Raw genomic sequence first — 56,868 nt, 5'->3', positions numbered from 1 at the left:
TCGGTCCGCCTCGCGTCGTTGTTCGCGGCGGAGGAGTAGGAAGCCGACCAGGAACGCGCCGACTGTGCCGACTGCGGCGAAGGCGCTGAGCCAGTCGCTATCCAAGGTGAATGTCTAGCGGTGCGGTGAGGTATTGGTCGACTCGCATGCGCATCGAGCGGTCCATCGGTAGGGCGCCGATTTCGGCGGGTGGGACCCAGCGGACCTCTGTTGACTCCTCGCTTGGTGTCGGCGTGCCGCCGATCGGGCGCGCGGTGAAGACGACCGAGAACTCCTGTCGGGCCTCGTTGTTGCTGGTGTAGAGGACGACGTGACGCGGGTCGGTGTAAATGCCGACCAGGCCGGTTATCTCGACGTCGATTCCGGTCTCCTCGGCCGTTTCGCGGACTGCGGTTTCTGGCAGGGACTCGCCAAGGTCCATGCCGCCGCCGGGCAGCGCCCAGTTGTCGTTGTCGGAGCGGCGGATCAGCAGGATTGCGCCGTCGTCGTTGGTGACGACGACGTTTGCTGAGGGGACGATGCTGTTGGCCTTTGGCGCTTCAGGGTCGTCGTAGTAGTCGATGCGTCGTCCCACGTTTGCCTCATTCCAGCGGTGTGGCGCCGTCCCAGACGCGGTCGAAGCTGTCCAAGTACATGTTCACCATGCCGCCGCCGGCTACGCGGCGCAGGTGGAACACCGGTGCTTGGGAGGCGATCGCGCCGTAGATGTGGGTGTTGACGAGGAGTTGGTCGTCGGCGCGGTAGATCGAGTTGTAGAGCACGGTTTGGTGCTGGCGGAATTCGACGCCGTCCAGGTTGAGCAGCGGACGGTACATGTGGATGGCGTTCTTGATCTTTGTCGCCAGGATTTCGAGGCCCTCGTCGGTGTCGCGTTGCTCAATCGCCTCGGCAGTTGGGTCGCCGAGCAGGATGCGTACACGTACGCCGGCGTCGGCCTTTTCTCGGAAGATTCGTTGGACGCCTGCGTCTTCCGAGAGGAAGAGGCCGCTGTAGACCAGGACGCCGATCTCTCGTTCGGCGTTGTCGAAGAGGTTGCGCCACACGTCGGACGGGACCGTCCAGCGGTGCGGGTAGATGTTGATGATCTCGCTCTCGCTGGCGCTGGCGACCTGGTCGGCGTTGAGGGCGTCGGGCCACAGGTAGACCTCGTCGAGGCCGAGGTGAGCGGCTACGGCGTAGCGGTGGCGGCGGTATGGCGTTCGGCCGCTGATCCAGCGCTCGACACTCTTGGGATCGACCTTGAGCGTCTCCGCTAAGTCGGCGGGGCTGATCCCGCGTTCCAACATCGCGGTGCGTAGTCGCTCGTTCGGCATCGGCTTCCCGTCAAGACGTCCCGGCTGCCTGACCACCCTAAGTGAGACGTCTCGGACACGTCCAGCCATGACCTGATCACGTCCCGTCCTCGGATCGCATCCTCGGTGGCATCGATGCAGACGCATCGGCGACACGAGAGGAGATCCGCAATGGACACTCAGCACTTCACCAGCGAAAGCCCGACTTGCCCGTGCGGCGCACGACTCGGAAGCGGTCACCCGACCCTTTGCCGCAAGTGCCTCGCCCGGGTTCGGTGGAACCGTCGGCATCATTCGCGTGGCGGCCACGGAGGCGCGGACCGAGCCATTCGTACGCGCCGACGGCGGCGCCACGAAGGCGGTGACGCATGACGATCGCCGTCTCTGCCGTCATCCTGCTCGGCGTCTTCGTTTACCTGCTCTGGCGGTACGCCCGACTGCCGCTCTGGCAAGCCGCCATCTGCGCGGCGTTCGGCTACTTCCTCGCGTCATCGTCCATCGGCCCGGAGATCGGCAACGGCCTGCGGGCGTTGGCTCAGTTCGTCGCCGGACTCGAACTGTGAAGACGCGGGACTGGTGGGTGATCGTCGGCATGTCCGTCGCCGCGATCTCCGCTGCGGTGGCGAGCTTCGCCGGACTCCGCGGCCTGGCCCAGATCGCCGGTTGGCCCGATCAACTTGCCTGGCTGCTGCCGGTCACCATCGACGCGTACGCGATGACCTCCGCACGCGTCTGGCTGGCCGACACAGTCGGCAACGAACGAGCGCGCGGGTTCGCCCGTGCCAACGCGATCGGTGCGATCGCCACGAGCATCGTTGGCAACGCCGGCTACCACCTCGTCGCCGCCGGCCTGGTCGCGATCTCCTGGCCGGTCGTGGTCTTGGTCGGTGCCGTACCAGCGGCCGTCCTCGGGCTGACAGCTCATCTCCACGCACTCACCAGCAGCGGGACGACCAGGACTGAAGACAGTCCTCTCCTAAAGGCCGCTCATGAGGCTGACGCGCGATTCCGAGCGACCCACGGCAAGCCCATCACCCGTGACGCGTTGCGCTCGGCACTGCGCATCGCCGGCCCCAAAGCGACCGAACTCCGACGTCAACTCGCCGAAGAAACGACAGCCGGCACCAACCGAAAGGAGGCTTCGACCCGCTCATGACAAACAACCCGCGCCCAACCATCGACACGGAGGCCGTCCGAAGCCACCTACAGGCTGCTCGACGCCAACCCACGCCAACCACGACCCGGACCGCCCTCGCCGACATCCCCGTCCTGCTCGCCGAACTCGAGCGGCTCGGCGACCTACTGAGCCAGACACGATGGGACTTCGCCAACCTGCTCGCCGCCGCGCGCGCCACCCTCGCCGCCCACCACGAGGGCGAGCCCGACCCGCTCGACTACCTCCGCGACGAAGTCGGCGAGCACAGCCAGTGAGGGCCTACGGACGCAGGCATCGCCGCTGGGGCCGCCGGAACCCGCAACCGCTCCTGATCGTGCCCGATGAGCCGCTTCTCATCGTCGTCCTGGCCGCCGTCGGACGCGTCCTCTTCCGGTACCGGTCCGAACTCGCACCGTTCATCGCCGGACTCGCGCTCGCTGCGGCCGGACTCGTGCTGCATGCGACTCACCCCAACGGACGGCCGATCGTCCTGATCTTCACTGCGCTGGCGGTCGCGCTCTGCTGGAAGATCGAGCGCTTTGCCGAGCGCGTGTATGCCGCCGCGACGATCGTTGTTGCGGGCGGCTGGCTGGCCACCGCAGTGGCACTCGGTCCTGACCGGGATCCCTTGCCGACCATCCTCGTCGCGGCCGTCATAGCGGCGAGCGTGCCGTGGTGGGCGCATCGGCGCCGCCGAGCGCGCGTCCGCGTCGATCGGGTCATCCACGCCTGGCCCGACCTTGCCGAGGCGATCGGACTCGGCGGCTCCCGAGTCATGTCTGCCGTCGTGGACACCTGGGGTTGGCGCGCTCGAATGAAACTGCGACCGGGACAGAGCACGGCCGATGTAGTCGCACGCGTCCCGGCTATCGAGTCGGCATTGGGTACGCGACCTGGTGCCGTCCGCGTCGAGCAGGACCCGTCCCACGCGGGTCGCTGCACGATGCGGGTTCTAACGGTGGACCCGCATGCCGGCGCCATCCCGTGGCCCGGCCCGCGCGCCCGATCGCTCGCCGACCCCATCGAACTCGGAGTATTCGAGGACGCGACAACCGTCCGGCTCGCCCTCCTGCGACGGCACGCGCTCGTCGGTGGCACAACCGACTCAGGCAAGAGCGGCGTTCTCAACGTCATTCTCGGCAACCTCGCCGCCTGCTCCGACGTCGTCCTCTGGGGCATCGACCTCAAGGGCGGCATGGAACTACGGCCATGGGCACCATGCCTCGCCCGATTGGCCACGACGGCCGAGGAAGCAACACAACTACTCGCCGACGCCGTCGCGATCCTCGAAGCACGCGCGCAAGCTTCGGGCCGCGACAACACCCGGGTATGGGAGCCGACGCCGAGCGCGCCCGCACTCGTGATCGTGATTGACGAGTACGCCGAGCTGGCCGACACCGCGCCGGTCGCCGTAACCCACGCCGAATCCATTGCCCGACGCGGCCGAGCCATCGCCGTCGATCTGCTCGCCGCAACCCAGCGGCCGACCCAGAAGGCGATGGGCGGCGGCGCTCTCCGATCGCAGATGAGCGTTCGCGTCTGCCTACGCGTGCGGGAACGCCGCGACGTCGACCTCATCCTCGACAAGGGCATGCTCGCCGCTGGCTGGCACGCCCACACCCTCGACGCGCCCGGCAAGTTCTACGTCCTCGCCGACGGACACGACCAACCACGACGAGCCCGCGCCTACCTGGTCACCGACGATCACGTACGGGAGACAGCCGCACGCTACGCCGATCAGCGGCCGGATCTTGACCCGCTGTCGCAAGCAGCGATCGAGCACCGCCCGCGCGCCATCGAGGCCCTAGCCGACCCGGAACAAATGCTCGCCACAGCCTTGGGCAAAGCACCCGAAGACGGGCTCACCATCGCGGAACTCATCGAGGCAACCGGCATGCGTCGCACTTGGATCTACGACCGGCTCCAAGCGCTCGCCGCCGCCGACGGCGCCCGGCAAGTCACCCGCGGTCGCTGGCGCGCATAAGTCCGTCCGTCGTCCGTCCGCTCGCGCGCGTCTGCGCATTACAGCGCGCGGACGGACGACGGACTACAGGAGAAAGGAGGCCCATCCCATGCCCGCCGACGAGAGGAGAAATCGCAGCATACGAACGCGCAAGACGCACAAAGCCAAGAGTGAGAAGCTCAAGACGTCCCAAGAGGTCCCAGCGAGACGTGAGCTGAACATCGACGTAGGCGAACTCGCCCGCGCCTTGGCCATCATCGCGGACGACCTGGCCCGAGAGCGGAAGGAGCCCCCGGATGACTGAGTCGGCGAGCAGGAGAAAGCGCGCCGTCATCTACCTCCGCGTCTCGTCGGCCGGACAGGTCAACACCGACTACGACCCCGAGGGCATCTCTCTCCCGGCTCAACGCTCCGCCATCCTCCGCCGCGCGGCGGAGCTAGACGCCGACGTCATCGCCGAGTTCGTCGAGCCTGGCCGCTCGGCCACCACGGTCGACGGCCGCCCGGTCTTCCAAGAGATGATGGCCCGCCTAAAGGCCGAGCCCGACATCGACTACGTGATCGTCTACGCCCGCTCGCGCCTGCACCGCAACAGCATCGACGCCGCGATCACCAAGCGAGATCTCCGCAACGCAGGCGTCGTCCTAATTTCGATCATGGACTACACCGAAGACACCGCGATCGGTGATCTGGTGGCGACCGTCCTGGACGGCGTCAACGAGTATCAGTCGCGCGCCTCGGGTGCCGACATCGCGTACAAGATGGGCCAGAAGATCATCCGCGGCGGCTCGGTCGGCCGCGCGCCGATCGGCTACCTCAACGTCCGCGAGACCTTCGAGGGACGCGAGGTGCGGACGGTCGCGGTCGACCCGGTGCGCGGCCCTCTGATCCGCATGGCATTCGAGCTGTACGCCTCGGGCTCCTACGGCTTCCACGACCTCATCCAGACACTCACCGACGCCGGCCTCCGCACCAAGCCAACCCGCCGCTACCCCGTCGGCATGCCGATCTCGCTCAACTCACTCGGCAACCTCCTACGCGACCGCTACTACCTCGGCCTGGTCGCCTACCGAGGCCAGGAGTACAAGGGCCGGCACGAACCCCTCGTGACACCCGAGATGTTCGACCAGGTGCAGCAGATGTTGGAGACTCGGCGGGCGGGCGGAGTCCGTGAACGCACCCACAACCACTACCTCAAAGGCGCGGTCTGGTGCGCCCGCTGCCGACGCCGTCTGATCGTCATGCGCGGCAAGAGCAAAACCGGCGACCTGCACTTCTACTACTTCTGCCGAGGCCGCCAACTGCACTCCTGCGACCTCCCCTACCTCCCCATCGCCAAGGTCGAGGTAGCCGTCGAGAACAACTACGCGACCGTCGCCCTACCCGCGGCGCTGCGCGAGCAGATCACGACGCTCGTTGAGGAACGGCTGATCGATTCGGCCGAAGGCCAGAAGGAGATCCGGGCCAAGGTGGCAACCCGCCTCAAGGAGTTGGACGCGAAGGAAGATCGCTTCCTCGACCTGATCGGCGACCCGGACTGGCCGCGAGACAAGATCTCGGCCCGACTGAGGGACCTCCGAGACGAGCGAGGCCGGCTGGCCCGGCAACTGAACGACGACCAGGAAGAGCGGCTCGAAGCGGCACGACAGACCCTGATGTACCTGCTCGAACTGCTGGAAGACCCACAGAAGCTGTACCGGCGGGCGACCCACAAGGGCCGTCGAGCGCTTAATCAAGCGTGCTTCACGAAGCAGTACCTCGACGACCACGGGGACGGGCCGTATGTCGCGTTCGACGAACTAGCCGACCTCGTGTCGCCCCTGGTCAACCACGCCAGAAACGGAAGCGGCACCGCCCAGTTGGGCGGTGCCGCTGTGGGTTCAAGTAAGAACCCTCTCGTGGAGGTGCCGGGAATCGAACCCGGGTCCTTCGTTGTTTTGTCAGGGCTTCTCCGAGCGCAGCTCACTGTGCCTCTACTCGGCCCCTGGAATCACGTGAGCAAGTTCCTGTGACGGGCCCAGTCGCTGATTAATCTCGCCGCAAGGTCCCCGCGACCGGGACCTGTTGGCCAACCTCCTAGCTGATGCCGGAAATCCGGGACGGAGGTACTCCCGGTCCGACAGATTTAGCTACTCGCCTCAGGCGGCGAGTGCGAAATCGTTGCGCTTAGTATCGGCGCTTGTTGTTTTCCGACGACCGATTCTCGAGACGACGTCGGCTTCCTCGGCTCGCTTCCCCTGTCTCCACATTCGAAGTCGAAACCAGTCACCCCCTGGGACAATCCACTGCGTAACAACTGTGCCATCTTACCTGATGCGGCAGGTGCCGCCCACCGCATTACAGCCTGCCGGGCGGGCGTCGCCGCGGCCGTCCTTCGACGTCTGGAAGCCGAAGTCGGCGCTGCGGCCCGGGTCCAGCGTGCCTCCGGTGATAACGATGCTGTCGCCGCTGAGATTCCCGGTCGCGTTCCACACTCCGCGCAGCCGCAGGTCGCGCAGGTCGGCGTGGCTGACCGTGACCTTCCAGCGGACGGGGCGGTCGCCCTCGTTGGTCACCCGGCCCATCGCGACGTAGCCGGAGTCCCAGCTCGCGGTCACGGCCAGGGTTGCCTCGACCTTGGCCGGTGGGGGCGGTGGCGTCGTCTTGACCGGCGGCTTGGTGGTCGGCTCGCGGGTCTTCTCCGGTACGGCGGTGGTGGTGCGCGCCGCAGTCGGCTTCTTCGACGGCGTGGGTGACTTGGACGGCGTGGGTGACTTGGACGGCGTAGGTGAGACGGAAGGCGACGGCGGATCGATCGTCACGCGCGCCACGGACGGCAGCACGAGCGTGGGCGGCTTGGCTGCTTCGGCCGGGCCGACGGCCCGTACTGCCGTCCAGACGACCAGCAGCACCAGGACAGCCACGGCGAAACTCAGGATGAACCGGGCTGTTCCGAACACGCGCACGGAGTGCTTGGCAGCCACCCTGCGATCCCTCCCCCACGACGGCACCGGCGATGATCAAAAGTGCCGGCGGGGAAGGGTACCTGCTACTCCATGCCTTTGGCACGCCTGCCCACGGCGCGACTGATTTCCTTCTGCGCGTCGCGGCTGGCCAGGTCCTGACGCTTGTCGTAGCTCTTCTTGCCGCGCGCCAGGCCGATCTCGACCTTGGCGTACCCGTTGTGGAAGTAGACCTGGAGCGGCACCAGCGTGACACCGTCGTCGCGCAGCTTGTTGCGCATCTTCAGGATCTCGTCGCGGTGGAGCAGCAGCTTGCGGACCCGCCGCGGCTCGTGGTTGGTCCAGGTGCCCTGGGTGTATTCCGGAATGTGCAGACCGTGCAGGAAGATCTCGCCGTTGTTCTCGTGGCCGAACGCGTCGGTCATCGAGGCCCGCCCGGCCCGCAACGACTTCACCTCGGTGCCGGTGAGCACCATGCCCGCCTCGAACGTGTCGAGGATGGCGTAGTCGTGGTAGGCCTTGCGGTTGGAGGCGACGACCTTGCGACCTTGTTCGCGTGGCATGCCGCCGAACCCCCTGTGGGTGAGTGATGGAACTTCACAATGCTACTGAAGTCTCAACACAGACAGCGCGGCAGATAGTTCGCCGGGTTGCGGGGCGCTCCGTCGAAGCGGGTTTCGAAGTGCAGATGGTTGCCGGTGGAGGCGCCGGTCGTGCCGACCAGGCCGATCACCTCGCCGCGGCGCACGTACTCGCCGACTCTGACCAGGATCGCCGACTGGTGCCCGTAGCAGGTCTGGAAGCCGACGCCGCTGATCTTGCCGTGGCTGATGCACGTGAAGTTGCCGTAGCCGCCGGCCCACCCGGCCCGGATCACCCGCCCGAAGGCAGCCGCGCGGATGGGAGAGCCGCCACCTGCGGCGATGTCCATGCCGGCGTGCAACTGCCACACCCGGTAGTACGGGTCATAGCGCTGTCCGTAGTCGCTGGACTTCCAGCCGGTGACCGGCATGAGCAGCCGGCCGCCGCCGTACTTCGCGTCCCCGGATTTAAGCGAGTAGCCGCGGAGCGCCGCCGCGATCCGCGCCTCCTCGGCCTTGGCCGCCTCGTAACGGGCCAGGACGACGGAGCGCTGGGCGTTGGCCACCTTCAACGCGGCGTAGCGGGTCTGCGTGAGCTTCTCGAGGGCCAGGCGGGCCCGCTCGGCAGCCGACTGCGCTGATCGAGCGGCGGTGAGGCGGTCGCGCGCGGCGGCCTCGGCCTCCTCGGCGGCGCGCTTGGCGAGTCCGGCCCGGTCCTGTTCCGTACGGGCCTCGCGCCTCGCCACGACCAGGGTGTCCACGTCCTCCTGCTGGCTCTGCATAACCTGCTCGACGATGCTCAGCCGGGCCATCATGTCGGCCGGGCCGGACGCGTCGACGAGGACGTTGAGCCGCGCGAAGTTGCTGCCCATGTAGCTGGCCGTGGCGATCTCGTCGACCCGCTCGCGGGCGTCGTCGACCCGCTCCCGGGCCTGGACGAAGCGGCCGGCGACCTTCTCGTAGGCCGCCCGGGCCGTCTTCGCCTTGCGGCTCGCGGACTTGGCCGAAGCGAGGGCGGCCGCGACCGCCCCGCGCGAGGTGGCGACCTTCTGCTGGGCCGCGGGCATCGCGGCGGTCGCAGTCTCGAGGTTGCGGGCGGCGGAGCGGGCCAGGTCGGTGGCGTGCTCGAGGACGGCCTCGGCACGCTGGACGGCCTTGCCGGCACGGTCCCGGTCGTCGCCCGGGGCGGCCTGGGCCGGGTGGGGTGCGATCAGCAGCAGACCTGCGAAAAAAGCTGGAAGGGCATATTTCCGGCGATGTCGACGTTTGGGCCACACGAAGAGCACCGTATCCCTACCTTCGGCCTCTTACCTCCCAAAACGCCCAACAGCCGCGTCTCCCGGCAGGGAGGCGCGGCTGTCGTGTGAGTCAGCGTCGAGGGTCTCAGACCTTGAGGTAGAAGCGGAGCGTGATCCACGCCGTGGCCGCACTGACCAGGGCGCCGACGCCGGCCAGCAGCGGCAGCATGAGCCACACGTTGCCGTTGTCGATCGGCGTCAGGATGTTCGTGAGGGCCTGGAGCTTGGTGTCCAGCAGCACGATCTTGCTCACGAACAGGAAGATGAAGCCGAGGACCGCGCCGATGATGCCGGCCACCACCGCCTCGAGCACGAACGGGGCCTGGATGAACCAGTTCGACGCGCCCACCAGCTTCATCACCGCGACCTCGCGGCGCTTGCTGTACGCGGCGACCTGGATGGTGTTTCCGACCAGCAGCAGCGCGGCCAACGCCATCACCCCCGCGACCACCAGCGCACCCACCTGGATGGCGTTGAAGATGTTGAACACCTTGTCGAGCAGCGCACGCTGGTCGATGATGTCCTGAATGCCCTGCATCCCGGTCATCTGGTCGGTGAACGTCTTGTAGGTCTCCGGGTCCTTCAGCTTGACCCGGAACGACTCGGGCAGACTGTTCGGGCCGACCGACTTGACGAACTCCGGCGAGTCCTTCCAGAGCTGCTGGAACCGCTCGAGGGCCTCTTCACGGGTCTCGTAGGTCTTCTGGCTGACCAGCGGGTTGGCCGAGATGGCGGAGTCGATCGCCGAGCGCTGGGCGTCGGTGACGTCCGAGCGCAGGAAGATCGAGACCTCGATCTCGCCGTAGTAGAAGTTCTTCATCTGGTCGACCTGCATGTAGAGCAGCACACTCGCGCCCAGCATGGTCAGCGAGACCGCCATGGTGATGATCATGGCGACCGTCATGGTGACGTTTCGCCACAGGCCCACCAAGACCTCGTTGAGGACGTACTTCAAGCGCATCGGGGGGTTCCTTCCGGGACTCCGCGCATTACATCTTCAGGGGGAAACGGGCGGAGCTCAGCCGTAGACGCCACGAGCCTGGTCGCGAACGATACGGCCGCTTTCGATCTCGATGACCCGGCGGCGCATCTGGTTGACGATGTTGGAGTCGTGCGTGACCATCACGACCGTCGTGCCCGTCCGGTTGATCCGGTCGAGCAGTCGCATGATCTCGATGGAGGTGTCGGGGTCGAGGTTTCCGGTGGGCTCGTCGGCGAGCAGGATCAGCGGGCGGTTCACGAACGCCCGGGCGACCGCGACACGCTGCTGCTCACCACCGGAGAGCTCGTGGGGATAGCGGTGCTCCTTGCCACCGAGACCGACCAGTTCGAGAACCTCGGGCACGACCCGCCGGGACACGGCCTTGGTCTTGCCGATGACCTCCAGAGCGAAGGCCACGTTCTCGTACGCGGTGCGGTTGGGCAGCAGACGGAAGTCCTGGAACACGCAGCCGATGGAACGACGGAAGTGGGGGATCTTCCACGACCGGATCGAGGTCACGTCCTTGGCGTTCACCATGACCTTGCCCTGGGTCGGGGAGACCTCATGCAGCAGAAGCTTGATGATCGTCGACTTGCCGGAACCGGAGGGGCCGATGAAGAAGACGAACTCACCCTTCTCGATACCGACGCTGACATCGTCCAGCGACGGCCGAGACGCCTTGGGGTACGTCTTCGTCACGTTCTCGAGCTGAATCACGGGAAGGCAGTCTACGCGGTGTAACGGAAACGCCAAGTCCGCCGGGTCCGCGAATCTGCACCAACAGTAAAGAAAACTTGGACCGTACGGACGGCGCCTGACCGAACGTTCAGGCGCCGTCGCCGTCCGTGCCGGGCCGGTCGCGGACCGGGTCTCAGACGGCCTTCTCGGTCTGCTTGCGCCAGCGGATGCCCGCCTGGATGAACTCGTCGATGTCGCCGTCGAAGACCGACGACGGGTTGCCCGTCTCCTGCTCAGTGCGCAGATCCTTGACCATCTGGTAGGGGTGCAGAACGTACGAGCGCATCTGGTCGCCCCATGATCCAGTGGTGTCCTGCTTGAGGCCGGCCATCTTGGCCTCCTCCTCCTGACGCTTCCGCTCGAGCAGCCGCGCCTGGAGCACGCGCATGGCCGAGGCCTTGTTCTGAAGCTGTGATTTCTCGTTCTGACACGTCACGACGATGCCGGTCGGAATGTGCGTGAGGCGCACAGCGGAGTCGGTGGTGTTAACGCTCTGTCCACCAGGACCGGACGAACGGTAGACGTCGACCCGCAGCTCGTTCTCGGGGATCTCGATGTGGTCGGTCTGCTCGACCACCGGCATCACCTCGACGCTGGCGAAGCTGGTCTGCCGGCGGCCCTGGTTGTCGAACGGGCTGATGCGCACCAGGCGGTGGGTGCCCGACTCGACGCTGAGCGTGCCGAAGGCGTACGGGACCTTGACCGCGAAGGTGGCCGATTTGAGCCCGGCCTCTTCCGCGTACGAGGTGTCGTAGACCTCGGTGGGGTAGCCGTGGCGCTCGGCCCAGCGCAGGTACATACGCATCAGCGACTCGGCGAAGTCGGCCGCGTCGACACCGCCGGCGCCGGCCCGGATCGCCACCACCGCCTCGCGGGAGTCGTACTCGCCGGAGAGCAGGGTGCGGACCTCCAGCTCCTCGACGGCCTTGTGCAGGGCGACGAGCTCGTTGCCGACCTCGTCGACCGAGCCCTGGTCGCCCTCGGCCTCGGCCATCTCGAGCAGGAGGGCAGCGTCGTCGAGCCGGGAGCGGAGGCGCTCGATGCGGTCGATGTCACCGGAGATGTAGGAAAGGCGGCTGTTGACCTCTTGAGCGCGGGCCTGGTCGTCCCACAGATCGGGCGCGGAGGCCTGCTCCTCGAGGTCTGCCTTGTCCCGGCGCAGCTTGTCGACGTCCAGGACGTTCTCGATGTTGCGCAGGGTGGCGTCGAGTGTCTTGAGTTGCTCGGGATAGTCGGCAGCAGTCACAACACTCAAGACTACGCCGCCCCGGCCGGAAAGGGCCGGGGCGGGCGCACGTCCGTCAGGTCGTCGGGGCGACCTTGAGCCAGCTCAGTGCGGCCTTGTGATAGGCGACGGCGAACTCGAGGGCCGCGGCGCCGTACTGGTCGCCCGCCTTCTTCGCTTCCTTCGCCTGCTCCTTGGCCATCGCCATGGCCTCGGAGTGATACTCGCTGGCACCGGTGTAGAGGGTCTGCAGCTGATTGCCGCTGTGCTGCTCGCCGAAGGCGACCCGCAGCGCGATCGGGTTGCGCAAGGCGTCCCGGCCCGCGGGCTCGGCAAGCCACCGGCTGAAGGCTCGTTTGCCGGCGGCGGTGATGGCGTAGGGCTGGCTGGATCTGGGGCCGGGCTTGCCGAGACGGACGTAGCCCATTTCGGCGAGAACCGGCAATTCGCGGTAGACCTGGCTCCGCGTCATCGACCAGTATGGCCCGAGGCGGCGTTCGGCAGCCGCCATTAGCTGACCGCCGGTCATCGGCCCCTCGTGAAGCAGGCCGAGCAGAGCGGCAGCCGTGGGATTGATTTGAGAGTCGGGCATGCCTTCTAAGCTGCCACTTTGTCGCGCCGACGTCCAGGATTTCGCCCGATCCGTCCAGTTTGCGTCTCCACAAGCGACTGTCCCGCACAGACTGTCCGACCACGAGGGTCAAGACGGCGCGTTCTGCCGAAAAAACGCAGCCTGAGCAGCTAAAATGGCCCTAGCCAAACGGTCAGACGGCGATGCCGGGCATGAACCACCCGAAAAACGGACAGATCAACAGTCGGAAACGGCAGCGTTCCCCTTAATTCCGACAATCGACTCCGTTTCGCCGCGCGAGTGCCCTGTGGACGGCCGTCCGGTCGCGAAGAATCGCCGCGTACCCTGAGCCGCATGACAGAGCAGGAGGTCGCACCGGCCCCGCAACCGTCCGCGGCCGCCTCGTCGAGCGGTCTCGTACTGGCCGGCGTCACGATGGTGTGGATGGCCGCCATGTTGTGGTCGGCCCGCGCCACCATCACCGGCCGGGTCGACGTCGAGATGGAGGTCACGTCCACGGCGTACGCGTTGCCCGGCGCCATCTCGGCCAGCCTCATCACCGGGTCCACGGTGGCGCTGGCCGCGCTCTCCCTGCTGGGCCGCAGGCGCGAGACCGGTGCGAGCACCCGCTTCGCGATCGCCACGGGCAGCGGCCTGATCATCGGGGTGCTGGGCGCGCTGTCCATCGTCACGATCAACACCGAGGGCTGGCTGTACGCGGTGGTGGGCGGCACGGTGGCGGCCGCGGCGACCATCGGCGGCGCGCTGGCCGGCTTCCGCATCCCCCGCGTGGTCACCGCGGTCGGCTGGGCTTCCGTGGCCGTCTTCCTCGTCGGGCTCGTGCTCAACCTGTTCCAGGGCCCGCTGCTCGACACGTTCAGCTCCAGTCAGGCACAGTCCCGGGCCGACGCGTCCCAATGGCTGTCGTACGGCCAGGGGTTCCTCAGTGGCCTCGCGGCCGGCCTGATCGCCTACTTCGTGCTGCGCCGCGCCCGCCGGCGCTCCGACGGGCTCGACGTGCCGTGGCCGCTCTACGGCCTGGCCGGCGCCGGCGCCGGGCTGCTGCTGGTGATCGCCGAGATCCTGACCCGCACCGCGGGCAGCCGCGTGCTCGACCTGGCCGGCAAGGTCAGCGAGCTGGAACTCGTGGTGCAGCAGATGCTCAGCGGCGCCCGCCTCAACAGCGCTCTGATCGTGCTGTTCGTCGGCGCGATCACGGCGACGATCGCCGTGGGCCGCACCATCGCCCCCGCGGCCGACGACGACGAAGAGGAAGAGCAGGAGTCGCCCGCTTCGGCGGCCTAGCCTCCTAGACGAGCTCGTCGAGCTCCGACACGGCGTACCACTCGAGTTCGTGATCCTCGGCGCTGTCGACCGTGAACTGGGCGTCCGGGTCGCCCGCGGCCGCCTCGTCGACCACCTCGGCCGCGGCGCCCACCGTCTCGGCGGCGTCCGCACTGTCCACGTGGATCGCGGCGACCTCGCTGACCGACACCGGCTGCGGCAGCCGCACGGTGCTCGAACCGAGCTCGACGTCCTCCCGCACCAGCGCCGTCGACGGCACGTCGGCCGAGATGACGACGCGGCGGCGCGGGGCGCGCGGGTCGAGGCGCAACAGGTGCAACGCGCCCTGGGCGGCCCGGGTGAAGGCGACGTACTCGAGCTCCTCCTCGTCGCCCTCGGCGTACCACTCGCGGAGCGCCGGCGTCACGGCGTGCGCCTCCAGCGGGCCGGAACCCAGCCGGCCGTCGGCCCGCAGGGCCGTGAGCATCGGCACGGTGGCCGGCACATAGACCCGGACCAGCTCAGTGATCGGCACGTCTCCTCCAGCGGTAGAACCGTCCCCGTAGTACACCGTCGCCGCGGCGCAGGGAAGGACCATTCCACCAGTCGTGCCCGGATCGTGGCCCGCCGGGTCGCAGCCGTAGACGTCGGCCACGGGCGCGACGCGGGGACGCCGGGTCAGCAGCCGCAGACGTCGGCCGTGGGCGCGGTGCGGGGGTCGGCCGGAGCGGTGACGTCGCCGGTCGGGGTGCGTAGCGGGAAACCCTCGCGGATCCAGTACTCGACGCCGCCGATCATCTCCTTGACCGAGAAGCCGGCCTCGGCCAGGGCCAGAGCGGCTCGGGTGGCGCCGTCGCAGCCGGGGCCCCAGCAGTAGGTCACGACCGGGACGTCCGGGTCGAGCAGGGCAAGAGCGCGCGCCGGGATCAGGGCGGTAGGCAGGTGGATCGCGCCGGGGATGTGACCCTGCTCCCAGGCTGCTTCCGAACGGGAGTCGATCAGGATGAAGCCGGGCTGGGCCGTCGACAGCGCCGCCCGAACGTCGGCCACGTCGGTCTGGAAGGCGAGCCGGGCCGCGAAGAAGGCGGCAGCGGCGCGGGCGTCGTTACGGGTGGCCGGGCCCACAGGGGTGATCGTCATGACACACCACGCTAGGTGCGAGAACGTCGCCGTTACATGGCCGTTCCCCGGCTCATCTGGCGTGCGGCCGGGGAAACGCGTTTACTTGGCCGCCATGACCACGGATATCGCGCTGGACCGCACGGACTGGCAACTGCTGACCGAGTTGCAGAAGGATGGCCGGTCGCCGTACGCCGAACTCGCCCGCGCCGTCGCGATGTCCCCCAGCGCCGTCGCCGAGCGCATCCGCCGGCTCGAAGAGGCGGGCGTGATCGCCGGCTACCGGGCCAGCCTCGACCCGGGACGACTGGGCCTGCAGGTGATGGCGTTCGTCCGGCTGCGCTACCCGACGGGCAACTACCGGCCGTTCCACGCGCTGCTCGACAGCACGCCCGAGATCGTCGAGGCGCACCACGTGACCGGCGAGGACTGCTTCGTGCTGAAGGTGCTCACCCGCTCGATGCGGCACCTCGAAGAGGTCACCGGGCGCATCGCCGGACTGGGCGCGGTCACCACCAGCGTCGTCTATTCGAGCCCGCTGACCGGGCGCGCCATTTCCGCTCCCGAATGACGCCACCGCGGCCCATCGGTGGCAAACTGAAGCATACCGAGCCCACCGGAGGTGTCATGGCCGAGCCGCGCTTCCTGCCGCTGCCCGACGTGGCCACCGAGCTCAACGTCTCGGAGTCGCAGGTCTACCACATGGTGCGCAGCGGCGAGCTGCCGGCGATCAAGATCGGCGGCCGCGGTCAGTGGCGGGTCGAGCGCGTCCGCCTCGAGCAGTACATCGAGCAGAAGTACGCCGAGACCGCGGCCTGGGTGGCGCAGAACCCGCTCATCACGCCCGATCCCGAATAGGCACCGCGTTCGCGCGTACGACCTGACGAACCCGCACGCCTGCCGCCTGCCAGCCGTCTGCCGCCTGCAAGCCGCCTGCCGACCCGCCTGCCCCGGCGCTTGCCCCGGCGCCTGCCTGTCGCCTGTCACCTGTCACCTGTCACCTGTCACCGATTCTCGGGCCTCGGCTTCCCGCTCATCCCCGACGCCACAATGGCGCACCGCCAACCACTCGATGCGGCGTCCCACTGCGGATCACCGCCAGGTTTGTCCGTCTTCTCGCCTGGTCCGGTTCGATCTCGCCGCTCGTTGACGCTCGAATCAGGTCCGGCAACACTGGCTGTCACAGGCAAACGAAGGCAAACACAAGATCAATGGATGAGGTGGTGCCGCGATGCGACGGACGCTGGAGGCGACCCGGCCCAGGGCGCCTGAGCCCCCGCCCACGATCAGCCTGCGTCCGACCCCACGCTGCGAGCCACCCTTCGACGACGAGCTCGAGCCGTCGTTCTGGGCCACGGCACATCAGTTGTCGCTCAACTGGCCCTCGCAGCGCCCGCCGCCCGGCCCGCCCGAGGGTGAGCCGGGGTCGCCGCAGCACTCCCCCGCCGCCAGCGTCTCGGCCGAGGCGAAGCTCGCGGTCAAGCGCTTCGTCCGCACGTGTGTCGAGGTCATCGACGGCCACCGCCCGGCCGCCCATCTGCGCCGGCTGTCCCACCCCATGGAGGCGTCGGCGGTTGTCGCGCAGGGTGTGGCAGCGGCCCACCGGGTGCGAGAGATCCGCGAATCGGTCAAGCGGCCGGCCCGGCGCGCCGCGGGCCGGCGGGCCGGCGATCGCCCGTCGCCGGTGGCGGTGCTCCGCATCCGTCTGTGTGAGCCCGGCCCGGGCGCTGTGGAGGCCGCTGTGGCCCTGTTGACCGCCGACCGCACCTGGGCCCTGGCCCTGCGGCTGGAACTGCACGAGGGCGACTGGCGGGCCACCATCCTCCGGCTGATCTGAACCCGGACCCCCGGGGCGCCCGCCGACCACGCCCGCAGCGGGCGTCCCGGGCCTCACCCTCAGCAGGCGACCGCCGGCGCCCGATCAACGCCGGTGCCGCGGCGACCGGCCGCGACGGCTGCGGTTGCGGCTGCGACGGCGGCTGCGACGGCGGCTGCGACGGCGGCTGCGGCTGCGGCTGCCGCTGGAAACGACGGCGACGGCGGCTGCGTACGGCGACAGCTGCGTACGGCGACAGCTGCGTACGGCGACAGCTGCGTACGGCGACAGCTGCGTACGGCGACAGCTGCGTACGGCAGCAGCTGCGGCGAATCCAGCTGCGGCGGCTGGAACGACGGCGGCTGCCGCTGCGGGAAACACGGCGGCTATTGCCGTTGAAGGGTTGGTCAGGCTGCTCCGGGAGCTCCGTGGCAGCGCTTGTACTTCTTGCCGGAGCCGCAGTAGCACGGCGCGTTGCGGGACGGGCCGTTCGACTCGGTGGCCGGCTGGGACTGGCGGCGGCCGGTGGTGTGGGCCGGGCCGGCCGGAAGCGGGGAGCCGCCGGGGCCGATGCCCAGCGCGGGCGCCTGCTGTTGCTGCTGCGCCGGCTGGATCACCGGGGAGCCCTCGCCGGCCTCGCCGTCGATGGCGGGCGCGGTGTATTGCAGGTTCTGCGGGCGACGGCTGCCGCCCAGGCCCTTGGCCCGCACCTCGACGCGGTCGGAGTCGGTCGTGTTCTCGCCGGCCTCGGTCATCACGCCGCCGGCCGGCAGGGGCACCGCCTTGCTGGGGTCGACGGTCACCGTGGGCTGCTCCTCGACCTGGACCTCCAGGTTGAACAGGAACCCGACCGCCTCCTCCTTGATGCCCTCCATCATCTGGTTGAACATGTCGAAGCCCTCGCGCTGGTATTCGACCACCGGGTCACGCTGGGCGTACGCCCGCAGGTTGATGCCTTCCTGCAGGTAGTCCATCTCGTAGAGGTGCTCGCGCCACTTGCGGTCGATAACGCTGAGCAGCACCTGACGCTCGAGCTCGCGCAGAGCCTCCGGCCCGAGCTCCTCCTCGCGTGTCCGGTAGGCCGCCAGCGCGTCCTCCCTCAGCTGCGCCGAGAGGAACTCCTGGTCGACCGCCTGACGGTCGCCGCCCGACTCCTCGATCAGGTCGTCGATGGTGATCGAGACGGGGTAGAGCCGCTTCAGGTTGGCCCACAGCTGGTCGAGGTCCCAGTCCTCGGCGTAGCCGTCGGTGGTCGCGGCGACGACGAAGTCGTGGACCACGTCGTCGATCATGTGCTCGACCTGGTCGTGCATGTCCTCGCCGTCGAGCACGCGCTTGCGCTCGGCGTAGATGACCTGGCGCTGCTTGTTGAGCACCTCGTCGTACTTGAGGACGTTCTTGCGGATCTCGGCGTTCTGGCCCTCGATCTGGGTCTGGGCCGACCGGATCTGCCGGGTCACCATCTTGGACTCGATGGGCACGTCGTCGGGGATGTTGAACCGCTCCATGACGGCCTCGACGGCGCCCGCGCGGAACCGCTTCATCAGGTCGTCCTGCAGCGAGAGGTAGAACCGGGACTCGCCCGGGTCGCCCTGCCGGCCGGAACGACCGCGGAGCTGGTTGTCGATCCGGCGGGAGTCGTGCCGCTCGGTGCCGAGAACGTAGAGGCCACCGGCCGACGTGACGTCGGACGCCTCCTCCTCGCAGGCTTCCTTCCACACCGGCAGGACCTCTTCGAGCGCCTTCGCGTACTCGTCGGGGTTCTCGACCGGGTCGAGGCCACGCTGGTGCAGCTCGTTGGCCGCGAGGAACTCGGGGTTGCCGCCGAGCAGGATGTCGGTGCCGCGGCCGGCCATGTTGGTGGCCACCGTGACGCCGCCCTTGCGGCCGGCCTGCGCGATGATCGTCGCTTCCTGAGCGTGGAACTTCGCGTTCAGCACGCTGTGCGGGATGCCGCGGCGGCGCAGCAACGTCGAGAGGATCTCGGAGTTCTCGACCGAGACCGTGCCGACGAGGACGGGCTGGCCGGTGGCGTGCCGCTCGGCGATGTCCTCGATGACGGCCTCGAACTTGGCTTTCTCGGTCTTGTAGATGACGTCGGGGTGGTCGATGCGGATCATCGGCCGGTGGGTCGGGATGGACACGACGCCGACCTTGTAGACGCTGTTGAACTCGCCGGCCTCGGTCTGCGCCGTACCGGTCATGCCGCCGAGCTTGTCGTACAGCCGGAAGTAGTTCTGGAGCGTGATGGTGGCCAGGGTCTGGTTCTCCTGCTTGACCTCGACGCCCTCTTTGGCCTCGATGGCCTGGTGCATGCCCTCGTTGTAGCGACGGCCGTGCAGGATGCGACCGGTGAACTCGTCGACGATGAGGACCTCGCCGTTGTCGTCGACGATGTAGTCCTTGTCGCGCTTGTAGAGCTCCTTGGCCTTGATGGCGTTGTTCAGGTAGCCGACCAGCGGGGTGTTCACCGACTCGTAGAGGTTGTCGATGCCAAGCCGGTCCTCGACCTTGGCCACGCCGCGCTCGGTGATCGCGATGGTGCGCTTGGCCTCGTCGACGTCGTAGTCGGCCTCGCCCTCCTTGCCGCGCTGGAGGCGGCCGACCAGCGCGGCGAACTCGCCGTACCAGCGGGCCGAGTGCTCGGCCGGGCCGGAGATGATCAGCGGGGTGCGGGCCTCGTCGATCAGGATCGAGTCGACCTCGTCGACGATCGCGAAGTTGTGGCCGCGCTGCACCAGCTCGTCCTTCGACCACGCCATGTTGTCGCGCAGGTAGTCGAAGCCGAACTCGTTGTTGGTGCCGTACGTGATGTCGCACATGTACGCGGCGCGGTGATCGGCGGCGGGCCGGTTGGGCAGGATCACCCCGACGGTGAGGCCGAGGAACACGTGCACCCGGCCGACCCACTCGGCGTCGCGCTGGGCGAGGTAGTCGTTGACCGTGATGATGTGTACGCCCTTGCCGCTCAACGCGTTGAGGTAGGCCGGGAACACGCCGGTCAGGGTCTTGCCCTCACCGGTCTTCATCTCGGGGATGTTGCCGAAGTGCAGGGCGGCGCCACCCATCAGCTGGACGTCGTACGCCCGCTGACCGAGAACGCGCTTGGCGCCCTCGCGGGCGACGGCGAACGCCTCCGGCAACAGCGAGTCCAGCGACTCGCCGTCGGCGACCCTCTCCTGGAACTGCTGGGTGCACTCGCGCAACTCGTCATCGGTGAGGTCGACGTAGTCGTCCTCGATCGAGTTGACCGCGTCTGCGATCGCCTTGAGCCGGCGCACCATGCGGCCTTCGCCGGCACGTAGGACCTTTTCCAAAATCGACACGGGTCAGCGCTCCCCTAGACAGTCTGCCGAACCATCGTAGGCACCCCTCGGCCGGAGCTGTGACCCGAGCCTCGGGTTAACCGCACAAACGGTGGGAAACTTCGCATCAAGTTCGCTCAGAGCGGAGCCATTCCGGCAGGATAGGCCGGGAGAACGAGAGAGGGCGAGACCATAGCGAAGATCAACGGCACCGGCGTACGCCTTCGGGCGTTTCGCGCCGACGACGCCGACGCGCTGGCCGCCGGATTCGACGATCCGCTCTCGCGGCGCTTCCTGCCGCCGCTGCCGTCGCCGTACACGGTCGCGCACGCCGAGCGCTACCTCGCCGAGCACGTCGTGGCCACCTCGGCCGAGGGCGGCGCGCTCTACGCCATCGCCGATCCGGAGACCGACGAGCTGCTCGGCGGCATCGGCGTCGACAAGGTGGTGCCGCTCCGCCGGCAGGCCGAGGTCGGCTACTGGGTCGGACCGTGGGCGCGGCGGCGCGGCGTGGCCACGGCGGCGCTGCGGGCGCTGAGCACGCATGCGCTGGGCCACGGCCTGGAGCGGCTCGAGCTGCTCACCCACCTGGACAACCCGGTCAGCCAGCGGGTCGCCATGGCCGCTGCCTTCCGGCGCGAGGGGCTGCGCCGCGGCGCTCAGCCCGGTCGCGACGGCGCCCGGGACGACATGGTGGTCTTCACCCGCCTCGCCGGCGACCCGGAGGCGCCCGAGCCGCGGCTGCTGCCGGATCTGCCCGGCGGTGAGCTCTCCGACGGCGTGGTGCGCCTGCGGCCGCTCGGGCCGGGCGACTACGACTTCCTCACCGCACTGCTCAATCTGCCCGAGGTGGTCGCCACGAGCGTGCCGCCGGACCCGCCGACCGCGGAGCGGATCCGTAGGCGGTGCGACCGGGCCGAGACGCAGTGGCTCGGCGGCACACGCGCCGACCTGGTGATTGAGGACGCGGTCACCGGCGAGCCGGTCGGCGACATCGGGCTCTTCTACGACGACCCGTTCACGCAACAGGCCATGATCGGCTACAGCATGATGCCGGCGTACCGCGGACGAGGTCTTCCGACCCGGGCCGCCCAGTTGCTGTCGCTGTGGGTCTTCGCCGAGACCGACGTGGCGCGGCTGATCGCCGGTGCGGCGCCGGACAACGTGGCCTCGCAGCGCGTGCTCGAGAAGGCGGGATTCCACCGGGAGGCATATTTGCGCGCGCGGCTGCCCGGCCCGGACGGGAAGCGGGCCGACGACGTGCAGTACGTCCTCCTCGCCGAGGACCTCCTGGACTGAAGGCCCTCGGCTGATTCGGGTGACTAGCCCGTGGTTCCGAGCGACAGGATGCCGTAGTCGTAGCCACGCCGACGGTAGACGACGCTGGGGCGACCGCTGTCCTTGTCGAGGAACAGGTAGAAGTCGTGGCCGACGAGCTCCATCTGGAAGAGGGCGTCGTCGACGGTCATGGGATCAGCGGGATGTTCCTTCTCCCGCACGATGCGCCACGGCAGGTCCTCGTCGTGTTCCGCGAGGGCGGTGGCGACCGTCGAGGTCTCCTCGGCCGTTTGGGCCAGGCTCAGATCGGTGGGCAGACCGGCGGTGGCCGCTGCGACCGAGAGGGGCGCGTGACGCCCTCGGTGCACCCGGCGGCGGTCGGCGGAACGCCGCAGCCTGCCGTCGAGTTTGGTGATGGCGCAGTCCAGGGCTGCGTAGAAGTCTTTCGCGCAGGCCTCGGCTCGAATGACCGGGCCCTTCGTCACGACGGTGATCTCAACTCGCTGGCAGATGTCGGACTGGCGCGGATTGCGCTCGTGAAACAGTTCGACGTCGGCCCGGATCAGCTTCTGGTCGTAACGCTCGACCTTGCTCAGCTTGTCGGCGACGTGTTCCCGATAGTGGTCGGGAACCTCTACGTTGCGGCCCTTGACGACAATGTCCACTCGTGACCTCCCCCAACGTTTCTGTCTTGCAGGCGCCCGATCGACGGGGTGCCGGGGGCGCCGAACTGCGACGCGGTGGTGATGATGCGGTGGTGAATTCTGCGCGATGACGCCGTGGTCGACCTGGAGGTCAACTCACCGTGCGTGACCAATCGCGAAGGGGACGACTCCTTTCCGGTGCGGCGGATCGCGGACGCGCTGCGCCTGAAGGATGGAGCGGGTCGAGACGGATCTCATACCCTCGTCACCAAGACGCTAACGTGCCGATGCTCCCGCGTCACCCCTCGTTCGGGATACCAGATGCCCGAGGTTCACCTTTTCTGTGCCGTCAGGCGGGAAACCGGCGAAACCGGAAGTAGACGTTCCGCGGAGTTGTGTCGCGGCCAACACCGCAGCCCCATCGACCTGCATCTTTGCCTCCTCGAGCCGGCGTGTCACCGCGGCCAGCGTGGCTCCGGTGGTGACGATGTCATCGACTACCACCAGCGTGCCTTTCCGGGGCGCGGTGCGCCGCGGAACGCCGATTCGGGCCCGCCGAATTCGCAGCGAATCCTCAGCTGCGGCGCGCCGACCGGCCACGCTCAGTGACGTAGAGTCGGGACGTGGTAACGCTTCGAGCTGAGGACTGATATCAGCCTCCCAACCGGCGGCGCGTAACCGCCGCACGGTGTGTGCGGCCAGACGCAGCATGTGATCGCCGTGCCTCTCGCGCGCCGCGGCGGCCGTCGACGGCACGGGCACGAGCGTCACCGGCCGGCCCTTCGGCGCGAGCCGGGTCACCGCCACGGCCAGCAGGCTGCCCAGTGGCTGGGCGAGCCGATGCCGGCCCTTCTCCTTGTAGGCCAGCAGGGCGCCGCGCATCGGGCCCTCGTACGCCCCCACCGCCACACATGCGGGCAGCCCGGACGACACCGGCTCCGGCGCCCGCCGGAAGGGCCGCAACGCCTCCAGCCCGGCGGCACAGGCCGCGCACACGCCGTACCGCAGGGGCACCCGCTCGGCCTCGCAGCCGGCGCACGGGGCCGGCAGCACCAGATCGGCTAGATCGCCCAGCAGGCCGGCCATGCGCACGTCCGGCTCAGTCGAGGAAGAACGGGGCGGTCGGGACGGCGTCGGACTGGGCTGGCACCGGCGGGCCGGCCAGACGCGACGAGGTGATCCTGTCCGGCGCGCTCAGCACGTCCCACGCCTCGCCGCCCGCCACGTACGACTCCGACGAGGAACGCTCGGTGCCGTTCACCGGATTGGAGGGGTACGCCGACAGGAACGTCACCCGCTCGGCGCCGATGTCGTCGAGCCGGACCGTGGAGAGCGCCCCGTCGACGGTCACGTCGAGCACCGCGTAGCGGTTGTCGCGCCGGGCGCCGGCCACCACCAGGTAGTCCTCGCTGCTCCAGGCGACCGCGGTCACGACCTTGAGGGTGGGCGGCAGAACCTGTTCGGGCAGGCCCAGCGTGATGCCGTCGCCGCTGGTGTTGAGCGCCGCGCGATAGAGCCGCCCGCCGCTGACCACGGCCACCCGGTGCCCGTCGGGCGCCACCGAGAGCGCGGTGACCGGGCCGGGATCGCCCTGCCACTCGACCCGCTGGGCCCGCGAGCCGGCGCCCCCGAACGCGTAGACGTGGCCGTTCATCGTGATCAGCCCGATCGTCCGGGTGGACTCGCCGCCGGCGGGCAGCTGGGCCCAGACCGGGGTGCCGAGCCGGCCGGAGAGCCCGACCACCTCGGTGATGTCGGCCTGCTCGCCCAGCGGGGCGTCGGCCACCCGCAGCCTTCGCTGCCCCTCGGGGCCGGTCACCACCGCGATGTAGGCCCGGGTCGGCGACGCGCTGATCGCGGCCGAGGCGATGTCGCGGTTGGCCGCCGGCTTGATCACCGGCACGTCCTCGTCGGCCCTCGGCGAGCCCTTCAGCCGCCGGATGCCGCCGCCGAGGATCGCGAACCGCTCCGGGTCCTCGTCGAGGCGGTACGCCCGGTTGCTCTCGAAGAATTCACCGTCGGTGACGGGCACCGGCTCGTTGCGGCCGATGGCGATCGAGATCGTGCGCGGCACCGGCTGCATCGACCACTGCAACTGGCGGCGCAGCCGGTCGAGGGCCTCCGGGTCGGCGCCCTGCGGGACGGCCTTGTCGTTGAGCCTGATCTCCAGCGTGTCGTTGGTGATCGCCGGGACGTTGTCGGCGGCCTGGGTGCCCGTGGGCAGGCTGTTGACGGCGTCGCTGAGCCAGGGCGCGGGCGCGCCGGTGAGCCAGCCGAGGATGGTCGTCGGCTGCTGCACGGTGGGCACGCTGCGCGGCATGTAGCGCAAGTCGGGCACGAGCGCGGTGTTCTCGTTGTTCCACCAGTAGATCGTGCGGCGCTGGTAGAACAGGTTGAGCGTCTCGTCGGTCATCAGCATGGCCTGCGGAGCGTTCAGCACGAACAGCCCGTCCTCGCCCGCGATCTCGCCGATGCGCAGCTTGTACCGGGTGGGGGACGACGTGGTGTCGGCCGGCTGGAGCACACCGTTGGCCCGCAGCGTGCCGACGACCTGCACGATGAACGTGATCTCGGAGTCGCCCGGCGAGTAGAGCGGCCGTTCCGTCTCGCGGATGACCTTGATGTCGTTGCCGGTCGGGAACCGGTTGGCCAGTTCGGGAGCCTGGAACGCCTTGACCCGGTTGAGCGCCGTCTCCGGGTCGCCGGCCGCCGCCTCCAGATAGTTGTCAGCGAACTCTTCCAGGTCGGTGGTGTCCTGACGGGCGTACTGGACGGGCGGGCTGCCGTCGTCGTCGACCGACACGCCGCTGGGCGGGCCGTCGCCGAGGATCGTCACGTCGCTTTCGGCCGGGATGCCGCAGCCACCGGCCAGCATCGTGGCCACCACCGCGACCGTGCATAGCAGGCGCCTCATCAGACCACCTCCGCCTTCACTGCCTCGGCCGCCGCACCTTCGGGCGACGGCAGCGCCGGGGCCCGGTCGCGCGGGATCAACGGGAGCGGCGCGGCCAGCAGCCTGTCGCCGGAACGCACCGGCAGGGTCAGCCGGAACTGGGCGCCCTCGCCGGGCGCGCCCCAGGCCTCGAGCCAGCCGCCGTGCAGACGCGCGTCCTCGGCGCTGATCGACAGGCCGAGGCCGGTGCCGCCCGTCTGCCGCGCCCGGGACGGGTCGGCCCGCCAGAACCGGTTGAAGACCAGGCGTTCCTCGCCCGGCTTGAGACCGATGCCGTGGTCGCGCACGGTGACCGCCACCGCCGCGTCGTCGCAGGCCAGGGTGACCTGCACCGGCTTGGCCTCGCCGTGCTCGACCGCGTTGCCGACCAGGTTGCGCAGCACCCGCTCGACCCGGCGGGGATCGACCTCGGCGATGACCGGCGTGTCGGGCAGGCGGAGCTCGATCTCGACCCCCACCCGCTCGGCCAGGCCGGTCAGCCCGTCGGCGACCCGCTCGACGATCGGGACCAGGTCGGTGTGCTCGGCGTCGAGGGCGGCGAACCCGGCGTCGAAGCGGCTGATCTCGAGCAGGTCGGTCAGCAGGCTCTCGAACCGGTCGAGTTCGGCCTGGAGCAGCTCGGCGCTGCGGGCCACCGCCGGGTCGAACTCGTCGCGCTCGGCGAAGATCAGGTCGGCCGCCATGCGGACGGTGGTCAGCGGCGTACGCAACTCGTGGGACACGTCGGAGGTGAACCGGCGCTGGAGGCGGGACAGCTCTTCCAGCCGCACGATCTGGCGCTGGAGGTTGGCCGCCATCTGGTTGAACGACGCCGCGAGCAGGGCCAGGTCGTCCTCGCCGTCGACCTTCATACGCTGGTCGAGCAGGCCGGCGCTGAGCCGCTGGGCCGTGCGGGCGGCGACCCGGACGGGGGTCACGACCAGCCGGGTGACCAGGCCGGCGATCACCCCGAGCATGATGACCAGGGCCAGACCGGTGGCCAGCACGGTCGTGCGGATCTGGTTGGCCGCGCTGTCCTCAGTGGTCAGCGGCACCATGTAATAGAGCTCGACATGGCCGAAGCTGGTGGGCACAGGCGAGCCGGTGACCAGGTATTTCGTGGTGTGCCCGTTGACCCGGGCGGTGACGATCTGGTTGGCCACCTTGCCGTCGTCGGAGACCCGGCGCACCAGGTCGGCGGTGATCAGCTCCTCGGTGGGGACGTTGGGCGAGGTGATCGACGGCAGCTCCGGATTCTGGCCGGCCCGCATCGACACCACCGAGCCGCCGGACTCGGCCGGGTCGCCGTCGGCCAGCTGACCGACGATCGTGGTGAAGGTGTACGGCAGCCGCGGATCGCGCGCCTGCGGGTGCACGGTGAGCTGCTGTTCCGCGTACCCGACCTTGTTGCGCATCGAGACCTGGACCTCGTCCTGGGCCCGGCTGAGCAGGATCTTGGCGCTGCGGTCGGCGATGAACCAGCCGAACGCGGCGACCAGCAGACTGGACGCGACCAGGGTGAGCGTGACGACCCGCAGCTGCAGCGAGCGGCGCCAGGCGCGGTGGGCCGGGGAGGCCCAGACCGAGAACCGGCGCACGAGGACACGCCAGTAACGCCGCACCACCCGCAGGATGCGGCGGACCGGAAGCGGAAGCCAGGCCGGAGCGCGCACGCGGCAAGGTTAGCCGCTCGCGCTGCCTATCCGGTGCCGGCCTTGTACCCGACCCCCCGGACGGTCAGGATGATCTCCGGCCGTTCCGGATCCGGCTCGATCTTGGCGCGCAGCCGCTGCACGTGGACGTTGACCAACCGGGTGTCGGCGGCGTGCCGGTAACCCCACACCTGCTCGAGGAGCACCTCGCGGGTGAAGACCTGACGCGGCTTGCGGGCCAGCGCCACCAGCAGGTCGAACTCGAGCGGGGTGAGCTTGACCTCCTCGCTGTCGCGGGCGACGGTGTGCGCCGGCACGTCGATGGTGATCTGGTTGCCGGGCGGGCCGATGGTCAGCATCTCGGGCGCCGCGTCCTCGCCCCGCCGCAGCCGGGCGCGCATGCGGGCCACCAGCTCCTTGGGCTTGAACGGCTTGACCACGTAGTCGTCGGCGCCGGACTCGAGGCCGAGGACCACGTCGACCGTGTCGCTCTTGGCGGTCAGCATGACGATCGGAATGCCGGACTCGGCGCGGATCGCCCGGGCCACGTCGATCCCGCTCATGCCGGGCAGCATCAGGTCGAGCAGCACGATGTCGGGCCGATTTTCCCGGAAAGCGGCCAGAGCGCGTTCCCCGTCGGCCACGAAGGAAGGCAGGAAGCCCTCGCTCCGCAGGACGATGCCGAGCATCTCGGCCAGCGCTGGATCGTCATCGACGACGAGTACCCGGGCTCTCATGCGGTCCAATATTGCACTGTCCTCCCGAACCCCACGTACCCCGGGGGCGATCTTGCGTAAAACAAGTCTCAGCCTAAGGGACCGGAAGTCGGGATACATGCGGCAGGCCGGACGAAAAGGGCGGCCCCGGCAGGAGGCCGCCCTTTCGTGGGTCAGGTGCGGGGCCGGTCGAACTCCCCGTCCCGCACGCCGTCGATGAACCCGGCCCAATCGGTGTCGCCGAACGCGAGCACCGGGCCGGCGACGTCCTTCGAGTCGCGCATCAGCACGGTCGACGGAACGGTCGCGACCTCGACGCAGTGGCCGGCGGCTCCGCTTCGAGTGCTCTTGCGCCAGGTGAGAGTGGCGTCCTGCATCGTGGGTCCCCTTCCAGGAGGTTGTGCGCCTCCATTTCAGCTCACGATGCGGTCTGAAGGCGGAGCGCTTCCTCCCTTTCAGCGATGGCCGTTCGGCTCATCTCTGCCGACATCGCGCGTTCCCGCAGGTCGGAGAGGGCGTCGCGGTAGACGTCGACATCGGCCGGCTTCACCCGGAAGAGACCACCCGTGAGGTCCTCGCTGTGCACGACCGAGGCCCGCGTGCCCGCCTCGAACTCGAGAACCATGAACGGCTCGGTCATGCCCGCGTGGGCGCCGGCGGTGAACGGGAGCACCAGGAGCTCGACGCCGGGGCGCTCGCTCGCCTCGATCAGCCGGGCCAGCTGGCGGCGCAGCACCTCGGGGCCGCCGACCTGGCGGTGGAGCACGGCCTCGTCGAGAACGATGCGCAGGACCGGGGTGGGGTCGCGGGTCAGCACAGCCTGGCGGGCCATGCGCAGCGCGAGGCGGCGCTGGATGGTCTCGGCGGCGCCGACATCGGCCCCGACCTCGATCACGGCGCGCGCGTACTCGTCGGTCTGGAGCAGGCCGGGGACGACCTGCGGCTCCCACTCGCTGATGAGCACGGCCTCGGCCTCGAGGGCGACATATTCGTCGTACGGGTCGGGGACCGAGGAGCGGTAGGGCGTCCACCAGGCGCGGGCGCGGCCCCGGCGGGCCAGCTCACGGAGGCGGTCACGGTCTTCCACGCGTACGCCGTACGAGGTGAGAAGACGGTCGAGGTCGGGCTCCGTGATGCCGGTGTGCGCCGTCTCGATGCGGCTCAGCTTCGACTCGGACCAGCCCAGCGCGGTGGCGACGTCGGCCGCCCGGCGGTCGGCACGAAGACGGCGCAGCTCGTTCCCGAGCTCGCGTCGTGCGGTCGACGTCGCCCTAGCCACGAGAACACCATAACGGTGCACCCGTCGCTGTCTGCAACTTGCACCCCACCCTATGCACTTGCATGCAGGTCAGAGGTCGTGCCGTAATGGAAACGGACCACGGGCTCGGGGTGGCGGCAAACACCACCGACCCGGAAAACGGGGCCCGCCCGCACCCTTGCGGACGGGCCCCGGCCCATGCCTGACCCACCCCGGCGGCGACATAGCGAACGGGACGGCGGGCCTGGACCCACCGCCCCGTTCATCCCCCCGGTTTGGTACCGCGCGCGCCCGTGGGACCCCCCGATCACCAATGACGCTGCGTGTTTATAGATTCACACTCCGCACACGTACCTGTCAAGCAAATCCGGAAATTTCCTGTTTTGGAGGGGTTGTGCGCAGTCAGCCGGCGCGCAGAAGCAGCCAGTGGATCAGGCGGGGACGGCAGCCACGAACGCCTGGCCGGTGCCGGCGACCTTGATGGCGCCGGCGTCGGCCGAGGCGTAGGCGGCCCTGCCGGGCGTCAGCTCGACGGGGGTGCCGTCGACGCTCTCACCCACGAAGACGTCGCCCGCCGTGGCCAGGATGATGCGCGGGCCCGTGGCGGGCACCTCGACGGGCGGACGGGCGCCGTCGAGCTCGACCCGCAGCAGCTGGAAGTCGGGAATCGGCACCTGCCAGGTGGAGACGCCCGGGGCGACCTCGGCGCTGCGCAGGATCGGGTCGTCGAGGACCTCGAAGCGCAGCACGTTGAGCAGCTCGTCCACGTCGACCCGCTTGGGCGTCAGGCCCCCGCGCAGCACGTTGTCGCTGGCCGCCATCAGCTCGACGCCGGCGCCCCGCAGGTAGGCGTGCAGGTTGCCGGCGGGCATCCAGATCGCCTCGCCCGGAGCCAGGCGCACGTGGTTGAGCAGCAGCGCCACCAGCACGCCGGGATCGCCCGGATAGTGCTGAGCCAGATCGGCGGCCAGCGCCAGCGAGGCCGCCTGCGGGTGGTGGCTTCCGGCTCGCTGGGCTGTCGCCGCGACCACGCCGCCCAGCTGGTCACGGTCGTCCGCGGGCCACGTCAGGAGGCTCCGCACGGCGGTGCGCAGGTCGCCGCCACGCAGCGCCTCGACCACCGGGGCCAGCGACGCGAGGCCGAACGCGTCCAGCGCCTCGGCCGCGGCGACGGGCTCACGGAAGCCGCACAGCGCCTCGAACGGCGTGATCGCCACCAGCATCTCGGGCTTGTGGTTGGCGTCCGTGTAGTTCCTGGGCAGGCTGGAATCGGCCTCCTGCCGGGCGTACGCCCGCTTCGCGTACTCCAGGTCGGGGTGCGCCTGCAGCGACAGCGGCGCAGCCGCCGCCAGCACCTTGAGCAGGAAGGGCAGGCGCGGCCCGAACGCCTCGAGCACCGGCTCGCCCAGCTGACCCTTGGGGTCGCCCGCGATGAGCGCCTCCAGGCTGACCGGCCCGTCCTTGGCGGCGACGGTGGCCGGGTCGCCTGGGTGGGCGCCCAGCCACAGTTCAGCCTCCGGCTCGTCGGTCGGGGCGGGCCGGCCCTGAAGCTCGGCGATGAGGTTGCGGGAGCCCCAGGCGTACGGGCGGACGACCCCGGTCAGCGGAAGAACGCTCATGCCCGTGAAACTACCCGGGCGTGACCGTGGACTCCGCCGGACGGTAGATGTCCGGCTCGATGTAGATCACTCGGGCGATCGGCACCGCCTCGCGGATGCGGATCTCGGTCTCGTCGATATGGCGGGCCACCTCGTCGGCCCGCTCCGAACCCGGCACGGCGATCTTGACAGCGACCAGGAGCTCCTCGGGCCCCAGGTGCAGCGTCTTCATGTGGATGATCCGCTCGATGCCCTCGCCGGCCAGCACGGCCGCCTCGATGCGCCGGGTGGCCTCGGGGTCGGCGCCCTCGCCCAGTAGCAGGCTCTTCGTCTCGACCGCCAGGATCGCCGCGATGCCGACCAGCAGCAGGCCGATGGCCGCGGTGCCCACGCCGTCCCAGACGCCGTTTCCGGTGATCAGGGTCAGCACCACACCGAAGAACGCGAAGATCAGGCCGAGCAGCGCGCCCGAGTCCTCGAGCAGCACCACAGGCAGCTCGGGCGCCTTGGCCCGGCGTACGAAGTCGACCCAGGACGTGTCGCCCCGGGTGTGGTTGGACTCCCTGATCGCCGTCCGGAACGAATAGCTCTCGAGTCCGATCGCGAACAGCAGCACGACGATCGGCACCCACTGCCAGCTCTCGATGGGATGCGGCTCACTGATCTTGTGCCAGGCCTCGTAGAGCGCGAACAGACCACCCAGGCTGAACAGCACGATCGAGACGATGAACGCGTAGATGTAGCGCTCACGCCCGTATCCGAACGGGTGTTCCGGGGTGGCCTGCTTCTTCGCCCGCCTGCCCCCGAGCAGCAGCAGAAGCTGGTTGCCGGAGTCGGCGACCGAGTGGATCGACTCCGCCAGCATGGACGACGAGCTGGTCAGCAACCAGGCCACGAACTTGGTGGCGGCGATGCCCACGTTCGCGACCAGCGCCGCGACGATCGCCCTGGTACCACCTTCAGCACTCATACCCCTACCCCGCAGTGACGTCCGCCGGAAGCGGTCACTGCATTCCCTCGGGCAACGGGTTTGAAAGCTCCTTCATCTCACTGATCGCGGGCACGGCCATCGGGTCGAGCCCGTGCGCGAGGGCGAGGTAGAGCGAGGCGAAGTCCGGCACCGCGGTGAGCGAGGCGAGCCGCTCGATCGCGGAGCCACCCTCGGCGGTGAGCACGTCGCAGCGCACGCCCCGGCGCTCGGCCAGCGTCTGCACCGCGTCGGCCCGGCGCTCCTCGACGGCGACCGGCTCGTCCGCGTCCTCCTCGGGGTTGAGCCCGCCGTCGCGGAACAGCACGAGGCGCAGACGGGTCGCGGAGGTCTCTTCCGTGTCGGAGTCGGCGAAGATGTCGCGGGACGACTCGGCGAGCCCGCCGAACACGCCGTCGAGCAGGCCCACCCGGCCCCGGCCGGCCTCGCCCAGCGCGCCCGCCATCACCGGGTAGCGGGCGTTCGCGGCGAGCGTGTCGGCGAAGCGACGGGCGGCCACGGTGGCCAGCGGCGACGAACCCCAGACGATCGGGATCGAGCCGGCCAGACTCAGCGCCAGCGCCTTCGCCGGGTTGACAAACGAGTCGGCGCCGGGACGGCAGCGCTCGGCGTCGGCGTCGAGCCGGGTCGCGGTCTCGGCCAGGTCGGCTTCGTTGACCTTGACCAGGCCGATCGCACGGGCGGCCAGCAGCACCGGCACGGCGAGCCCCCACAGGCTTGCCCGGGCGGGCGCGCGGCGGGGCACCGCGAAGAACGGCGCGCGGGCCCGGGCGGCCATCGCCTCGAGCTCGGAATCGGGGTTGCCCACGGCGACCAGGCGGGCGCCGCGACGGGCCGCCGCCTCGGCCGCGGCCAGCGCCTCGGGACTGCGGCCGGAGGCGGAGACAGCGATGACCACGTCGGCAGCGCCGACCCAGCCGGGCAGGCCGGGGCTGCGGTGGCCGATGATCGGCACCGGACAGCGCGGGCCGGCCACAGTCGACAGGATGCTGCCGGTGAGGCCGGCCGTGCCGATGCCGGCGACGACAACGGCCCGGGGCCGGCCCTCGTCGGCCAGCATGCTGAGGTCGGTCTCGGCGGCCAGCGCAGCCGCCTCACGCACCTGGGCGCCGGCCGACGCCGTGGCCCGCAGCATGCCGCCCGGGTCGTTGGCCAGCATCGACTTCTCGTCGTCGAGCAGGGACTCGTCGGCGTGCCGGTGCCCGGCGACGCCGGGCACGCCACCCTCGAGCGGGCCCGCCATCAGGCCACCCCGCCCGGGCCGGAGCCGTTGCCGGGCAGACGCGCTTCGTCGAGCAACAGCACCGGGATGTCGTCGCGGATGTCGAAGATGCGCCCGCACTCGGTGCAGGTGAGGGTCTGCGCGTCGGCGTCGTGGGTGAGCGGCGCGTGATGCGTGTCCGGGCAGGCCAGAATGTCCAACAGCTGGGGATCGAGGGCCACCGCGCGGCTCCTTCTAGATATGCGGGCGTTACTGCGACCTGATCCTAACTACGGACGATGGCGAGCACTTCGTCGCGCAGGGATGCCATGCGGTCGGGCTTGGCGGCCTCGACGTTGAGCCGCAGCAACGGCTCGGTGTTGGAGGCGCGCAGGTTGAACCAGGCGCCGTCGGGCAGTTGCACGGTGAGACCGTCGAGCTCGTCGAAGCCGGCCCCCGCGAAGTGGGCCCGCACCTCGGCGGTCTTGGCGGCGGCGTCGGCCACCGTGGAGTTGATCTCGCCGGAGGCGCTGTAGCGCTCGTACTCGGCGGCGAACTCGGACAACGGCCTGTCCTGGCCGCCGAGCGCGGCGAGCACGTGCATCGCCGCGAGCATGCCGGTGTCGGCGAACCAGAAGTCCCGGAAGTAGTAGTGCGCCGAGTGCTCGCCGCCGAAGACCGCGTTCGACCGGGCCATCTCGGCCTTGATGAACGAGTGGCCGACCCGGCTGCGCACCGGCGTGCCGCCCGCCTCGGTGATGATCTCGGGCACCGCGTGGGAGGTGATCAGGTTGTGGATGACCGTGCTGCCGGGGAACTTGGCCAGTTCGCGCCGGGCGACCAGGGCGGTGATCGCCGAGGGCGAGACCGGGTCGCCCTTCTCGTCGATGATGAAGCAGCGGTCGGCGTCGCCGTCGAACGCGACGCCGATGTCGGCGCCCTGCTCGCGGATGGCGTTCTGCAGGTCGACCACGTTCTTGGGGTCGAGCGGGTTGGCCTCGTGGTTGGGGAACGAGCCGTCGAGCTCGAAGTACATCGGCACGATCTCGAGCGGCAGGGCGGGCAGCACCTGGTCGCCCAGGACGGCCGGGACGGTGTAGCCGCCCATGCCGTTGCCCGCGTCGACGATGACCTTGAGCGGCCGGATGCCGGACAGGTCGACCAGCGAGCGCAGATGGGCCGCGTAGGCGCCGAGCAGGTCGCGGGTCTCGAGCCGGGACGGGCCGTCGGCCTCGGCGTTCAGGTCGTTGAGCAGGGCCTCGGCGCGCTGCCGGACGACCGCGAGGCCGCTGTCCTGGCCGACCGGCTTGGCGCCGGCGCGGCACAGCTTGATGCCGTTGTATTGGGCCGGGTTGTGGCTGGCAGTGAACATGGCGCCGGGCAGCCCCAGCGAGCCGGACGCGTAGTAGAGCTCGTCGGTCGAGGCCAGGCCGATGGAGACGACCGCGGCGCCGGCGGCGTTGGCGCCCCGGGCGAACGCGGCGGCCAGGCCGGGGCCGGATTCCCGCATGTCGTGCGCGGTCACGATCTCGTCGGCGCTGTCGCCCGACTCGCGCAACATCTCGACGAACGCGGTGCCGAGAGCCCGGGCAACCGCCTCGTCGAACTGGTCCGGGACGACTCCCCGGACGTCGTACGCCTTGACGATCTTGGACAGATCAGACACTGCTCCCCCTCGAGCCCGTCGCCGGTGACCCGCCGAGATTACCGGAGGCAGAAGAACGGCATATCAGCAACGATGCAGCGTCAACCGAACAAAGCTTGTCGTCGAGCGTGATGGGGGTCACGATGGGGGTCTGGAGGTGCCTCCGTGCCCAACCCGTGGCTCGCTCTCGACGCCGGCGCCGACCCCGTCGAGCGCATGCGGCAGGTCGGACGCGCTCACGAGCTGTTCCTGGCCGGGCAGAAACAGGACGGCCCTGCCGTGCGGTCCGTGGTGGCGGAATCATGGCGGCGCTCGGCGGTCGCGCTGCCCGGGCCCGACGCCACCGCCCCGATCGAGCTGAGCGACGACGACCTCGAGACCTACCGCGCCGCGCACCCGCTGGCGCGCGTGCTGCCGATCTTCCGCGACCTGCTGGGCGGCCTGGCCGAGGACGGCGAGCACCTGATGGCCGTGTGCGACGCCTACGGCCGGCTGCTGTGGGTCGAGGGAACGGCGAAGGTGCTGCGAGCCGGCGAACGCATGAACTTCGTGCCGGGCGCCCGCTGGGACGAGGCCCACGCCGGCACCAACGCGCCGGGCACGGCCCTGGCCGTCGACCATCCTCTGCAGATCTTCGCGACCGAGCACTTCAGCCGGGGCGTGCAGCGCTGGACCTGCGCCGCCGCGCCGATCCACGACCCGGGCACCGGCCGGCTGCTCGGCGCCATCGACGTCACCGGCGGCGACCACCTGGCCAACCCGCACAGCCTGGCCCTCGTCCGCGCCACCGCGCTGGCCGCCGAGGCCTACCTGCGCGGCCATCGCAGCGCGCCGGCGACCGCGGGCTCGGTGGTCGCGCTCGGGCGCAACGAGGCGTTGCTGACCTTCGAGGGCCGGCAGTGGCGCCTCGGCCGCCGCCACTCCGAGCTGCTGGTGATGCTGCTGGCCCACCCCGAGGGCAGCACGGGTGACGAGCTGGCGTTCGGGGTCTACGGCGACGACGCGAGCCCGGTGACCGTACGCGCGGAGTTGTCGCGTCTGCGCCGGGCGCTGGGCCCCGAGCTGATGGAGTCCCGGCCCTACCGGCTGCGGGCCGAGGTCGAGGCGGATTTCCGTACGGTCACCGCGCTGCTCGAGCACGGCCGCGTGGCGGACGCGCTGGAGGCGTACGCGGGACCGCTCCTGCCCGGGTCCGACGCCCCGGGCGTGGCGCGCCTGCGCCGCCTGGTCGACGACCGCCTCCGCTCCGCGCTGCTGGCCGCCCGTGACCGCACCTTGCTCCAGACCTGGCTGCACTCCCCGTGGGGCGCCGACGACCTGGAGGTCTGGGAGGCGTACGCCCGCCTGCTCGCCCCGACCGCCCCCGACCGCCCCATGGCGCTGACCCGCATCCGCGAGCTTCAAGTCGAATTCGGGCTGGGCCCGCCGGTGTCGGGGGCGCCGAAAGTGGCGAGGCGAAGCTGAGGGCATTTCCGGGGACACAGTTGCAACGTCGTTGCAACGTGGCCGTAACTAACGTCGGCCGCACCCCAGAGGTACGGAGGCTGCCATGACCGTGTATTCCCCGCCCGGATCCGACGGCGCGATCGTCAACTATGAGTCCCGGTACGACCACTTCATCGGCGGCGAGTACGTGCCGCCGGCCAAGGGGCAGTATTTCGCCAACCCCAGCCCCGTGACGGGCCAGGACTTCTGCGAGGTGGCCCGGGGCACGGCCGAGGACGTCGAGAAGGCGCTGGACGCCGCGCACGGCGCCGCCGACGCGTGGGGCCGTACCTCCACCGCCGAGCGGGCGAACATCCTCAACAAGATCGCCGACCGCATGGAGCAGAACCTGGAGAAGCTCGCGGTCGCCGAGTGCTGGGAGAACGGCAAGCCGGTGCGCGAGACGCTGGCCGCCGACATCCCGCTGGCGATCGACCACTTCCGCTACTTCGCCGGCGCCATCCGGGCCCAGGAGGGCACGGCGGGCGAGATCGACGACGACACGGTCGCCTACCACTTCCACGAGCCACTCGGCGTCGTCGCCCAGATCATCCCGTGGAACTTCCCGATCCTGATGGCGGTCTGGAAGCTCGCCCCCGCGCTGGCCGCCGGCAACGCGGTCGTGCTCAAGCCGGCCGAGCAGACGCCCGCCTCGATCCACTACTGGCTGTCGCTCGTGGCCGACCTGCTGCCGCCGGGCGTGCTCAACATCGTCAACGGGTTCGGCGTCGAGGCCGGCAAGCCGCTCGCCTCGTCCAACCGGGTCGCCAAGGTCGCCTTCACCGGTGAGACCACCACCGGCCGGCTGATCATGCAGTACGCCTCCGAGAACCTGATCCCGGTCACCCTCGAGCTGGGCGGCAAGAGCCCGAACATCTTCTTCGACGACGTCAGCCGGCTCGACGACGACTTCTATGACAAGTCGCTCGAGGGCTTCTCGATGTTCGCGCTCAACCAGGGCGAGGTCTGCACCTGCCCGTCGCGCGCGCTCATTCAGCAGGGCATCTACAGCGACTTCCTGGCCGCGGGCGTGAAGCGGGTCGAGAACCTCAAGCAGGGCGACCCGCTCGACACCGACACCCAGGTCGGCGCGCAGGCGTCCAACGACCAGCTCGAGAAGATCCTGTCGTACTTCGACATCGGCCGGCAGGAGGGCGCCAAGGTGCTCACCGGCGGCGCCCGGGCCGACCTCGGTGGCAATCTGTCTGGCGGCTACTACGTGCAGCCGACGATCTTCGAAGGCAACAACGCCATGCGGATCTTCCAGGAGGAGATCTTCGGGCCGGTCGTGTCGGTGACCTCGTTCGCCGACTACGCCGACGCCATCAAGATCGCCAACGACACGCTGTACGGGCTGGGCGCCGGCGTGTGGACCCGGGACATCAACACCGCGTACCGGGCCGGTCGGGCGATCAAGGCGGGCCGGGTCTGGACGAACTCGTACCACCTCTACCCGGCGCACGCCGCGTTCGGTGGTTACAAGCAGTCCGGCATCGGCCGCGAGAACCACAAGATGATGCTCGACCACTACCAGCAGACCAAGAACCTGCTCGTCTCGTACAGCCCCAAGGCGATGGGCTTCTTCTAGGCCATGGCCACGCGCGTAGACGTGACTCCCGCGGCTGCCGACATGATGCGGCAGCTGCGGGGGCAGCACGGTCCGCTGATGTTCCACCAGTCCGGCGGGTGCTGCGACGGCAGCTCCCCGATGTGCTATCTGGAGGGCGAGTTCCGCACCGGCCAGTCCGACGTGCTGCTCCAAGCCCTGAAGATCGACGGGGTCGACGAGCCGATCACGTTCTGGATGTCAGCCTCGCAGTTCGAGCTGTGGAAGCACACCCACCTGACGGTGGACGTGGTCCCCGGAAGGGGTTCCGGCTTCTCGCTGGAAGCCCCCGAGGGCGTGCGTTTTCTCATCCGTTCGCGCCTGCTCACCGAGCAGGAGCTGATCGAACTCTCCTGAGAAGGGGGACTGCCGGGACTTTGATCCCGGCCACAGACTGATCCGTGCACCGCCGTCGTCCCGTATCAATGAGGGGCGGCGGCGGTTCGCCGTCACTCAGCGCGACCCACGAGGCGCGACCCCCGAGCCCGAGACCGTATTGCCTACCCCGAGGACCCCGTGCCCACCCCCCTCCTTCGCCTCCTCCGCTTTCTGACCGCTCTCGACCAGCGGGCCATCACGTGGGCCCTCGGTCGTGTCTCCCCCGACCGTGCCGAATCGCTGCGAAGCGCGGCGATCAGGGGGTTCCGGGCGGCAATGTCGGGAGCCGGTCGGTCCAGGGAGGGTTTGATGCGATTGTCGCGGGCCAAGAAGGCGGTTCTGCTCGGCGTGGTGCTGATCGCCGTCGGCCTGACCGGGCGCGCGTCGGCGGAGTCCGCTCAGGACAGCGTCGGCACGCTCACCGCTTCGTCAGTCGCGCCCTCGTCGCCGGCCGCCGAGCCGAAGCCGAAGCCGGCGGTGAAGCCGCCGGCCCGGGCGGTCAAGAACCCGCGCTTCGGCGGTCCCGCCGGCAGCCACATGCTGACCGGATCCAAGGGTGTCGCCCTCACCTTCGACGACGGTCCCGACCCGAACGAGACGCCCAAGCTGCTGGCCCTGCTGGCCCAGCACCACGTGAAGGCGACCTTCTGCCTGGTCGGCGTGCAGGTCGAGCGGCACCCCGGGATCGTTCGTCAGATCGTGGCCCGGGGTCACACGCTGTGCAACCACACCTGGGACCACAGCCTCAAGATCGGCAAGGACCCGGCGTCCAAGATCCAGGCCGATCTGGGGCGCACCAACGCCGCGATCCACCGGGCCGCGCCCGGCGCGAAGATCAAATATTTCCGAGCGCCCGGCGGCAACTTCACGCCGCTACTGGTCTCGACGGCCAGGCAGCTGGGGATGACCTCGATCTACTGGCGGGTCGACCCGCGCGACTGGAGCCACCGCAAGGGCGAGACCAGCGCCGCGCACCAGGCCAAGGTGGTCAGGCAGATCGAGAAGCACTGCCGGCCGGGCGCCATCGTGCTGTCGCACGACTACGCGCAGCCCGACACCGTCGCCGCGTACAAGAAGCTCATCCCGTGGCTCAAGAAGCGCTACACGCTGATCGCGTTGCCCTAGCCGACCCCGGGGCCTCAGTGGGACGGGGGGATGACCCTCAAGTGGCCTCTGCGGCCCGTCTGATGGCCCGGGAGTCGTTCTGTCTCGTCGGCCCGCGGGGGTGGCGCGGCCGGGCGGGCCGCCTCGCGGACGGCGTCGGCCAGGGCGACCAGGTCGTCGGTGGTGGGCGGGGGCGGGGCGAAATCGCCGTCGTGCCGCACGAGTTCCCAGCCCCGGGGGGCGGTGAGGCTGCGGGCGTGCGGCTCGCAGAGGTCGTACGTGTGGGGTTCGGCGAAGGCTGCCAGGGGTCCGACAACCGCCGTGGAGTCGCTGTAGACGTAGGTCAGCGTGGCGACAGCCTGTCGGGGACAGCCGTTCCGGGAGCAACGCCGTGGTGACCTCACGGCGGCACGTTATCGCTCCGGCGGCCCGCGCGGGCGCGGAAACCCCGCGACACGCCGACCCACGATGCATCACGATTCGGTCATGCCCACCCGACACGCGGCACCCGATGGGGCGAATTACCGCCGTATCGCCCCGAAGGGGCGAATCAACACGGCCGAAACACGTCTGACAACGTGTCACACCGTCGGAGGACTAGAGTTGCGGCGTGACCACCAGTCCCGAACGCCGCCGCACCGACCCGCGACCGGCGCGTAAGGCCGGCCCTGGGCACCCGGCCCGTCGCGACCGGCACGGCCGGGGCCTGCGGGGCCGGCTCGTCCCGGCCACAGTCCCCCTGGCCCGCACCAAGGCCGAGATCTTCGACGACCTGGTGCTCGACACGGTCGAGGGGCTCGAACGGCGCTACGCGAAAGAACTGGCCGGCGTCGAGTTCGCCGTCGAGGACGTGCCGCCCGACCTCAACGTCTACGACTCCGACGTGCTCGAGGACGGCGAGGTGCCCCTGGCCCGCCTGCTTCCCGGCCGCCCCGGCCGGCAAGAGCTCCCCCCGCGGATCGTGCTCTACCGGCGGCCGCTGGAATTCCGGGCGATGGACCGCGAGGACCTCGCCGACCTCGTCCACGATGTGATCATCGAGCAGGTAGCCAACCTGCTCGGGGTGGATCCCGACGAACTGACCTGAGCGCTGAGCGCGATCAGGCCACCCGTCGCTTCAGCTTGCGACGCTCGCGCTCGGACAGTCCACCCCAGATGCCGAACCGCTCGTCGTGCCCCAGTGCGTACTCGAGGCACTCGGCCTTGACCTCACAGCGGCCGCAGATCCTCTTTGCTTCCCGGGTGGACCCCCCCTTTTCCGGGAAGAAAGCTTCCGGATCGGTCTGCGAACACAGCGCCCGTTCCTGCCACTCGGGCGCGTCCCCGAGCAGGTCGACCCCTTCAACCTGCGCTTCCATCGGCGTGCCTCCCAATTTCCGCGCCGGCAGCGATGCCGGCACTGACCCCCCACGCACGCAGCGTGTTTTTTGCGAGCGGACTTCGCATTTTGTTGCGCTTCAGCTCACAACCCCACCGAAATTACACGCGTGTAAGACGTGCGTCGTCAAGCCGAACCTGATAAATAGGCCCGTTTCCCCGGCGCGCCCGCGGGCGCGACAGGGTCCCGTTCCTGCCCTATCTCTCCGGAGCCCCGGTAGGTAACGCGATCCCGTTCCATCGCGTCCAATTTAACCCGTTTTGTGATCTACCGTCGACCGTAGGTCGTGGTCCGCTCCACTGCCGGGCGACCGGCCGCCGCCGCAAGTTCCTTGAGCTCAGCGACCGTACGAGCCGATCCGTGCTCGGAACCGGCCATGCGGGAGATGGTTTCCTCCATCAGGGTGCCCCCGAGGTCGTTGCAACCCCCGTTGAGCATCACCCGGGTGCCGTCGTCGCCCAGTTTCACCCAGGAGCACTGGATGTTGTCGATGCGGCCGTGCAGCAGGATCCGGGCCATCGCGTGGACGACCCGGTTCTCCCGCCAGCTGGGACCGGCCTTGGCCAGGCCGGCCAGATAGATCGGTGCGTTGGTGTGGATGAACGGCAACGCCACGAACTCGGTGAAGCCGCCGGTGACGTCCTGGATGCCGGCCAGCACCCGGAAGTGGCCGAGCCACTGCCGCGGGTGGTCGACGTGCCCGTACATCATGGTCGAACTCGACCGGATGCCGAGCTGGTGGGCGTTGGTCACCACGTCAGTCCAGGCGCTGGTGGGCAGCTTGCCCTTGGTGAGCACCCAGCGCACGTCGTCGTCGAGGATCTCGGCCGCGGTGCCCGGGATCGTGCCCAGGCCGGCCTCCTTGAGCTCGGCCAGCCACTCGCGCACGGGCACGCCGGCCTTGGCCGCGGCGGTGACGATCTCCATCGGGGAGTACGCGTGGACGTGCATGCCGGGGACGCGCTGCTTGACGGCGCGGACCAGGTCGGCGTACGCGGTCACGGGCATCTTGGGGTCGATGCCGCCCTGCATGCAGACCTCGGAGGCGCCGTCCTGCCAGGCCTGCTCGGCCCGGTCGGCGACCTGGTCGACCGAGAGGCGGTAGGCGTCGGCGTCCCGTTCGCGCTGCGCGAACGCGCAGAACCGGCAGCCCACGTAGCAGACGTTGGTGAAGTTGATGTTCCGGTTGACCACGTACGTGATGTCGTCGCCGTTGACCTGCTTGCGGAGGTCGTCGGCGATGCGGGCCAGCTCGTCGAGGGCCTCGCCGTCGGCGTTGAACAACGCCATGGCCGCGTCCTCGTGCTGCTTCTCGAGGAGGGCGGCCGGGTTCTCCGAGGCGAGCTTGAGGCCCTGGACGACCTCCGCCTCGATCCTGCGCGGCGCCTCGGTGGTGATGTGGGCGGCAACCTCGTCCCAGTCGCCGTAGACGTCGTCGAAGTCGGAGCGCCGGTCGCCCGAGCGGCCCTCGGTGTCGATCGTCGCGAAAAGATCGGTGCGGCCCGAGGCGTACGCGTCGTCGGGCTCCTGCCAGGGACGGCCGACCACCTCGGCGTCCTCGCGGGCCAGACCGTCCTCGCCGGACAGCGCGGCCACGTGCGCGGCCAGACGCGGGTCGAGCCAGCCCTCGTTGCCGCGGCGGACGTACTCGGGATAGATCGTCAGGCGCTCGCGCAGCTCGAATCCGGCCGCCGCCGAGTGCTCGCGCAACGAGTCGATCCGGGGCCACGGGCGCTCGGGGTTGACGTGGTCGGGGGTCACCGGCGAGACGCCGCCCCAGTCGTCGATGCCGGCCCGCAGCAACAGGCCGAACTCGGTGTCGATCAGGTTGGGCGGGGCCTGCAGGCGGCCCCGCGGGCCCATGATGATGCGGCCCACGGCCACCGTGGCAGCCAGCTCGCGCAGCTCGGCGTCGGGCATGCCGCGCATCGCCGTGTCCGGCTTGGCGCGGAAGTTCTGGATGATGATCTCTTGGATGTGGCCGTACTCACGGGCGGCACGGCGCATCGCGAACAGCGCGTCGACCCGCTCGGCCGGGGTCTCGCCGATACCGATCAGGATGCCGGTGGTGAACGGGACGCCCACCCGGCCGGCGTCGTCGAGCACCCGCAGGCGTACGGCCGGCTCCTTGTCGGGCGAGCCGAAGTGCGGGCCGCCGGGCTCGGACCACAGCCTGGTCGCCGTGGTCTCGAGCATCATGCCCATGCTGGGGGCGACCGGCTTCAGGCGCTGCAGCTCGGCCCAGCTCATCACGCCGGGGTTGAGGTGTGGCAGCAGGCCGGTCTCTTCCAGCACGGCGATCGCGCAGGCGCGCACGTAGTCGAGGGTCGAGTCGTAGCCGCGCTCGTCGAGCCACTGCCGGGCCGCGGGCCAGCGTTCCTCGGGGCGGTCGCCGAGGGTGAACAGGGCTTCCTTGCAGCCCTGGGCGGCGCCCTGACGAGCGATCTCGAGGACCTCGTCGCGCTCGAGGAAGGCTGCGGGCAGCCGGTGCGGCACGGTCGCGAAGGTGCAGTAGTGGCACCGGTCCTGGCACAGGCGCGTCAGGGGGATGAAGACCTTGCGCGAGTACGTGACGACGCCCGGCCGCCCGGCCTCACGCAGGCCCGCGTCGCGGATGCCGCCGGCGATCGCGAGCAGCTCGTCGAACTGCTCGCCGGTCGCGGCCAGCAGGGCGGTCGCCTCACCGGCGTCCACTGCCTTGCCGTCGGCCGCCCGGCGCAGGGCGCGCCGGATGCTCGCTTCCGTGGGCTGACTGTCGACCGTGTTGACCTCTGTCACCCCAGCAGCCTAGGCCGGAATGCCGCGCGTTGCCTCGACCGGGACGGGGTGCGCGCCGTGGTCTATCCCACTGCGCGCACCCCGTCGTGGTGCTATCGCCTCGGCGCCTCGGTCCCACCGGCGTCAGAGCCCCGGTCCCTCGCGGCCACCGCGTCGGCTCGGCCGGTGCTACCGCGTCGGCTCGGCCGGTGCTACCGCGTCGGCTCGGCCGGTGCTACCGCCGCGGCGAGTCCTCGCCGGCCGGGCCGAAGCCGGGGCGGTCGTCGGGAATCTTCTCGGTGCGCTCGTCGCCGGCGGGCGCGGTGTTCGGCACCACCTGGGTGGGCTCGGAGAACGCCGCGGCCGCGGACGGCGTGGCCGGCGGGCCCGAAGCGGGGGCCGCGGGCGGGGCCGAGCCCGGGTGCGCGGGCGGCGCCGACGCGGGGATGGGCACGGCGGGCTGGTTCCAGGTCGGGGGCTGCTGCGGGTGGCCCTGGGGCGGCTGACCGTAGGGCTGGCCGTACGGCTGGCCGAACTGCTGTGCACCCGGCTGGGCACCTGGCTGCGGCATTCCCGGCGGAGGCGTTCCAGGCGGCGGGTAGCCGCCGGGGGCGTAGCCAGGCTGGCCCTGCGGCGGCGGACCGTAGCCCGGCTGGCCAGGGTAGGCGCCGGGCTGGCCGTACGCCGGCTGGCCGTAAACACCGGGCGGCGCCTTGGGCTTGGCCACGTGGAACAGGCCCTGCCAGAGCCGGAACACCGCGTACGCGGCCACGGCGAACACCCCGAGCCAGGCCGCCCGCACCAGAAGCTCTTCGAACGCGGTCCGCGCGCCGTTGTTGCTCGCGTGGTTGATAAGGCCGATGAGCAGGCCGAACAGCACGCCGAAGAAGCCCATCACGGCGTACTCGACCAGCGCGACGAGCGTGATCAGCCGGGCCTTCGGATGGAGCGGCGGCACGAGCAGCGCCAGCAGCACCGCCGCCAGCGGCATGAACACCGTCGCGGTGTTCACGAAGCCGTAGAAGCTGTCCTGGGTGCGGTAGCCGAACTGGTTCTCACCGTCCGGGATCAGCCGGATCACGGCCACGAAGAGCAACAGGGCGGGAGCGCCGACGAGCGCGTAGGCCGCGAGGTCGCGCAGCGGGCGGAGGAACTGGCCGGCCGATCTGCCCTCGCCCGGCGCGGGCTGCGGTTGGCTGGTCACGGAATTCTCCAAGACGAAGTCGGGTGCGGGAGGCTCAGGGTAGTCCGGCCCCGCACGCTGCATCGATACCCACCGGAAAGTTCCGTCATACCCGTACGGGAGGATACGGGCATGCGGATCGTGGTCCTTTCCGGTGGCATCGGCGGCGCCAAGTTTCTCGTCGGCGTGCGCGCGCAGGCTCGTGCGCTCGGCGCCGAGGTGACAGCGGTGGTCAACGTCGGCGACGACGTCCGCATGCACGGCCTCCAGATCTGCCCCGACCTCGACAGCGTCATGTACACGCTGGGCGGCGCCCACGACCCGGGGCGCGGCTGGGGCCGGGTCGGCGAGTCCTGGGTGGTCAAGGAGGAACTTGCCGCCTACGGCGCCGAGCCGTCGTGGTTCGGCCTGGGCGACAAGGACACGGCCACCCATCTCGTACGCACCCAGATGCTGGCCGCGGGCTATCCGCTCTCCGCGGTGACAGCCGCCCTGTGCGCCCGCTGGCAGCCCGGCATCACCATGCTGCCCGCCACCGACGACCGCCTCGAGACCCACGTGGTGGTCGACGTCGAGGGCGAGCGCAAGGCCATCCACTTCCAGGAATGGTGGGTCCGCTACCGCGGCGAGGTGCCGACCCACCGCTTCGTCTTCGTCGGCGCCGAGGCGGCCAAGCCGGCCCCCGGCGTCGTCGAGGCGATCGCCGCGGCCGATGTGGTGCTGGTCGCCCCGAGCAACCCGGTGGTGAGCATCGCGCCGATCCTGGCCGTGGCCGACGTGCGCGACGCCGTGGCCACCGGCCCCGCCCCCGTCATCGGGGTGTCCCCCATCATCGGCGACTCCCCGATCCGCGGCATGGCCGACAAGTGCCTGGCCACGGTCGACGTCGCGGTCACGGCGGCCGGGGTCGGCGCGCTCTACGGCCCTCGTTCCGCCGGCGGCATCCTCGACGGCTGGCTGGTCGATTCGTCCGACGCCGCCACCGAGGTCCCCGGCGTCCCCACCCGGGCTGTCCCGTTGTGGATGTCCTCCGAAGAGGCCACGGCCCAGATGGTCAAGGACGCCCTTTCCCTCGCGGGCGCCGCGAGCCCGGGGTCGTAACCGGCGTGATCAGCGCTACTCGGGGGCGGTGTCGCGTCAGCCGCCCCGGCCGGGCAAGCTGAACGGAACATCTCACCGCCGAGGGGGCGACCGTGGTGACGGACGGGTTGGAGATCCTGCCGGTGCGCGGGATCGGCGAGATCGTGGCCGGTGACGAGCTGGCCGAGGTCATCACCGCTGCCGCGCCCTGGCTGGCCGACGGCGATGTGCTGGTGGTGACCAGCAAGATCGTGTCCAAGGCCGAGGGCCGGCTGGTCGAGGTGCCCGTCGGCGGCCCCGAACGTGACCGGGCGCGCGCGGCCGCCCTCGAGTCCGAGACGGCTCGCGTGGTTGCCCGCCGCGGACCCACGACGATCGTGCAGACCCACCACGGCTTCGTGATGGCGGCCGCCGGCATCGACGCCTCCAACGTCGACAAGTCCCACCTCGTCCTGCTTCCGGCCGATCCCGACGAGTCGGCCCGGCGCCTGCGCGACGACCTGGTGAAGCGCGGCCTCGACGTCGGCGTCATCATCTCCGACACGATGGGCCGGGCCTGGCGCAACGGCCTCACCGATGTGGCCCTGGGCGCCGCCGGCATCGAACCGATCCGTGACTACCGCGGCGAGACCGACCCGTACGGCAACGAGCTCGAGATCACCCAGATGGCCGTCATCGACGAGCTGGCCGCCGCCGGCGAGCTGGTCAAGGGCAAGGTCGACCAGACGCCGGTGGCTGTTGTCCGCGGCTACCCCCGCTCCGGCATCCGCGACGCGGCCGACGCCTCGGTGCTGCTGCGCGACGCCGCCTCCGACATGTTCAGCCTCGGCACCACCGAGGCCCGCGCCGACGGCCTGCGCCGGGCCGCTCTGCTGCCCGACGGGCCCGAAGCTGCGTTGCCCGGCCTACCGGTCGACCCGGACGCAGTCGACCGGGCCGCCGCAGCGGTGGCCGACTACCTCTCCCGCGCTACGACGTTGGCTCCGGCCGAGGTGATCCCCGGCAGCGGCGCGACGGCCGCCCTGCACCTGGGCACACTCGACAAGACGCCCGTCGGCTTCATGCGCCTGGGCGCCGACGCGCACCGCCTGCGAGCCGCCCTGGCCGCCGAGTCCATCGTGACGCTGTCCCTCCCCCACGAGGACGGCGTCCGCCTGGAGCTCTCCGCCTCCTGACCTCCGCATCGACGGCTCCGCGGCGCTTCCGTCGCCGAGCCGGGCGGCGGCGACGCGTTCAGCTGAGCCGGGCCAGCGCGGGGGCGATCTGGCGGATGGTGCCGGAGGCCAGCGGGGCCGGCAGAGCGTCGGGCGCGAACCAGCCGAGGTCCGCCGACTCGTCGCTGATCTGCTCCTGGGCGCCGGCCGGAGCGCGGAGCAGGAACCGTACGTCGAAGTGGACCGACGGCTCGGCGGGCAGGCCGTCGGCCGGGCCGCAGCGCACCTCGTGGATGTCGACGTCGATCGGCTCCGGGTCGAGCAGCAGACCGGTGATGCCCGATTCCTCGGTCGCCTCGCGCAGCGCGGCCGCGGCCAGGCTCGTGTCGTCCGCCTCGCAGTGGCCGCCGAGCTGCATCCACTTGCCCAGGCGGCCGTGCAGGCAGAGCAGCACCCGGCCCTCGTCGTCCACGACCAGGGCGCTGGCCGTCACGTGACCGCGACGATGGGCCCGGGTCATGGCGACCGGACCGTCGTCCAACAGCTCGAGGGTGCGCTTACGGCCCCGCTCGGCCTCGTCGGAGGTCGCCGTCCACGCGTTCAGCCGCCGCACCGCGTCGGCGTGCAGGTCTTCGATGCTCACGGCTCAGATGTAACCGTGCTCGCCGAGCTCCTTGAGCTCGTCCACCAGGTGCTTGACCTCTTGCGCCCGCTCGCGGGGGATCACCAGCACGGCATCCGGCGTGTCGACGATCACCAGATCCCGTACGCCCATGGCCGCGACCAGACGACCCTCGGTCGGCACCACCACGAGACCCTCCGTGTCGCGCAGCAGCACGCCCGACTTCTGCGAGACGTCGCGTCCGACGATCACGTTGCCCGACGGGTCGGCCGCCAGCACCGCGCCCAGCGTGTGGAAGTCGCCGACGTCGTTCCAGCCGAAGTCGCCGCGAACCGTCCCGACCCGGCCGACCGCGGCCGCGCCCTCCATCACGGCGTAGTCCACCGAGATGCGCGGCAGGGTCGGCCACACCTCGCCCAGCACCTCTTCGCGCTCCGGCGACTCCCAGGCCGCCGCGATGCGTGACACCCCAGCCGCGAGCTGCGGCTGCTGGCGCGACAACTCGGCCAGGAACGCGTCCGCCCGCCAGACGAACATGCCCGCGTTCCACAGGTAGTTGCCGGACTTCACGTAGCCCTCGGCCACGTCGTACGTCGGCTTCTCCTTGAATTCCTCGACCGCGAGCACCGGCCCGTCGCCGGTCTCGCTGCCGCACTGGAGGTAGCCGTAGCCCGTCTCGGGCCGGGTCGGGGTGATGCCCAGCGTCATCAGGAGGCCCTTGCGGGCGCCGGCCATCGCCTGCTGGATGACCTCGGTGAAGCGTTCCTTGTCGGCGATCAGGTGGTCCGAGGCGAACGATCCCATGATCGCCTCGGGATCACGCCGGGCGATGACCGCCGCGGCCAGCGCGATGGCCGCGCAGGAATCCCGGGGCGACGGCTCGACCAGGACGTTCGCCTCAGGGATGGTGTCGAGCTGCCGCGAGACCGCCGCCGCGTGGGCGACCCCGGTGACCACGAACACGCGGTCCATGGGGGCCAGCAGGTCGAGACGGGACACTGTGGCCTGGAGCAGGGACGCCTCGGTGCCCGTCAGCGGGTGCAGAAACTTGGGGTGACCGGCTCGGGACAGCGGCCAGAGGCGGGTTCCGGTGCCGCCTGCAAGAACAACGCCGTACAGTCCGCCGAGTTGATCGCTCATGCGCACAGAGTGTAAAGGTCAGGGGGTCGCTACCCGTTTCCAGGTTGTGACGTGTACCTCCGCGCTGGACGCCCAGGTGAACTCCTTCGCACGGTCGAACCCCGCCTTGGCCAACGTTAGGCGGCGCGGCTCGTCGTGCAGCAGGTCGGCCAGGTCGGTCGCGATGCGGTCGGGGTCTTCGGTGGTGTACGCCACTGCGTCGCCGCCCACCTCGGGCAGGGACAGCCTCGGCGTGGTGAGCACCGGCGTCGCACAGGCCATGGCCTCGAGGATCGGCAGGCCGAAGCCCTCGCCGAAGGACGGGTAGCAGGCCACGAGCGCGCCGCCGAGGAAGCCCGGCAGGTCGGCGTACCGGAGGTAGCCCGGGCGGAGCAGGCGCAGGTGGGACGGCACCTCGGCCACGGCACGGTCGATCTCGTCGTCGTGGCCCTGACCGCCGGCCAGCACCAGCGCCGGCGGGCGCGGCCAGTCGGCAACCGCGCGGGCCCAGCCCCGGATCAGGTTGGGCACGTTCTTGCGCGGCTCCTTGGCCCCGAGGAAAGCGACATAGCCCGCATCGTTGAGGCCGAGCCGGGCGCGTACGCGGGCCTTCTCTTCCTCGGTGGGCGCGTGGAAGGCCGCCTGGTCGACGCCGTGATAGGCCACGTCGATGTGGGTCGGGTCGGCGTCGAGGAGCCGGATCAGCTCGTCGCGGGTGGCCTTGCTGGGCACGATGACCCGGGCCGCGCGGCGCAGCGACGTCTTGATCGCGCTGCGGAAGAACGTGCGCTTCGTGTTGTCGTAGTGCTCGGGCTCGGTGAAGAACGTCGCATCGTGCACGGTCACCGTTACCGGGCAACCGGCGCGCAACGGACAGGTGTAGAACGGCGAGTGCAGCACCTGGGCACCGACCTGCTGAGCGAGCAGGGGCAGACCAGTCTGCTCCCACGCCAGCCGGGCGGGCCGGTGGGCGACGGCGGCCGGGCCGGCGATCACCTCGGCGCGGTTGTCGAGCAGGCGGCTGTAACGCTCCGCATCCGACCGCTGAGCCACAACGGCTAGATCGACCCTGTCCGGGTCGATCCGCCCGAGGGCGCCGAGCAAGCCGTCGACGTATCTGCCGACTCCTCCTCGGTCTGCGGGGACGCTGGTGGCGTCGACGAGCACTCGCGGGGGGCGACCGGCGGTCACGAGGCAACTCCCAAAGAGGTTGTAATTCAGACCACTGGCAAGCGTACGCCCGGAATGCATCAGGCAGGTGACCGCGACACCGCCGTGTCCGCCTCGTTTCCCGGTTCTCATCGCCCGCTCAGGGACGATTACGCACAGTCACCCCTTCGGGGACCCCCGAACGGAACTATCGTGTTACCGGTGCAGAACACGATCCCGCAGGTGCTGGCGGCCGCCGTCCGCCGCGACCCGGCAAGCCCCCTGCTGACTTTCTATGACGACGCCGGCGGCGATCGAACCGAACTCTCCGGCGCGACGCTCGACAACTGGGTTTCCAAGACGGCGAACCTGCTGGTGGACGGCTTGGGCCTGAGCAACGGCGACACCGCGGCGGTGACCATGCCGGCGCATTGGCAGACGGCCGCGATCCTCCTGGGCGTCTTTTCGGCCGGCGTCGAGGCCGAGACGACCGATCCGGCGTCCGCCGACGCCCTCTTCACGACCCCGGATCAGAGCACAACGACAAAAGCCTCAGACCGGTACGCGACCGGTTTGCTGCCTTTCGCGATGCCCCTCCGCGAGCTACCAACCGGCTTCGCCGACTTCGTGCTCGAGGTGCGCCAGTTCGGCGACTACTTCCCCGGCGCGCCGGTCACCGCGGCCGACCCGGCCCTCAACGGCCGCACCCACGCCGAAACCCTGGCCGCCGCCACCAGCCGCGCCGCCGAGCTCAACCTCACCCCGGGCAGCCGGGTGCTGTTCGACGCCACCACCCACCCCGACCCGATCGACTGGCTGCTGGCGCCCCTGGTCGCCGGCGCCTCGATCGTCCTCTGCGCCCACCTCGACCGCACGACGCTCGACGCCCGCGCCGGCTCGGAGAAGGTCACCCTGGTGGTCAGCTAGCGGCGTTTGCGGGCCAGGTCCTCGAAGGCGAGCAGGGATTCCGGGTTGGCCAGGGCGCCCTTGGCGGCGGCGGATTCGACCGGGGCGCCGGTCAGGATGCGCTTGACCGGCACCTCGAGTTTCTTGGCGGACAGGGTGCGTGGGACGGCTCGTACGGCGTGGATCTCGTCGGGAATGTGGCGGGGGGAAAGCGACGCCCGCAGCTCGGCGGCTATCCGCTTGCGCAGGGGATCGTCGAGGTCGACGCCGTCGGTCAGCACCACGAAGAGCAGCAGCTCGCCGTTCGGATTGTCGTCCTGCTCCAGGTGGACCACCACCGAGTCGACGATCTCGGGCAGGCTCTCGACCACCGAATAGAACTCGGAGGTGCCCAGCCGGACGCCGCCGCGGTTGAGGGTGGCGTCGGAGCGTCCGGTGATGACGCAGGAGCCGTCGGTGGCGATGGTGATCCAGTCGCCATGGCGCCAGACGCCGGGGAAGTAGTCGAAGTAGGCCTCGCGGTAGCGCTTGCCGTCGGGATCGTTCCAGAAGCTGACCGGCATGCTCGGCATGGGCGCGGTGATGACCAGCTCGCCGAGCTCGTCTATCACCGGGTGGCCGGTGGGGTCGTACGCCTCGACCCGGGCGCCCAGGGCCCGGCAGGCGATCCTGCCTTCGACCACCGGGAGCAGGGGCACCGCACCGACGAAGCCCGTGCAGACATCCGTACCGCCGGAAAGCGATTGCAGTTGCAGGCGCGTGCCCACCGCCTCGTAGACCCAGTCGAAACCCTCCGGCGGCAGCGGCGCGCCGGTCGAGCCGATGCCCTTGAGCCCGTCCTTCCGCGGGGTGAGACCCGCCTTGCGGCAGGCCATGAGGAAGGGCGCGGACGTGCCGAAATAGGTGATGCCGGCTTCGTCGACCAGATCCCAGAGGACCGACATGTCCGGGTACGCGGGGTTGCCGTCGAACATGACGATCGCGGCGCCGACGGCGGGACCGCTGGCCAGGAAGTTCCACATCATCCAGCCGGTGGTGGTGAACCAGAAGAACCGGTCACCGGGGCCCAGGTCGTGGTGCAGGGCGAGCATCTTGAGGTGTTCGAGCAGGATGCCGCCGTGACCGTGGACGATCGGCTTGGGCAGGCCGGTGGTCCCCGAGCTGTAGAGCACATAGAGCGGATGGTCGAACGGCACCTTCTCGTACGCCATCGGGTCATCGCCACCGAACTCGCGGAACGTGTCGCGGGCGGGATCGAGGTAGCCGATGGTGACGACGTGCCGCAGCGACGGGAGCGCCGCGGTGATGGCCGCGACCTCCTCGCGCCGGTCGACGGCCTTGTCGCCGTAGCGGTAGCCGTCGACGGCCACGAGCAGCGCCGGTTCGATCTGTTGCCAGCGGTCGATCACACTGCGTACGCCGAATTCGGGCGCGCACGACGAGAAGACCGCACCGAGGCTGGCGGTGGCGAGCATCAGCACGTACGTCTCGGGAATGTTGGGCGCATAGGCCGCCACCCGGTCGCCGCGGCCGATGCCGTGCGCCAGCAGGCCGGCACGAACATTGCGGACCTGCTCACGAAGCTGGGCCACGGTCAGGGTGATCGGCGCACGGGTCTGGCTGTGGGCGAGCACGACCGGCTCGTCGCCGGCCAGCCCGGGCAGGCGCAGGACGTGCTCGGCGTAGTTGACGGTCGCGCCGGGGAACCACTTCGCCCCCGGCATCCCGGCGCCCCCGGGCAGCACACCCGCCGGCGGGTCGTGGGCGATGACCTCGAAGTAGTCCCAGATCGACTGCCAGAACGCGGGCAGGTCGTCGACGGACCACTGCCAGAGCGCCGCGTAGTCTCGGAACTCCAGGCCGCGCGACCGCTGCAGCCACGCCAGATATTGCCCGATCCGGGACGTCTCCCGCACGTCGGCCGGCGGCTCCCACAACACTGCGCCCGTCATGCCCACACCTTAACGTTCATTCAGCCTTCTCCTCCTCGGCCCGGGCGCGCTGGATCGCGGCCCGGCGGGCCAGGCGATGTTCCCGCCGGATCAGAGCTTCGCGGAAGCGGCGCTCGTCCTCAACGTTCTCCGGCAACACAGGCGGGACGTTGCGCGGGTGACCGGACACGTCCACGGCCACGAAGACGAGATACGCGGTGGCAACGGTCACCGGCTCGTTGGGCACGACGTCCCAGCGCTCGGCGACCACCTTGACGCCCACCTCCATCGAGCTGGAGCCCGTCCAGTTCACCTGGGCGTAGGCGTGCACCAGATCGCCGACCCGCACCGGCTCGACGAAGACGATCTCGTCGATCGCCGCGGTGACGGCCGTGCCGCCGCTGTGCCGGGCCGCCGAGGCGCCGGCCACGTCATCGACGAACTTCATCAGGACACCGCCGTGCACGGTCCCGTACAGATTGACGTCTATCGCTGTCATGATGCGGCTCAGAGTGACCCGGGAATGACTGGTGGGACGGCCGGGGAGCTGCTCATTCATGCGGCGTACGTTACGTCGTCCTTCCGCCCGGTTGCCCGGCGACGGTACGGTGCGACGGCAGCCGGCATTCGGGGAGAGAAAGCGTGCGCCACTTCAGGTCGATCTTGTATGCCCTCGTGCTGGCACCGGCGGTGTGGGTGCTCGCGGGTGTGGGTTTCACACATGATCTGACCGCCCGGGGGCAGGACGACTTCGCCGTCGAATCGGTGGCCGGTCTGCTGCTGCTCCTGCTGGCCGGGGCCGCGTACGCCATCCTGCTCTTCGCCCCGATCTCGCCGGCCGGGCCGTCTCTCGGCGGGCTGGCCTATCTGGGCATCTCGGCGTGGGCCCTGGCCGCGCCGGAATCGTACGCGGGAGTGTGGCCGGAATCCGTGGCCAAGGACGGCTTCGATCTGAGCCGGCCGGGCTACGGGCTGGCTGCGCTGCTGGCGCTTCCGCTGATCTGTACGGCTTTGAGCGCGCGACGGTGGGCCCGGTACGAGCCGCCCGTGCTGCCGCTGATCGGGCAGCTGGGGCGTGCGCGGGGCCACGTGGCGATGCCGCCCGCAGCATCGACGCCGCATCTGAACGAGGCCGACCAGAGCACGGTGATGCGGCTGCCGATGATGGCGCGTGGCTCCGACGACACGACTACCGTGCTGGCCGGCGGGCGTCCTGCCTTCGACCCCGAGGCCACCACGGTCCTGCCGTCGTCCACCGCTCCGGGTACGGGAATGGACGAATCCGGCCCGGCTTCCGCCATGGCAACGACGTCTTCCGTGGTGACAACGACTTCCCCGGACGAGCGAACGGCCGGAACCGGGTCGTCCCGGCCGGACGAGAGGACTGCCGAGAGCGCGGCAATCCCGGCCGACGCTGAGGATGAGCGGACTGTCCTGCTCACGGCCGTCGAAGAGAAGACGGCCTCGGCCACCCCCTCGAATCCGTCTGACTCCACGGATTCCTCGGACCCCTCGGACTCCTCGGACTCCGCTGATGAGCAGACGACTCTGCTGACAGCAGCGGGGGTGACCGGCGGCAGTGCGATTACCGGCAATCCGGTCGAACCGGGTGCGGCGGCAGCAGGGGCAGGTTCCGAGGCCGCCACGCTTTCGCCGGGCGCTGACGGCACTGCCGAGGGTGCGAGCGTTGCAGCCGTAGCCGCCACGGACGATTCTGCTGCGGCGGCTCGGGGCGAGGACGTTGTCGACAAAGCGGTCGCGGCGCTGGCGGCCGAGGAGCCATTCAAGATCGGCGAAGTCGTTGATGTGGCGCCCGAAGATGAGGCGACCATCGCGGTGCTGACTCTGCGGCAGGAACGACAGACAGCGGTTGTGGTCTCGTGGGATGAGGCTGCGACTGTGGCGGCGCTGCACAACGGGCAGGCGTCCACCCGGCGAGCCACGGTTGCTGCGCCGCCGACGCAGCCGAAAGCCGCTGCAGCACCGCCGACCGAACCAGACGCCGTCGCAACTCCCCCGACGGAACCAAAGGCCGCTGCAGCACCGCTGATGGAACCAGACGCCGTTGCGACACCTCTGGCGGAAGCAGAGACCGCTGCAGCACCGTCGACAGAACCAGAGGCAGCCGAGGAGCCGCTGGTAGAACCGGCCGCGGTTGCGGCGCTGGAAGTCGAGATTGTCGAAGCGGCAGAGACTGTCGAGCCCGGCAGCGAGCCGGACGGCGCGGCGGTGACGGCCGCTGAGGAAGAGGTCTCGGAGACGGCCCACGCCAACGAACCGGCTGGCGAAAGCGACGGCTCGGCCACCGGGGTCTCCGCCGCCGCATCGGATCCGGGCGCGATCATCGACGGCTCAGAGAGTGATGCTGACGTTCAGGCCGGCGATCACGACATTGAGGTTCCGATCGACGGCGGTGTTGCTGCTGCTGCTCGGGTCGGGAGCGAGGCGACCGCTCCGGGCGATGGCGTCGACGTAGCGGCGGCGGTGGCTGATGGCGCCGCTGGTCCGGCCGGGCGCGGAAACTCCGGGAGCCGTGACACAGCCGCCGGCGATGAGCGCGCGACAGCGATCATCGAGGAACAGGGCTCGGCGGCTGCCAGCGAGATGGCGGCCCGGGCCGGTGCCGATATCGATGCCGACTCCGACTTCGATGCCGACTCCGACTCCGACTCCGACTCCGACGAGTTTGCCGATCTGTTTGTTGTCGGGCGGGCGAAGCCGGCTCCGAACACGCGTGCTGTGCCGCCGGAGCTGGAGGAGACCCGGTCGCTCGAGGCGCCGGATCCGGATCGGACCCGGGCGATCAATCTGGGCGAGCTGACCACGAAGCTTCAGGTCACTCCGGCCGGGGGCGACGAAGTCGAGGCGGTCAACGAGCCGGTGCGGGCACGGGCGACGGCAGCCGCGCCCGAACCGACCGGGCCGGACCTCTCCGGGTTCGAGGTCACCCGGTCACTCAGCGCGCCCGACCCGGACCGGACCCGCACCATCAAGGTGTTCACCTCGGCCGACGAAGTCCCTGCCGCTGACGTGGAGACAGCCCGGTCGCCCAACGCGCCCGACTCGGGAACGGCACAAACAACCCCAGTCGTATCGGAGGAGGGCGCCGGACACGACACGACTCACACCATCTCCGTCGTCTCGTCCGACGACGCGGAGATCACGCGGCCGCTCAACGCGCCCGACCCCGACCGCACACAGACCATCACGCTCATCCCGACCGACCACACAACACACACCGCCGCCGGCGGCTCGATCGACGACGCGGAAACCACCCAGTCCCTCAGCGCGCCCGACCCGGACCGCACACAGACCATCGCGGTCATCCCGACCGGCGACAGGACACACACCACCGCCACCACCACCACCACCGGCGCAACCGCCACCGCCGGCGACACCTTCGACGACGCGGAAACCACCCGGCCCCTCAACGCGCCCGACCCGGACCGCACACAGACCATCGCCGTTATCCCGACCGACCACACAACACTTACCGCCGCCGGCAACACACCCGACGATGGGGAAACGACCCGGTCGCTGAGCGCGCCCGATCCGGAACGCACACAGAGAATCGCCGTCGTTTCACCCGACGACGCGGCTGCTGCGGCCGGTGGGACGACGCACGGCGAGGACGTGGAGACGACGCGGTCGCTCAGTGCGCCCGACCCGGATCGGACGCAGGCCATCACTGTGGTGGACGACGGATCGGTCACCCAGCCTCTGGATGCGCCGGACCCGGACCGTACGCATCTGGTGAAGGTGGCCGAGTTGGCGGCGCCGCTGCATCTGCTGCCACCGGTGCTGCCGGCCGACCTCGCTGCCCATCCGGGGCGGGCGTCGGGGCAGAACACCGCGGCTCTCAGCCACACCGGGGACATCGGCGGGGACGAGACGCAGGTGATCCGGTTCGGCCCGGATGGCACACAGAGCGTGCGGACGGGAACCGTCGAGCCGCCGGGCGAGCGTACGGAGATCGTGCGGCTCGCGGCCAAGGGCAAGGCCACGGTGCCCGGGCGAGCCGACGCCGAGGAATCGGCCGGGCGCGTCAACCCGGCTGACGTGACCGGGACGGCGACCGAGGAGCGGGGGCTGACCGTGATGAGCATGGAACGGCCGCCCGAGGACGAGCCGGGGATCCCGGCTCAGCGCGAGCCGAGCTGAACCGAGGGTCGTTCGTTCGAGTCGTACAGATGATCGAAGAATGTAGTATCATCCTCGCATGCCCACGGACGACGTGCCTCTGAGCAAGCGGCAACGGCAGATCCACTCGATGATCCGTGAGTGGATCGACCAGCACGGTTACCCACCGACCATCCGCGAGATCGGGGCCGCCGTCGGGCTCGAGTCGCCCTCGTCCGTGGCCCACCAGCTCAAGGTTCTCGAAGAGCGGGGCTACATCCGGCGCGGGGCTCGCGGCTCGCGCGCGATCGACGTACGCACTCCGGGCGAGCAGGCCAATGTGCCCGTTCCCGTCCTGGGCACGATCGCCGCCGGCACGCCGATTCTTGCCGACGAGCACGTCGACGAAGAGCTCAATCTGCCGTTGAGCCTGGTCGGCCACGGCACGCTGTTCGCCCTGAAGGTCAAGGGTGACTCGATGATCGAGGCGGCCATCTGCGACGGCGACACCGTCGTGGTGCGCCAGCAGCAGGTGGCCGACAACGGCGACATCGTGGCGGCGATGATCGACGGCGAGGCCACGGTCAAGGTCTTCCAGCGCACCGGCGGCCACATCGAGCTGGTGCCCCGCAACGCGGCCTACGACGTCATCCCGGGCGACGACGCTGTCATCCTCGGCAAGGTGGTCACCGTTCTGCGCCGAGTCTGACCGG

The 56,868-nt window shown here is 70.0% G+C and carries 55 protein-coding genes, 1 other RNA gene and 1 pseudogene (1 of these 57 only partly in view); 21 read left to right on the top strand and 36 right to left on the bottom strand.

Annotated elements, in window-relative coordinates; genetic code table 11:
- The 3 genes from LXN57_RS21020 to LXN57_RS21010 form a co-directional block, all read right to left on the bottom strand.
- Window positions 1-105: part of a hypothetical protein coding region (locus LXN57_RS21020; RefSeq protein ID WP_251799867.1), annotated on the bottom strand (this coding region is incomplete at its 3' end). The annotated region extends 305 nt beyond the left edge of the window; the window shows 105 of its 410 annotated nt.
- Window positions 98-574, bottom strand: coding sequence for an NUDIX hydrolase (locus tag LXN57_RS21015; protein WP_251799866.1), 477 nt, complete (start codon window positions 572-574; stop codon window positions 98-100). The genes LXN57_RS21020 and LXN57_RS21015, both read right to left, overlap by 8 nt.
- A 7-nt stretch (window positions 575-581) precedes the next feature.
- On the bottom strand, window positions 582-1,313 hold the full coding sequence (locus tag LXN57_RS21010; protein ID WP_251799865.1) for an XRE family transcriptional regulator: 732 nt from the start codon (window positions 1,311-1,313) through the stop codon (window positions 582-584).
- A 347-nt stretch (window positions 1,314-1,660) separates the two neighbouring features.
- Here LXN57_RS21010 and LXN57_RS21005 point away from each other — a divergent pair, with 347 nt between their 5' ends.
- From LXN57_RS21005 to LXN57_RS48355, 6 genes and pseudogenes are all read left to right on the top strand, one after another.
- On the top strand, window positions 1,661-1,855 hold the full coding sequence (locus tag LXN57_RS21005; RefSeq protein WP_251799864.1) for a hypothetical protein: 195 nt from the start codon (window positions 1,661-1,663) through the stop codon (window positions 1,853-1,855).
- Window positions 1,852-2,448: a DUF2637 domain-containing protein gene (locus tag LXN57_RS21000; RefSeq protein ID WP_251799863.1), complete on the top strand. Its 597-nt coding sequence runs from the start codon at window positions 1,852-1,854 to the stop codon at window positions 2,446-2,448. The genes LXN57_RS21005 and LXN57_RS21000 overlap by 4 nt, the downstream gene beginning before the upstream one ends.
- Window positions 2,445-2,723: a hypothetical protein gene (locus tag LXN57_RS20995; RefSeq protein WP_251799862.1), complete on the top strand. Its 279-nt coding sequence runs from the start codon at window positions 2,445-2,447 to the stop codon at window positions 2,721-2,723. The genes LXN57_RS21000 and LXN57_RS20995 overlap by 4 nt, the downstream gene beginning before the upstream one ends.
- A 59-nt stretch (window positions 2,724-2,782) precedes the next feature.
- On the top strand, window positions 2,783-4,432 hold the full coding sequence (locus tag LXN57_RS20990) for an FtsK/SpoIIIE domain-containing protein (RefSeq protein WP_251799861.1): 1,650 nt from the start codon (window positions 2,783-2,785) through the stop codon (window positions 4,430-4,432).
- A gap of 88 nt (window positions 4,433-4,520) precedes the next feature.
- Complete coding sequence (locus tag LXN57_RS20985; RefSeq protein ID WP_251799860.1) at window positions 4,521-4,715, top strand: hypothetical protein; 195 nt, start codon at window positions 4,521-4,523, stop codon at window positions 4,713-4,715.
- Window positions 4,708-5,763 (top strand): annotated as a pseudogene (locus tag LXN57_RS48355) (recombinase family protein); the annotation flags it as partial. The gene LXN57_RS20985 and the pseudogene LXN57_RS48355, both read left to right, overlap by 8 nt.
- Window positions 5,764-5,790: 27 nt before the next feature.
- On the opposite strand, the gene LXN57_RS20980 reads toward LXN57_RS48355, so the two are convergent.
- From LXN57_RS20980 to LXN57_RS20940, 9 genes are all read right to left on the bottom strand, one after another.
- The gene (locus LXN57_RS20980; protein WP_251799859.1) at window positions 5,791-6,180 is read right to left on the bottom strand and encodes a hypothetical protein; all 390 of its coding nucleotides are present in this window, start codon (window positions 6,178-6,180) and stop codon (window positions 5,791-5,793) included.
- 127 nt (window positions 6,181-6,307) lie between these two features.
- Window positions 6,308-6,684: a transfer-messenger RNA gene (gene ssrA, locus LXN57_RS20975) on the bottom strand.
- A 33-nt stretch (window positions 6,685-6,717) separates the two neighbouring features.
- Window positions 6,718-7,374 (bottom strand): cellulose binding domain-containing protein, encoded by a 657-nt coding sequence (locus LXN57_RS20970; RefSeq protein WP_251799858.1) that lies wholly within the window; start codon window positions 7,372-7,374, stop codon window positions 6,718-6,720.
- 65 nt (window positions 7,375-7,439) lie between these two features.
- A complete protein-coding gene (gene smpB / locus LXN57_RS20965; RefSeq protein WP_221376627.1) occupies window positions 7,440-7,916 on the bottom strand; it encodes an SsrA-binding protein SmpB in 477 nt (158 codons plus the stop codon).
- A gap of 53 nt (window positions 7,917-7,969) precedes the next feature.
- Window positions 7,970-9,211, bottom strand: coding sequence for a M23 family metallopeptidase (locus tag LXN57_RS20960; protein WP_251799857.1), 1,242 nt, complete (start codon window positions 9,209-9,211; stop codon window positions 7,970-7,972).
- A gap of 106 nt (window positions 9,212-9,317) precedes the next feature.
- A complete protein-coding gene (gene ftsX, locus LXN57_RS20955; protein ID WP_251799856.1) occupies window positions 9,318-10,193 on the bottom strand; it encodes a permease-like cell division protein FtsX in 876 nt (291 codons plus the stop codon).
- 57 nt (window positions 10,194-10,250) lie between these two features.
- Complete coding sequence (ftsE, locus tag LXN57_RS20950; RefSeq protein ID WP_203378949.1) at window positions 10,251-10,931, bottom strand: cell division ATP-binding protein FtsE; 681 nt, start codon at window positions 10,929-10,931, stop codon at window positions 10,251-10,253.
- 154 nt (window positions 10,932-11,085) lie between these two features.
- Window positions 11,086-12,198: a peptide chain release factor 2 gene (gene prfB, locus LXN57_RS20945; protein WP_251799855.1), complete on the bottom strand. Its 1,113-nt coding sequence runs from the start codon at window positions 12,196-12,198 to the stop codon at window positions 11,086-11,088.
- A gap of 55 nt (window positions 12,199-12,253) precedes the next feature.
- Window positions 12,254-12,769, bottom strand: a complete 516-nt coding sequence (locus LXN57_RS20940) for a PadR family transcriptional regulator (protein ID WP_221376630.1) — start codon at window positions 12,767-12,769, stop codon at window positions 12,254-12,256.
- A gap of 333 nt (window positions 12,770-13,102) precedes the next feature.
- Between LXN57_RS20940 and LXN57_RS20935 the strand changes: the two genes are divergently transcribed.
- Window positions 13,103-14,053 carry a hypothetical protein gene (locus LXN57_RS20935; protein WP_251799854.1) on the top strand — a complete coding sequence of 317 codons (951 nt, stop codon included), beginning with the start codon at window positions 13,103-13,105 and terminating at the stop codon, window positions 14,051-14,053.
- A gap of 4 nt (window positions 14,054-14,057) precedes the next feature.
- On the opposite strand, the gene LXN57_RS20930 is transcribed toward LXN57_RS20935, so the two are convergent.
- Together LXN57_RS20930 and LXN57_RS20925 are read right to left on the bottom strand one after the other, a co-directional pair.
- Window positions 14,058-14,519, bottom strand: a complete 462-nt coding sequence (locus LXN57_RS20930; protein ID WP_251799872.1) for a DUF6912 family protein — start codon at window positions 14,517-14,519, stop codon at window positions 14,058-14,060.
- A gap of 191 nt (window positions 14,520-14,710) precedes the next feature.
- A complete protein-coding gene (locus tag LXN57_RS20925; RefSeq protein ID WP_251799853.1) occupies window positions 14,711-15,172 on the bottom strand; it encodes a rhodanese-like domain-containing protein in 462 nt (153 codons plus the stop codon).
- 94 nt (window positions 15,173-15,266) lie between these two features.
- Here LXN57_RS20925 and LXN57_RS20920 point away from each other — a divergent pair, with 94 nt between their 5' ends.
- From LXN57_RS20920 to LXN57_RS20910, 3 genes are all read left to right on the top strand, one after another.
- Window positions 15,267-15,722, top strand: a complete 456-nt coding sequence (locus LXN57_RS20920; RefSeq protein WP_251799852.1) for an Lrp/AsnC family transcriptional regulator — start codon at window positions 15,267-15,269, stop codon at window positions 15,720-15,722.
- Between the two features lie 56 nt (window positions 15,723-15,778).
- Window positions 15,779-16,009: a helix-turn-helix transcriptional regulator gene (locus LXN57_RS20915; protein ID WP_251799851.1), complete on the top strand. Its 231-nt coding sequence runs from the start codon at window positions 15,779-15,781 to the stop codon at window positions 16,007-16,009.
- A 373-nt stretch (window positions 16,010-16,382) separates the two neighbouring features.
- On the top strand, window positions 16,383-16,988 hold the full coding sequence (locus tag LXN57_RS20910) for an Rv3235 family protein (protein WP_251799850.1): 606 nt from the start codon (window positions 16,383-16,385) through the stop codon (window positions 16,986-16,988).
- A gap of 386 nt (window positions 16,989-17,374) precedes the next feature.
- Here the strand turns inward: LXN57_RS20910 and secA are convergent, their stop codons facing one another.
- Window positions 17,375-20,293, bottom strand: coding sequence for a preprotein translocase subunit SecA (gene secA / locus LXN57_RS20905; RefSeq protein WP_251799849.1), 2,919 nt, complete (start codon window positions 20,291-20,293; stop codon window positions 17,375-17,377).
- A 171-nt stretch (window positions 20,294-20,464) separates the two neighbouring features.
- On the opposite strand from secA, the gene LXN57_RS20900 reads away from it, so the two are divergent.
- On the top strand, window positions 20,465-21,571 hold the full coding sequence (locus LXN57_RS20900; RefSeq protein WP_251799871.1) for a GNAT family N-acetyltransferase: 1,107 nt from the start codon (window positions 20,465-20,467) through the stop codon (window positions 21,569-21,571).
- Window positions 21,572-21,594: 23 nt separating this feature from the next.
- Here LXN57_RS20900 and hpf read toward each other — a convergent pair whose 3' ends face one another.
- The 12 genes from hpf to LXN57_RS20840 all read right to left on the bottom strand — a co-directional run bounded on the left by hpf (window position 21,595) and on the right by LXN57_RS20840 (window position 34,205).
- A complete protein-coding gene (gene hpf / locus LXN57_RS20895; RefSeq protein WP_251799848.1) occupies window positions 21,595-22,215 on the bottom strand; it encodes a ribosome hibernation-promoting factor, HPF/YfiA family in 621 nt (206 codons plus the stop codon).
- 255 nt (window positions 22,216-22,470) lie between these two features.
- A complete protein-coding gene (locus tag LXN57_RS20890; RefSeq protein WP_251799870.1) occupies window positions 22,471-23,280 on the bottom strand; it encodes a ComF family protein in 810 nt (269 codons plus the stop codon).
- Between the two features lie 13 nt (window positions 23,281-23,293).
- Entirely contained in the window at window positions 23,294-25,108 is a 1,815-nt protein-coding gene (locus LXN57_RS20885; RefSeq protein WP_251799847.1) for an LpqB family beta-propeller domain-containing protein, read from the bottom strand.
- Entirely contained in the window at window positions 25,108-26,751 is a 1,644-nt protein-coding gene (gene mtrB / locus LXN57_RS20880) for an MtrAB system histidine kinase MtrB (RefSeq protein WP_251799869.1), read from the bottom strand. The genes LXN57_RS20885 and mtrB overlap by 1 nt, the downstream gene beginning before the upstream one ends.
- A 74-nt stretch (window positions 26,752-26,825) precedes the next feature.
- The gene (gene mtrA, locus LXN57_RS20875) at window positions 26,826-27,515 is read right to left on the bottom strand and encodes an MtrAB system response regulator MtrA (RefSeq protein WP_221376640.1); all 690 of its coding nucleotides are present in this window, start codon (window positions 27,513-27,515) and stop codon (window positions 26,826-26,828) included.
- Window positions 27,516-27,667: 152 nt separating this feature from the next.
- Window positions 27,668-27,871, bottom strand: coding sequence for a DUF397 domain-containing protein (locus tag LXN57_RS20870; RefSeq protein WP_251799846.1), 204 nt, complete (start codon window positions 27,869-27,871; stop codon window positions 27,668-27,670).
- Between the two features lie 41 nt (window positions 27,872-27,912).
- Window positions 27,913-28,773, bottom strand: a complete 861-nt coding sequence (locus LXN57_RS20865) for a DUF5753 domain-containing protein (RefSeq protein ID WP_251799845.1) — start codon at window positions 28,771-28,773, stop codon at window positions 27,913-27,915.
- A 410-nt stretch (window positions 28,774-29,183) separates the two neighbouring features.
- Window positions 29,184-30,371 carry a mannose-6-phosphate isomerase, class I gene (gene manA / locus LXN57_RS20860; RefSeq protein ID WP_251799844.1) on the bottom strand — a complete coding sequence of 396 codons (1,188 nt, stop codon included), beginning with the start codon at window positions 30,369-30,371 and terminating at the stop codon, window positions 29,184-29,186.
- A 10-nt stretch (window positions 30,372-30,381) separates the two neighbouring features.
- Window positions 30,382-31,320: a cation diffusion facilitator family transporter gene (locus LXN57_RS20855; RefSeq protein ID WP_251799843.1), complete on the bottom strand. Its 939-nt coding sequence runs from the start codon at window positions 31,318-31,320 to the stop codon at window positions 30,382-30,384.
- 34 nt (window positions 31,321-31,354) lie between these two features.
- Complete coding sequence (locus LXN57_RS20850; RefSeq protein WP_251799842.1) at window positions 31,355-32,581, bottom strand: SIS domain-containing protein; 1,227 nt, start codon at window positions 32,579-32,581, stop codon at window positions 31,355-31,357.
- Entirely contained in the window at window positions 32,581-32,781 is a 201-nt protein-coding gene (locus LXN57_RS20845) for a Trm112 family protein (RefSeq protein ID WP_251799841.1), read from the bottom strand. The genes LXN57_RS20850 and LXN57_RS20845 overlap by 1 nt, the downstream gene beginning before the upstream one ends.
- Before the next feature lie 44 nt (window positions 32,782-32,825).
- Complete coding sequence (locus LXN57_RS20840) at window positions 32,826-34,205, bottom strand: phosphomannomutase/phosphoglucomutase (RefSeq protein ID WP_251799840.1); 1,380 nt, start codon at window positions 34,203-34,205, stop codon at window positions 32,826-32,828.
- A gap of 144 nt (window positions 34,206-34,349) precedes the next feature.
- On the opposite strand from LXN57_RS20840, the gene LXN57_RS20835 reads away from it, so the two are divergent.
- From LXN57_RS20835 to LXN57_RS20820, 4 genes are all read left to right on the top strand, one after another.
- Complete coding sequence (locus LXN57_RS20835) at window positions 34,350-35,648, top strand: GAF domain-containing protein (RefSeq protein ID WP_251799839.1); 1,299 nt, start codon at window positions 34,350-34,352, stop codon at window positions 35,646-35,648.
- An 85-nt stretch (window positions 35,649-35,733) separates the two neighbouring features.
- Window positions 35,734-37,257 carry an aldehyde dehydrogenase gene (adh, locus tag LXN57_RS20830; RefSeq protein ID WP_251799838.1) on the top strand — a complete coding sequence of 508 codons (1,524 nt, stop codon included), beginning with the start codon at window positions 35,734-35,736 and terminating at the stop codon, window positions 37,255-37,257.
- A gap of 3 nt (window positions 37,258-37,260) precedes the next feature.
- A complete protein-coding gene (locus LXN57_RS20825) occupies window positions 37,261-37,632 on the top strand; it encodes a DUF779 domain-containing protein (RefSeq protein WP_251799837.1) in 372 nt (123 codons plus the stop codon).
- Between the two features lie 330 nt (window positions 37,633-37,962).
- Window positions 37,963-38,778 carry a polysaccharide deacetylase family protein gene (locus LXN57_RS20820; RefSeq protein ID WP_251799836.1) on the top strand — a complete coding sequence of 272 codons (816 nt, stop codon included), beginning with the start codon at window positions 37,963-37,965 and terminating at the stop codon, window positions 38,776-38,778.
- A 14-nt stretch (window positions 38,779-38,792) separates the two neighbouring features.
- Here LXN57_RS20820 and LXN57_RS20815 read toward each other — a convergent pair whose 3' ends face one another.
- Window positions 38,793-39,161, bottom strand: coding sequence for a DUF3499 domain-containing protein (locus LXN57_RS20815; RefSeq protein WP_251799835.1), 369 nt, complete (start codon window positions 39,159-39,161; stop codon window positions 38,793-38,795).
- A gap of 206 nt (window positions 39,162-39,367) precedes the next feature.
- Here LXN57_RS20815 and LXN57_RS20810 point away from each other — a divergent pair, with 206 nt between their 5' ends.
- Window positions 39,368-39,844 carry a metallopeptidase family protein gene (locus LXN57_RS20810; protein WP_438872894.1) on the top strand — a complete coding sequence of 159 codons (477 nt, stop codon included), beginning with the start codon at window positions 39,368-39,370 and terminating at the stop codon, window positions 39,842-39,844.
- Between the two features lie 13 nt (window positions 39,845-39,857).
- Here the strand turns inward: LXN57_RS20810 and LXN57_RS20805 are convergent, their stop codons facing one another.
- The 3 genes from LXN57_RS20805 to LXN57_RS20795 form a co-directional block, all read right to left on the bottom strand.
- Window positions 39,858-40,115, bottom strand: coding sequence for a WhiB family transcriptional regulator (locus LXN57_RS20805; protein WP_014688021.1), 258 nt, complete (start codon window positions 40,113-40,115; stop codon window positions 39,858-39,860).
- A gap of 287 nt (window positions 40,116-40,402) precedes the next feature.
- Entirely contained in the window at window positions 40,403-42,913 is a 2,511-nt protein-coding gene (locus LXN57_RS20800; protein ID WP_251799834.1) for a bifunctional FO biosynthesis protein CofGH, read from the bottom strand.
- A gap of 214 nt (window positions 42,914-43,127) precedes the next feature.
- A complete protein-coding gene (locus LXN57_RS20795; protein WP_251799833.1) occupies window positions 43,128-44,096 on the bottom strand; it encodes a hypothetical protein in 969 nt (322 codons plus the stop codon).
- Window positions 44,097-44,207: 111 nt separating this feature from the next.
- On the opposite strand from LXN57_RS20795, the gene cofD reads away from it, so the two are divergent.
- Window positions 44,208-45,176, top strand: a complete 969-nt coding sequence (cofD, locus tag LXN57_RS20790; protein WP_251799832.1) for a 2-phospho-L-lactate transferase — start codon at window positions 44,208-44,210, stop codon at window positions 45,174-45,176.
- A 95-nt stretch (window positions 45,177-45,271) separates the two neighbouring features.
- A complete protein-coding gene (locus tag LXN57_RS20785; protein ID WP_251799831.1) occupies window positions 45,272-46,330 on the top strand; it encodes a coenzyme F420-0:L-glutamate ligase in 1,059 nt (352 codons plus the stop codon).
- A 58-nt stretch (window positions 46,331-46,388) separates the two neighbouring features.
- Here the strand turns inward: LXN57_RS20785 and LXN57_RS20780 are convergent, their stop codons facing one another.
- From LXN57_RS20780 to LXN57_RS20770, 3 genes are read right to left on the bottom strand one after another with little or no spacing between them, the layout of a single operon-like run.
- Window positions 46,389-46,952 (bottom strand): NUDIX hydrolase, encoded by a 564-nt coding sequence (locus LXN57_RS20780; protein ID WP_251799830.1) that lies wholly within the window; start codon window positions 46,950-46,952, stop codon window positions 46,389-46,391.
- Window positions 46,953-46,955: 3 nt separating this feature from the next.
- The gene (locus LXN57_RS20775) at window positions 46,956-48,071 is read right to left on the bottom strand and encodes a mannose-1-phosphate guanylyltransferase (RefSeq protein ID WP_251799829.1); all 1,116 of its coding nucleotides are present in this window, start codon (window positions 48,069-48,071) and stop codon (window positions 46,956-46,958) included.
- 18 nt (window positions 48,072-48,089) lie between these two features.
- Window positions 48,090-49,241: a glycosyltransferase family 4 protein gene (locus tag LXN57_RS20770; RefSeq protein WP_221376662.1), complete on the bottom strand. Its 1,152-nt coding sequence runs from the start codon at window positions 49,239-49,241 to the stop codon at window positions 48,090-48,092.
- Window positions 49,242-49,421: 180 nt separating this feature from the next.
- On the opposite strand from LXN57_RS20770, the gene LXN57_RS20765 reads away from it, so the two are divergent.
- Entirely contained in the window at window positions 49,422-50,126 is a 705-nt protein-coding gene (locus LXN57_RS20765; RefSeq protein ID WP_251799828.1) for a TIGR03089 family protein, read from the top strand.
- Here the strand turns inward: LXN57_RS20765 and LXN57_RS20760 are convergent.
- Window positions 50,123-52,057 carry an acetoacetate--CoA ligase gene (locus LXN57_RS20760; protein WP_251799827.1) on the bottom strand — a complete coding sequence of 645 codons (1,935 nt, stop codon included), beginning with the start codon at window positions 52,055-52,057 and terminating at the stop codon, window positions 50,123-50,125. The two genes, LXN57_RS20765 and LXN57_RS20760, sit on opposite strands and share 4 nt — an antisense overlap.
- Before the next feature lie 16 nt (window positions 52,058-52,073).
- Window positions 52,074-52,595, bottom strand: a complete 522-nt coding sequence (locus tag LXN57_RS20755; RefSeq protein WP_251799826.1) for an acyl-CoA thioesterase — start codon at window positions 52,593-52,595, stop codon at window positions 52,074-52,076.
- Window positions 52,596-53,602: 1,007 nt separating this feature from the next.
- Here LXN57_RS20755 and LXN57_RS20750 point away from each other — a divergent pair.
- Both LXN57_RS20750 and lexA read left to right on the top strand, forming a co-directional pair.
- Window positions 53,603-56,197: a hypothetical protein gene (locus tag LXN57_RS20750; protein WP_251799825.1), complete on the top strand. Its 2,595-nt coding sequence runs from the start codon at window positions 53,603-53,605 to the stop codon at window positions 56,195-56,197.
- 58 nt (window positions 56,198-56,255) lie between these two features.
- A complete protein-coding gene (gene lexA, locus LXN57_RS20745; RefSeq protein ID WP_251799824.1) occupies window positions 56,256-56,864 on the top strand; it encodes a transcriptional repressor LexA in 609 nt (202 codons plus the stop codon).
- The last annotated feature ends 4 nt before the right edge of the window (window positions 56,865-56,868 follow it).

It is taken from the genome of Paractinoplanes hotanensis (genome assembly GCF_023717965.1).
GTDB lineage: Bacteria > Actinomycetota > Actinomycetes > Mycobacteriales > Micromonosporaceae > Actinoplanes > Actinoplanes polyasparticus.
Note: the sequence above shows the minus strand (reverse complement) of the source record. Positions and strands in the feature narration are given on the sequence as shown.

Coding starts and splice junctions, on each gene's coding strand:
- LXN57_RS20855 (WP_251799843.1), bottom strand. CDS start 31,320: ATGAGTGCTGAAGGTGGTACCAGGGCGATCGTCGCGGCGCTGGTCGCG.
- lexA (WP_251799824.1), top strand. CDS start 56,256: ATGCCCACGGACGACGTGCCTCTGAGCAAGCGGCAACGGCAGATCCAC.
- LXN57_RS20760 (WP_251799827.1), bottom strand. CDS start 52,057: ATGACGGGCGCAGTGTTGTGGGAGCCGCCGGCCGACGTGCGGGAGACG.
- cofD (WP_251799832.1), top strand. CDS start 44,208: ATGCGGATCGTGGTCCTTTCCGGTGGCATCGGCGGCGCCAAGTTTCTC.
- LXN57_RS20915 (WP_251799851.1), top strand. CDS start 15,779: ATGGCCGAGCCGCGCTTCCTGCCGCTGCCCGACGTGGCCACCGAGCTC.
- ftsX (WP_251799856.1), bottom strand. CDS start 10,193: ATGCGCTTGAAGTACGTCCTCAACGAGGTCTTGGTGGGCCTGTGGCGA.
- LXN57_RS20920 (WP_251799852.1), top strand. CDS start 15,267: ATGACCACGGATATCGCGCTGGACCGCACGGACTGGCAACTGCTGACC.
- LXN57_RS20820 (WP_251799836.1), top strand. CDS start 37,963: ATGCGATTGTCGCGGGCCAAGAAGGCGGTTCTGCTCGGCGTGGTGCTG.
- LXN57_RS20935 (WP_251799854.1), top strand. CDS start 13,103: ATGACAGAGCAGGAGGTCGCACCGGCCCCGCAACCGTCCGCGGCCGCC.
- LXN57_RS20755 (WP_251799826.1), bottom strand. CDS start 52,595: ATGAATGAGCAGCTCCCCGGCCGTCCCACCAGTCATTCCCGGGTCACT.
- mtrA (WP_221376640.1), bottom strand. CDS start 27,515: ATGAGAGCCCGGGTACTCGTCGTCGATGACGATCCAGCGCTGGCCGAG.
- LXN57_RS20890 (WP_251799870.1), bottom strand. CDS start 23,280: ATGGCCGGCCTGCTGGGCGATCTAGCCGATCTGGTGCTGCCGGCCCCG.
- LXN57_RS21005 (WP_251799864.1), top strand. CDS start 1,661: ATGACGATCGCCGTCTCTGCCGTCATCCTGCTCGGCGTCTTCGTTTAC.
- LXN57_RS20910 (WP_251799850.1), top strand. CDS start 16,383: ATGCGACGGACGCTGGAGGCGACCCGGCCCAGGGCGCCTGAGCCCCCG.
- smpB (WP_221376627.1), bottom strand. CDS start 7,916: ATGCCACGCGAACAAGGTCGCAAGGTCGTCGCCTCCAACCGCAAGGCC.
- LXN57_RS21010 (WP_251799865.1), bottom strand. CDS start 1,313: ATGCCGAACGAGCGACTACGCACCGCGATGTTGGAACGCGGGATCAGC.
- LXN57_RS20885 (WP_251799847.1), bottom strand. CDS start 25,108: ATGAGGCGCCTGCTATGCACGGTCGCGGTGGTGGCCACGATGCTGGCC.
- LXN57_RS20850 (WP_251799842.1), bottom strand. CDS start 32,581: ATGGCGGGCCCGCTCGAGGGTGGCGTGCCCGGCGTCGCCGGGCACCGG.
- LXN57_RS20930 (WP_251799872.1), bottom strand. CDS start 14,519: ATGCTCACGGCCCTGCGGGCCGACGGCCGGCTGGGTTCCGGCCCGCTG.
- LXN57_RS20940 (WP_221376630.1), bottom strand. CDS start 12,769: ATGCCCGACTCTCAAATCAATCCCACGGCTGCCGCTCTGCTCGGCCTG.
- adh (WP_251799838.1), top strand. CDS start 35,734: ATGACCGTGTATTCCCCGCCCGGATCCGACGGCGCGATCGTCAACTAT.
- LXN57_RS20805 (WP_014688021.1), bottom strand. CDS start 40,115: ATGGAAGCGCAGGTTGAAGGGGTCGACCTGCTCGGGGACGCGCCCGAG.
- LXN57_RS20825 (WP_251799837.1), top strand. CDS start 37,261: ATGGCCACGCGCGTAGACGTGACTCCCGCGGCTGCCGACATGATGCGG.
- LXN57_RS20775 (WP_251799829.1), bottom strand. CDS start 48,071: ATGAGCGATCAACTCGGCGGACTGTACGGCGTTGTTCTTGCAGGCGGC.
- manA (WP_251799844.1), bottom strand. CDS start 30,371: ATGAGCGTTCTTCCGCTGACCGGGGTCGTCCGCCCGTACGCCTGGGGC.
- LXN57_RS20870 (WP_251799846.1), bottom strand. CDS start 27,871: ATGCAGGACGCCACTCTCACCTGGCGCAAGAGCACTCGAAGCGGAGCC.
- LXN57_RS20985 (WP_251799860.1), top strand. CDS start 4,521: ATGCCCGCCGACGAGAGGAGAAATCGCAGCATACGAACGCGCAAGACG.
- LXN57_RS20995 (WP_251799862.1), top strand. CDS start 2,445: ATGACAAACAACCCGCGCCCAACCATCGACACGGAGGCCGTCCGAAGC.
- LXN57_RS20925 (WP_251799853.1), bottom strand. CDS start 15,172: ATGACGATCACCCCTGTGGGCCCGGCCACCCGTAACGACGCCCGCGCC.